This is a genomic window from Lysinibacillus sp. TE18511, from assembly GCF_054062295.1.
Map to the genome: position 1 here is coordinate 1 of NZ_JBSSFD010000029.1, position 57,671 is coordinate 57,671.

Consider the following 57,671-nt stretch of genomic DNA (forward strand, 5'->3'; position numbering starts at 1 on the left):
CACACCCGTTCCCATACCGAACACGGAAGTTAAGCTCTTTAGCGCCGATGGTAGTTGGGGGCTTCCCCCTGTGAGAGTAGGACGTCGCTAGGCAAACAGCAGCCACTGAGAAATCAGTGGCTTTTTTGTTTGCTTTCAAGGGCTCAACAAATACCTATATTTAATGTTAGAGTCATGACTAAACCCTGAAAAATGTTGCAATTTAATTGATTTAAATTAGCAAAAAAAGGGTTATACAGTGAAGATATTTGAATTGAAAAAATAAGGTTATAGGAATTTATTGAAAATAAAGGGGAATGAGCTATTCTAATACAGGGTTATTTGCATCATGAATTTCCAAATGTACAAGATATGATTTGGGTATTTCAAGGGGATTTCGATATTATTTATTTCAAAGGCTGTTTCAAGTGCTGGGAATCAAATAATGATTAAGTTAAATTTGATTTGGTAGATTTATCAGATCTGATAAGCGGAGCTATCCAAATTACTAGGATAGCTTTTTTATCATGCTATAATTTCGTATAATTAAATAAGAATATAACGGAAATGGGTGTTTTGTTTTGCAAAAGAAAAAGCCAATTGTAGAAGGGTTAGAGCGCTTTCGACTACAACAAAATATTTCCTTTCATGTACCAGGGCATAAGCATGGAGAACTGTCACATCTTCCTCAGGCATTTAAAGATGTAATGCGCTATGATGTAACTGAATTATCGGGCCTTGATGACTTACATCATCCAGAGGAAATGATATTAGAAGCAGAAAACTTGTTGGCAGATACATATGGGGCGATGAAGAGCTTCTTTTTAGTAGGTGGATCGACAGTTGGTAATTTAGCCATGATTTATGCCACATGTAAAAAAGGTGATACAATTATTGTCCAACGTAATGCACATAAGTCTATATTTCATGCAATTGAGCTTGTTGGAGCAAAGCCTGTATTTGTTTCGCCACTTTGGGATGAACGAACACTAACTGCAACACATGTTTCTTATAGAGATTTAAAAGAAGCTGTTGATTATTTCCCAGAGGCTCGTGCAGTAGTTTTAACATACCCTACTTACTATGGTGTGACATCTAAAGAAATAGAGCAGCAGATTGCGTATTGTCATGAAAGAGGTATTCCTGTTTTGGTGGATGAAGCACATGGAGCTCATTTTAGTGCGTGTACTTTATTCCAACCGTCATCATTGACATATGGTGCTGATATCGTAGTACAGTCAGCACATAAAACATTGCCTGCTATGACAATGGCATCCTTTATGCATGTCAATTCAGACTTCATCGATGTTGAAAAAGTAAATCATTATTTACGGATGCTACAATCTAGTAGTCCATCCTATCTTTTATTAGCTTCTTTAGATGATGCACGCTATTATGTACAGACATATATGGAGAGTGACGGTGCATATATAATAGAAAAAAGGAATCAATGGATAGAGGCATTACGGGCTATTGGTTCTTTGGAAGTTATTGAAGTCGATGATCCAATAAAATTATTACTCCGCGTTGATGGCTATAGTGGCTTTCAATTACAGGAGGCATTAGAAGCAAAGCATGTTTATGCAGAGCTAGCAGATGCAAATCAAGTATTGCTTGTGCTACCGTTGTTGAAACAGGGGCATAGCTATCCATTTGCAGAAATTCGTGTCCGTATTAAGGATGCAATAACATTGTTATTGAGTACGCCAATGGTAGAAATAATAACTGCTTCTCAAACAGCCTACAATTTTGTAGCTATTACGGAACCAGCTTATACATTTGATGAGGTTGAAGGGGCGGAAAAAGAATGGTTGCCGTATATGCGTACAATGGGGCGTATCTCCGCAAGTATGATTATTCCGTATCCACCTGGCATTCCATTGCTTGTTCCGGGCGAAAAAATAACAGTAGCAAAGTTGAGTCAACTTGAGGAATTACTAGCTACTGGTGCGACGTTTCAAGGAAATCACCGTTTAGAAGAAAAAATGATAGAGGTCATTAAATAGTTGGAGGCAATAACAGCATGAATTGCAATTTATTTATTACATTTGAAGGTCCAGAAGGTGCTGGAAAAACAACAGTTATTCAAAAAATAGCTGAGCGACTTGCACAAGAAAATATTGATGTTTTAGCAACGAGAGAACCTGGTGGTATTGAGATTGCTGAAAAAATTAGGACGATTATTTTAGACCCTGCTCATACTGCAATGGATGAGCGTACAGAGGCATTACTATACGCAGCGGCGAGAAGTCAGCATTATTTTGAAAAAGTACGACCTGCTTTGGATGCTGGTAAAATGGTTATTTGTGATCGCTTTATTGATTCATCTTTAGCATACCAAGGATATGCACGTGGTATTGGTGTCGATGAAGTATTATCTATTAATGAGTTTGCAATCGGTAAGAAGTTACCTGATATGACAATATTATTTGATCTTGCTCCAGAGGTTGGCTTAGCCCGGATTCATGCTCACGGAGAGCGAGAAGTAAATCGTTTAGATGTTGAAAGTTTAGCTTTTCATAAGAAGGTTCGGGAAGGGTATTTACAGTTAGTGGAGCGTTATCCTAAGCGTATATATGTCGTCAATGCAGACCAAAATATTGAGCGTGTTGTTGAAGATGTATGGTCATTATTATATGAAGTAATACAGTAAAAACATGAAGTTGTCCACCACATTGTGATATAATGGTAACATCTATTATTTTATCTTCATTCAGACGATATTTGGACATCAACTGACTGAAGATAAAGTCTCCGATGTATATTTGATTTGGCTATATAACGCTTATTAAATAAGATTAACATTTCCCGTAGATGCTACTGTATTAAAAAAGGTAGTTAAAATTTGTTTAGGTGAATTTTATAAAAGGGGTGAGTGCGAATGAAGTTAGTCGTAGCTGTAGTTCAAGATCAGGATAGCAGCCGTTTATCGAATGCTTTAACGAAAAATCAGTTTCGCGCAACTAAGTTAGCGAGCACAGGAGGATTTTTACGCTCAGGAAATACGACGTTTCTTATTGGGACGGAAGACTCTCTCATACCCAAAGTTTTAGATATAATTCGTGATAATTGTCGAGCACGAGAACAAATGGTTGCACCTGTTTCACCATTAGGTGGAAATGCAGATTCCTATATACCTTATCCTGTGGAGGTAGAGGTAGGGGGAGCGACTGTTTTTGTATTACCAATTGAACAGTTTCACCATTTTTAAATTATTGCCATGTTAAATATAACGTAAACACATTATAAATTAGCTTTTGCGTATTTGATAAAGAAAGCAAGTGGGGGCGAAAACAGCTTGAAGATCAATCAAGATATACGTGTCGGGTTAAATACTAATCGTAAAGAGCCACTGCATAACAATAATCAAAATAACCGATTTGGAGATATGGTCGTCAAGCAAGGAACCAAACTGCAAACTGAACAGCTTACACGATTGCTAGGAGATATATCAACAGCGGGTGACCGTGTTGCAAGATCACGTAATTTACGAGAACTTGCTCGTTTTAAAATGCTTGTTAAACGATTTCTACAAGAAACAGTAGAGCATGGTATGGAGTTAAAGCAATCACATACATGGAATCGTTTTGGTGAAGGAAGACGCTTAAAAATTATTGAAACTATTGATACGCGTCTTGTGGAGCTTGCACAAGATATTTTAGATGAAGAAAAAGAAGCAATTGACCTCCTTGATAAAATTGGTGAGATTAAAGGCTTATTAATTAATTTATATATGTAAAACCCGTGTCTTGTTCTCTTGTAGGCGCGGGCTTTTTTCAAATCTATTCAGCAGTCATTTTTACAACACTAGGTAAGGAACTACTTGTGAATGACATGAAACTAATATGTAACTAATCTATCTACTCTAAAAAGTAGATATTTCTGTACTAAAAGTGAGCAATTGTTATAGGAAGGAATTTAAATATATGGCCAAGAATGTTGAAGAGCTATTCACACTACAGCCAGTCGTAATGAAGCAGCTTCAAACGATTTTTGACAAAAATAGATTAGCGCATGCATACATTTTTGATGGCGAAAAAGGGACAGGCAAAGTAGATATTATGCAGTTTTTTGTAAAATTAATGCTATGCGAGCAACCAAATCAAAATGTTCCATGTGAAACATGTCGAAATTGCAGACGTGTCGATTCAGGCAATCATCCAAATATTCATCAAATTTATCCAGAAGGTCAATTTATAAAAATTGATCAAATACGTGAATTAATTGCTGAGATGAAAATGATGGGCGTTGAAGAAGGACGTAAGATTTATGTACTTCATCATGCAGATCGTCTCAATATTGCATCTGCAAACATGATACTTAAATTTTTAGAGGAACCAGATGGTGAGGTAACTGCGATTTTGCTAACGGAGCAAATGCAGTCAATATTACCAACGATTCGCTCTCGCTGCCAGCATATTAAATTTCAAAAAATGCCTCGACATATATTGTTAAAGCATTTGCAAGATCAAAATATTTCTTATTCGATGGCTTCTACAGTGAGCATGATGACGAACGAGCTCGAAACAGCGATATTTTTAGCAAATGATGAGCAGTTTGCACATGCTCGAAAAACAGTGTTAAAATTAGTAGAGGCAATTCGTCAGAATGTACATGAAGCAATGCTTGTTGTACATGAAGAATGGTTGCCGCTGTTTAAAGAAAAAGGCGAGATGGAGCAGGCATTGGATTTACTACTATTTGCTTACCGTGATATAGTGTCAATAAAAGCTAATCCCGAAGCATCTTGTACTTATCCAGACATGTTACAAACATTTAAAGAAGCTGCGTTGCATTCGACTTATGAACGCCTATCTAGTCAAATGGAGTCAATTTTACAGGCACGTGCATCTTTACAGCGTAACATGAATAGGACGTTAATGATGGAGCAGTTAATGCTAAATCTGCAGGAGGGATATACATTTGTATAATGTAGTGGGGATCCGCTTTAAAAAGGCGGGTAAAATATATTATTTTGATCCAGCATCATATCTACTAGAAGACAGTCAATATGTCATTGTAGAGACAGCTCGCGGTGTGGAATATGGTAAAGTAGTTGTCCCTCAAAAGGTTGTTGGGGATAATGATGTTGTATTACCACTTAAACAAGTTCTACGACCAGCGGATGAACGGGATCGTATTCAAGTAGAAGAAAATGCTGCAGAATCAAAGCGCGCATTTGAATTAGCAAGTACAAAAATCATAGAGCATAGTTTAGAAATGAAGCTCGTAGATGTTGAATATACATTTGATCGTAATAAAATTATCTTTTATTTTACGGCTGAAGGACGTGTCGATTTCAGAGATTTAGTAAAAGATTTAGCTTCGGTTTTTAGAACACGTATCGAACTTCGGCAAATTGGCGTACGTGATGAGGCGAAGTTGTTAGGTGGTATTGGTCCATGTGGCCGAATGCTTTGCTGCTCAACTTTTTTAGGCGATTTTGAGCCGGTTTCTATTAAAATGGCTAAAGATCAAAACTTATCTTTAAATCCATCCAAAATTTCAGGTCTTTGCGGCCGTTTAATGTGCTGCTTGAAGTATGAAAATGATGAATATGAGGAAGCAAAAGAGGGTATGCCAGATATTGGTGAAATGACGATGACACCAGATGGCCGCGGTAAAGTTGTAGGTTTAAATGTACTGGAAAGACTTATACAAGTATATTTACAAGAGCAGGAGCGCACAGTCGAATATACACTTGAAGAACTGCTAGCATACGAAAAAAATCTTATATAAGATAGAGAATTGAACGAGGTGGCTTGGGTGAAGGACCGTAATTTCTTAGATACCGTTATGGAGTTCGAACAACAGCTCGAAGCAATGCAGGAGCAATTTGGTGCATTGAAACAATTTGTAGCGTTAATGATGGAAGAGCATAAGGCACTCGAAACAGAAAATCATCACCTTCGTACACGTCTAGAAGAACTACTTTCTAATGAAACTACTGTACAAGCTATTGTTGAGAAGAAAGGGAATTCGTTAGATATTGGCGAAGGCTATGATAACCTAGCACGTCTATACCAAGAAGGCTTCCATGTTTGTCATGTTCATTTTGGAAGTTCAAGGAAAGGCGAAGACTGTCTGTTTTGTCTATCATTTTTAAATAAACAAAATGTGTAATAGAAGACTGATTCCCACTATGGTGGTGTCAGTCTTTTGTTTTGTATAGTAGGAGGAAGAAACATGGAAGATTGGTTAAAGGATGACGAACGGTTAGACTATTTATTGGCTGAGAATTTACGTATTATTCAAAGTCCCTCTGTCTTTTCGTTTTCATTGGATGCAGTACTACTTTCGAAATTTGTCAATGTCCCATATCATAAAGGGAAAATTGTTGATTTATGCTCAGGTAATGGTGTAATTCCGCTGTTTCTAAGTGCCAGAACAAAAGGACATATTACAGGAGTAGAGATTCAACCACGCTTATTTGATATGGCTGAACGAAGTATCCGTTACAATAAGTTAGAAGAGCAAATTGATATGGTTCTTGGTGATGTGAAGGAAATTCCTCAGAAGCTCGGGATCGAAAAATATGATACTGTAACCTGTAATCCACCCTATTTTTTAGCACATGAAGCTAGTGATAAAAATCTAAGTGAACATTACGCTATTGCACGTCATGAATTATATTTAACGTTAGAGGAATCGATACAATCAGCAAGCAAATTATTAAAGCAAGGTGGAAAAGCAGCTTTTGTTCATCGACCTGGTCGATTATTAGATATTGTTACGGCAATGCGGGCAAATCGTTTAGAGCCTAAACGAATGCAATTTATTTATCCAAAAGAAGGTAAGGAAGCCAATACACTATTAATAGAAGGAATTAAAGACGGTAAACCTGATTTAAAAATATTGCCTCCCCTGTATGTCTATGATGCCAACAATGAATATACAGCAGAAGTGAGAGAAATCCTTTATGGAAAAGAACAATAGTCATTATTTTTATGTGCTAGAATGTGCCGATCAATCCTTATACGCAGGCTATACAAATAATGTAGACAGACGTGTCGCTGTACACAATGCTGGTAAAGGTGCAAAATATACGAGAGCACGAGGACCAGTGCAATGTATTTATGTAGAGGAATTCGATACAAAACCTGAGGCGATGCGTGCAGAATATGCTTTTAAACAGTTAACACGAACGCAAAAAATAAAATATATAGGGAGAGATGGGTCATGAAATCTCAGAAAAGTACAATACATGATCATACAGGTTGTTTATATCTAGTTGCAACACCTATTGGGAATCTAGAGGATATGAGTGTGCGTGCACTACGTATTTTAAAGGAAGCAGATATTATTGCAGCCGAGGATACGCGTAATACAAAGAAGTTATGCAACTACTTTAATATAGAAACACCACTTATAAGCTATCATGAACATAATTTAGCGGTGGGCGGAGAGAAGCTGTTAGCCCTATTACGTGAAGGAAAAACCGTTGCATTAGTTAGTGATGCTGGTTTACCTTGTATTTCTGATCCTGGTGCAGATATAGTAGAAAAAGCAATCGATCAAGACTTTCCAGTTGTTCCAGTGCCAGGTCCCAATGCAGCAATATCAGCATTAATTGCTTCTGGGTTAACGCCACAACCCTTTTTCTTTCATGGATTTTTGAACCGAGGAAAAAAGGAACGTCGACAACAATTAGAGCAACTCAAAAAACGTCAGGAAACCATTTTGTTTTATGAGGCTCCTCATCGATTAAAGGAAACCTTGAAAGATATGGAAGCTATTCTTGGGAATCGTCGAATTGTATTAGCTCGTGAGTTAACAAAAAAATTCGAGGAGTTTTTACGTGGTACATTAGGTGAAGCAGTGGAATGGTCACAAACAGAGGAAATTCGAGGAGAATTTTGTATTGTCCTTGAAGGAAACGAAAACGCCGAGGAAGAAAATAGTGAAGAAGCCTATTGGATGACAATGTCTATTATTGATCATGTCGATTATATTATTAATCATACAGGTGTTACATCGAAAGAAGCTATAAAGGAAGTAGCAAAATTACGTCAAGTAGCGAAGCGAGACGTCTATAATGAATATCATAGTTAATGTAAAAAAGAGGTTGCCGTATATCAGGCACCTCTTTTTTATATCTATTCAAATAGATGGCACATCACCAACAACATTGCGATATGACATTTGTTAAGAATGCATGCCAATATAAGTTAATTGGAGTGGGGCTGGTCGACCTAGTGATTAAGGAACGAAAATCACCCCACGTTATAGTGATAAGCCAATATTTTAATTGATAATAATTGTAAAAAATAGTACCCTTAATCATGAAAGGTCTGACATGGACATTATAAGGGACTTAATAATTGGTTATATTATACTTTATAAAATCAAAACACCTAAATTGCTGTTCTCAATTTAGGTGTGTAACAAATTATTTTTTTAAGTTAGTTTGAATTTCTTTCACTAACATTTCTGCGCCTTCAGGACTTAAAATTAATTTGCCACCAACTAGACGGAAGTTATCATCAGAAACTTCACCAGTTACAGCACATGTCATGTTAGGCATATATTTTTTTAAGATGATTTTGTCATCATCCACATAGATTTCTAAAGCGTCTTTTTCTGCAATACCTAATGTACGACGTAGTTCGATTGGAATTACTACACGACCTAATTCATCGACTTTACGAACGATTCCTGTTGATTTCATAATTATTTTCCTCCTAATGTTTAAATGTATATTGGTGTTTCGTCAAATTTCGACATAATTTCTTTGTCTGATAGTTATCATACCAAGTAATGCCATAAACGTCAATTAATTAATACACTAATATTATTGCTTTGAAAAAATTTTTGAGGAGAAAACAGATATTTTGATTATTTTAAAAGGTTTTTATTATATATTTTAATTTATAGTAAAAAAGATTCTTATTTAATACATTAAATGGATTCATTATATTATTCGACATTTTTCGCGTGCGAGAAACTTTCAATCAATTATGCCTCGGCATAATTGCGTCCGGAATCGGCTTTGTGCTTGCACAAAGAGCTCCTTTCTGATTCCGTGACATCCGCCGGAGACTCTAACTTCTCTCAGCGGATGTTAGGACACCTGCTGAAAGAAGTTGAAACGAATTTCGTACTTCGTTAGAATAGATAGTATACTGTGAAACAATGGAGGCAGTTCTTGTGAACGAACAAAATAAAACATTCTATATAACAACCCCTATTTACTACCCAAGTGGAAAATTTCATATTGGTACAGCGTATACAACTGTAGCATCAGATACGATTGCACGTTATAAACGTTTACGTGGTTATGATGTACGTTTTTTAACTGGGATGGATGAGCATGGACAAAAAATTCAAGAAAAAGCTGCGGAAGCGGGCAAACATCCTCAAGATTATGTGAATGAAATTGCGGATTCTGCGAAAAGACTATGGGCATTAATGGATATTTCATACGATGACTTTATACAAACAACGCAAGAGCGTCATACGAAAGCTGTCGAAAAGATTTTCCAAAAGTTTTTAGACAATAATGACATTTATAAAGGTGAGTATGAAGGTTCGTACTGTACACCATGTGAATCATTCTTTACTGAAACGCAATTAGTAGATGGTAACTGTCCAGACTGTGGTCGTCCGGTACACAAAGTTAAAGAGGAATCTTACTTCTTTAATATGAAGAAATACGCAGATCGTCTATTAGCTTATTATGAAGAAAACCTTGACTTCATTGAGCCGGAATCTCGAAAAAATGAAATGATTAACAACTTTATTAAACCAGGTCTAGAAGATTTATCTGTTTCAAGAACATCATTTGATTGGGGAATTAAAGTTCCAGGAGATCCTAAACATGTGATTTATGTGTGGGTAGATGCCTTAACTAACTATATTACATCATTAGGCTATCTATCAGAGGATGAAACACTATTCAATAAATATTGGCCGGCAGACGTACATGTAGTTGGAAAAGATATCGTTCGCTTCCATACTATTTATTGGCCGATTTTCTTAATGGCACTAGATTTACCACTTCCTAAAAAAGTGTTTGCACATGGTTTCATAATGATGAAGGACGGTAAAATGTCGAAATCAAAGGGCAATGTTATCTATCCTGAAATGCTAATAGAACGTTATGGCTTAGATGCGACTCGATATTTCCTATTGCGTGAGCTACCATTTGGATCTGATGGTGTATTCTCGCCAGAATCTTTTGTTGAACGTACAAACTTCGACTTAGCAAACGATTTAGGAAATTTATTGAATCGTACAATATCAATGATAAACAAATATTTCGACGGCATTATTCCAGCTGAAAATCTTCAGTCGACAGAGTTTGATGCAGCTTTGAAAGAGCAGGCTGAATCTGTTCGTATTAAATATGAAGAAAGTATGGAAAAAATGCAATTTAGTGTCGTATTAGCCGACTTATGGACACTTGTGTCGAGAACAAATAAATATATAGATGAAACTCAACCGTGGGTCCTAGCAAAAGAGGAATCGGATAAACCAAAATTAGGCGCCGTTATGCGAAATTTGGCGGAAAGCTTACATCAAATTGCTGTCATGTTACAACCATTTATGACATCTACACCTAAACGAATTCTTGAACAATTAGGCTTGGATGACAAATTCTTAGCATGGGATACAATTGAAACATTCGGCAATACTATTCCGGCAAACATTAAAGTGGTAGAAAAAGGAATTCCGATTTTCCCTCGTTTAGAGAGTGAAGTTGAAATTGCGTATATTCGTGAGGAAATGCGCGGTTCAGTGAAAACTCCACAAGAAGAAGAGTCAAAAGTTGAGAAAAAATCTGTAGAAATTCCAGAAATCCCTGAAATTACAATTGATGATTTTATGAAAGTAGATTTACGTGTAGCTACTGTAACAGCATGTGAAACTATTCCGAAAGCAGACAAATTATTAAAGCTTCAAGTGAATCTTGGATATGAGCAACGACAAGTAGTTTCAGGCATTGCAAAGTTCTATTCACCAGATGAATTAATAGGTCAAAAAGTAATTGTAGTCACTAACTTAAAACCAGTTAAATTACGTGGCGAATTATCACAAGGAATGATTCTAGCCGGTGAAAAAGATGGAATTTTAAAATTAGCATCAGTTGATCCAAAACTAGAGAATGGTGCGAAAGTAAAGTAAAAAAATTTAGGAAGGCCTGCTGAATGCAAAAAGTTCAGCAGGCTTTTAAAATCTGTTTAAAAAATGAGTATTTTATTATCTTGAAATAACTTACGTGCAGTAAATGGTGAGTTTTATTAGGTATATAGTAACAAATTTGGTGCCTAAGGTTACGGGTAATGTCATAATACCAAATTGTCTGTAACAAAATTGTAATACTTACGCAAAATATGAAATAATAATTTTTAATAAAATCTATGTTAGGAGAATGACGATGTTCATTGATACACATGTACACTTAAACGCAGATCAGTATGAAGAAGACTTACAAGAGGTTATTGATAGAGCTCTTGAAGCAAAAGTAGAGACAATGGTTGTTGTTGGTTTTGACCGTAAAACCATTGAAAAAACAATGCAATTGGTTGAACAATATGATTTTGTTTACGGTGTCATAGGGTGGCACCCAGTAGATGCGATTGATTGTACGCAAGAGGAATTAAATTGGATTGAGGAATTAGCAGCACATCCAAAAATAGTTGGTATTGGTGAAACTGGGTTGGACTACTATTGGGATAAATCCCCGAAGGATGTTCAACAAGCACTTTTCCGCAAGCAAATCCATTTAGCGCAAAAGTTAAATTTACCAATCATTATTCATAACAGGGATGCAACAAAAGATGTTGTACAAATTTTACGTGAAGAAAATGCAGCATCTGTGGGGGGCGTGATGCATTGTTATAGTGGTAGCGTGGAAACAGCACGTGAATGTATTGCTATGAATTTTATGATTAGTCTTGGTGGGCCAGTAACATTTAAAAATGCACGTATGCCAAAGGAAGTGGCGACAGAAATATCGTTAGAGCATTTGATGATTGAAACAGATGCTCCTTATTTAGCGCCTCATCCATATCGAGGAAAGCGTAATGAGCCAGCATTAGTGCCATTAGTTGCAGAAGAAATTGCTCGTTTAAAAGGGTTAAACGTTGAGGATGTTGCACAGGTCACAACAGCAAATGCGAAAAAATTTTTTGGGATTGACATTTAGTAGCTGAGACGCCTCCAATGCTGGGTTTGTGGTTGGGTGGAAAGGCAAGGTCAAATTTCTTTTCCAAAACATTCGGGTTGACAGTGCCAAAACTAGTCCGTATAATCCAACTTTGTATTAAGGAGGCGTTTTTTCATGTCAAATAATTCCATGAAAAACTTGTTCTTAGGATCATTGAGGAGTAAGCAAACAGTGATAAGCATTATTTCACTTGTCCTGTTTGTAACTGTAATTTCATTTGTACTTTTTCAAGTTACTAAAAAAACCGTAACGCTTGATGCAAACGGGGAAGTAATCAACGTAGTAACACATGCCAAAACTGTAGAACAATTATTACAAGATCAAAATATAGACGTAGCAGAGCATGACAAAATATCACCCTCTCTGAATACCAAAATTGCAAATGGTTTAGCAATTACATGGGAACAGGCAAAAGAAGTAACTATTTCAGTTGATGGAAATCAGTCAAAAGTTTGGACAACTGAAACACAAGTGAAAGACATTTTGAAAGAAGCAAATATCGAAGTATCAGAGCATGACGCATTAGCACAAGGTCTAGATACAGAAGTAGGAGCAGATAACAAAATTGATATTCAAAAAGCGTTTCAAGTAACGCTTGTCGATGGTGTAAACAAAAGACAAGTATGGTCCACTTCGACTACGGTCGCTAACTTTTTAAAACAACAGGGAATTCAGCTAAATGAATTCGATCGTGTCGAGAATAACCAGAAGGACGTAATCACTCCGGGAAGTAAAATCACAGTAGTTCGCGTAGAAAAGGTTATCGATGTAGTGGAAGACTCTTTAGATTTCGCAATTGAAAAGAAGCAGGATGCTTCATTACAAAAAGGAAAACAAAAAGTTGTAACAGCTGGCCAGGAAGGCGTAATTACTCGAACGTATGAAGTCGTGAAGGAAAATGGCAAAGTTGTAGCAAAAAATCTACAATCTGAAAAAGTTGTAAAAGAACCAAAGAAGCAAGTGGTAGCAGTAGGTACTAAATCTGTAGTAGCAAGTGCAGCAACTGTATCACGTGGTTCAAAAGAGCCAGCTAGCGGTAAAGAATTTTATGTAACGGCAACAGCCTATACACCTTATTGTAATGGTTGCTCGGGTACATCTGCCACTGGCATTGATTTGCGCTCAAGTTCTGGATTGAAAGTAATCGCAGTAGACCCATCTGTTATTAAGCTGGGCTCAAAAGTTTGGGTTGAAGGCTATGGAACAGCTATAGCAGGAGATACTGGTGGTGCAATTAAGGGTAATAAGATCGACATACTTGTACAAACTGAAGCCCAAGCTAGCAATTGGGGAGTTAGGAAAGTGCGTATAAAAGTATTAAATTAAAAAAATTGTAAAATTAATCAATGTGTTTTTCGCTAATTAGTAGCTTTCCTGTTTTGACTGGCAGGAAAGCTTTTTTATCTTTTTTTAGTCATTTTTATATTCTAGAGAATGAAGCGTAACTAATTTAAATTTACATAAGGTAAGCCGTAGCGACAGCGGCAATAAGTCTGCGCGAAATTGATGAACAACAATACTCAATTCAAGTACAGAGTATTATATAAGAAGGTGAACGACCGTGTATTTCTGTACAATCGTACAGTGCAGTTGTAAAATGGTCTGAAGATAAGGTAGAAAAGAGGAGCCTTTTTGCAAATAAAAGAAATTATTGTTGTTGAAGGAAAAGATGATACAACAGCTATTAAGCGGGCTACACAGGCAGATACAATAGAAACAAATGGATCGGCTATTTCAGAGGAGACACTCAAGCGAATTCAACATGCACAGGATAAACGAGGTGTTATTGTATTTACTGATCCTGATTATCCAGGCCGTCGGATTCGTGCCATTATCGAGGAGCGTGTAAAAGGAGTGAAACACGCTTTTTTACCAAAAGCTAAAACAATTGCAAAAAACGGTAAAGGACTAGGCATTGAGCATGCAGCAGATGAGGATATACGAGAGGCATTACGACATGTCTATACCCCAAATAGTGTTGAGTTCATCATCGATGATATTACTCTGGAGGATTTAATGACAGCACGTTTGATTGGTCATCAACAGGCGAAAAATCGTCGTGATCGCCTTGGAGAGATTTTAAATATTGGTGCAACAAACGGTAAACAACTTCATAAAAGATTGAAAATGTTTCAAATTACAGAAAAGCAATTTGGTGCGGCCGTCGCACAGTTAGATCAGGAGGAAAACAATGCATAAGGATATTGCAACACCCATTAGAACACAAGAGATTTTAAAGAAATATGGATTTTCATTCAAAAAAAGTTTAGGTCAAAATTTTTTAATAGATCCGAATATATTACGTAATATTGTTAGTCATGCAAATTTGACTGAGAATAGTGGTGCAATCGAAGTTGGTCCTGGCATTGGAGCATTAACAGAGCATTTAGCGAGAAGTGCCAAAAAGGTTGTATCTTTTGAAATTGATCAGCGCTTATTACCTGTATTAGAAGATACACTTAGTCCATATAACAATGTTACTATTGTACATTCAGATATTTTAAAGGCGGATGTTGAGAAGGTAATTAATGAAGAGATGCCGGGAATTGAAGATATTATGGTTGTAGCAAATTTACCTTATTATGTGACGACACCGATTTTAATGAAATTGCTCAATGATCGTTTGCCAATTCGTGGCTTTGTGGTCATGATGCAAAAAGAGGTAGCGGAGCGTATTACGGCTAAACCTGGAACGAAGGAGTACGGTTCTTTATCAATTGCAATCCAATACTATGTAAAGGCTGATATAGCTATGACAGTACCGAAGACTGTTTTCATGCCACAGCCAAATGTAGATTCTGCGGTAATCCGTCTTATTAAACATGATGAGCCTCCAGTAAAGGTAATTGATGAGGACTTCTTATTTGTCGTAACTCGGGCGTCGTTTGTACAGCGTCGAAAAACGATATTTAATAATTTGCAATCAAGTTTACCGAATGGAAAGGAACGTAAGGAGAAAATTATGGAGGCCTTAACTGCAGTAAATATTGAACCAACACGTCGAGGAGAAACACTTACTATACAAGAGTTTGGGAAATTGGCAGATGCACTATATCCAACGTTTGCAAAGTAAAACTTTTTTGTTAACTTTTTTGAGTTTACGTAAAAAAAAATATTTTTTTCATAAAAAATAAGTTGACAATATTTATTGTAGGCTGATAAAATATTATATTTTGTTGACATTTTTGGGCGAATCGCTTATACTAAGTAGTAGTGAGGTGTAAGCGAAAATGCCAAAAACTTTAGCGGACATTAAAAAGTCGTTGGATTGTCATTTGGGTAAACGTTTGCAGTTAAGAGCAAACGGCGGTCGCAAGAAAACGGTCGAGTGTGCAGGGGTATTGCGTGAGACATATCGCGCTATTTTTGTAGTTGAGCTTGATCAAGAGGACAATACGTGCAAGCGCGTATCGTATAGCTACACAGATATTTTAACTGAAGCAGTAGAGATTACATTTTTAGACGAAGCAAAGGCTGCTGTCGCAAAATAGTTTCTAGTACTTATTTCTATATTTTGAAACGCTCATGTATGTTCAAACTGCATGAGTGTTTTGCGTTTTCTGGGACATACTAAATTCGTCAGTTGTTAAAGGAGGAGTTTATATGCCTAGAAAAGGTATCATGTCACCTCGTTTAAAAGAAGAGATCGCTAAAGAACTTGGATTTTATGATGTTGTGCAACGAGAAGGCTGGGGCGGCATAAAAGCTCGAGACGCCGGTAATATGGTGAAACGTGCCATTGAAATGGCTGAAAGAGCAAGTAGTGAGCAAGAGCATAATAAGTAGACTATTTTTGAAATAGACCACTTATAAAAGATAACTTCATTTCAGCAGGGATGAAAACTTCCTGTCGACACAACAACACAACTGACGAGAGAGAACCGTTACACCAAACAGGGGTATACGGTTCTTTTTTTCCGTTTTCGCTTTCCTGTTATGGTAAAATAAAATGAATAATCTTTGTGAAAGATGAACGGCTGTTTATACTAAGGAGGAAGAAAGATGCTTTATGTAAAGGCGCCTGCAAAAATAAATTTAACATTAGATGTACTTTATAAAAGACCAGATAATTATCACGAAGTAGAGATGGTCATGACGACTGTCGATTTAGCTGATCGTATTAGTCTGGAATCCCGCGAAGATGGCGTAATTGAAATAATTTCGACTGATAATTTTGTGCCAAATGATCACCGTAATTTTGCTTATCAGGCAGCGCGTCTAGTTAAAGATACATACGGCATTGGACAAGGTGTATCCATTACTATAGAAAAAGAAATACCAATTGCAGCAGGGCTAGCAGGTGGAAGTAGCGATGCGGCTGCTACACTAAAAGGTTTAAATGAGTTGTGGAATTTAGGGCTATCTATAGACGAGTTAGCCGAATTAGGTGCTAAAATTGGTTCAGATGTTTCTTTTTGTGTCTATGGTGGTACGGCATTAGCAACAGGACGTGGAGAAATAATTCAGGAATTGCCTGCACCACCAAACTGTTGGATAGTCTTAGCTAAGCCAAAAATAGGTGTCTCTACTGCTGAAGTGTATGGTGGACTAAAGGTTGAGGGATTAGCACATCCAAATACGAAACAAATGATTCATGCTATTGAAACGACAAATTATGAGTTACTCTGTGCATCATTAGGAAACGTTTTAGAAACTGTAACATTTAAGCTTCATCCAGAAGTAGTAATGTTAAAGGAACAGATGAAGCGCTTTGGGGCAGATGCAACATTAATGAGTGGAAGCGGTCCAACTGTGTTTGGTTTAGTGGATAGTGAAGCTCGTGTAAGCCGCATTTACAATGGTTTACGTGGTTTTTGTGAAGAAGTATATGCTGTCCGAATTTTAGGCGAGCGAAATACGCTTGCTTAAAACCGCAAATTTATGTTAATTTTACCTATAAATATTCGTGTTTAGGAGAGGGTCGCATGAAATGGAAACGTAGTGAACGACTAGTTGATATGACGTACTATTTACTAGAGCATCCACATCAGTTGATCCCGCTAACTTATTTTTCAGAACTATATCAATCTGCAAAGTCTTCTATTAGTGAAGATTTAACGATTGTAAAAGAAACTTTCGAAGAAAAAGGAATCGGGTTATTGATAACAGTACCGGGCGCTGCTGGAGGAGTTAAGTATATTCCTAAAATGTCCGAGGCTGAGGTCCGTTTAGTTATTCAGGATTTAAAGGCGGAGCTTGAGCATTCAGATCGTTTGTTACCAGGCGGTTATTTATTTATGACGGACTTACTCGGCAATCCAGATTTAATTAATCGAGTTGGAAAGGTGTTTGCATCAGCTTTTGCTGACCAGCAAATTGACGTCATAATGACTGTGGCGACAAAAGGGATTTCTATTGCCCACGCTATTGCAAGACATTTAAATGTACCAGTTGTTGTTGTTAGAAGAGATAGTAAGGTAACGGAAGGCTCTACAGTCAGCATCAACTATGTATCTGGTTCTTCCAGAAGAATTCAGACAATGGTATTATCAAAGAGAAGTATGAAGAGTGGACAAAGAGTGCTTATTACTGACGACTTTATGAAGGTCGGCGGTACAATGAACGGCATGAAAAATCTATTAGAGGAGTTTGACTGTCAGTTGGCAGGTATTGCAGTACTTGTAGAGGCTGAGCATGCAGATGAGACATTAGTAGATGATTATTATTCACTAGTGAAGCTTCATGAGGTCAATGAAAAGGACCGTACAATTGCATTAAGTGAAGGTAACTATTTTTCTAAAAAGGGGAAATGACAAATGAAAGTAGTAGCAACAACAAATGCACCAGCAGCAATCGGACCATATTCACAAGGTATTATTGTAAATGGCATGTTTTATAGCTCAGGTCAAATTCCACTAACAGCAGCTGGCGAATTAGTAGAAGGCGACATCACGGTTCAAACAAATCAAGTATTTGCTAATTTAAAAGCAGTTTTAGAAGCTGCTGGAACTTCATTAGACAATGTTGTGAAAACAACTGTTTTTATGAAGGACATGAACGACTTTGTCGCAATGAATGAAGTATATGCTAGCCACTTTGGCGATCATAAACCAGCTCGTTCAGCAGTAGAGGTTGCACGTCTACCGAAGGATGTAAAAGTAGAAATTGAAGTTATTGCCATCGTTAAATAAGAAATTTTTTAATCCCGCTAGAAGAGAAGTGATTAGCTCTTTTTAGTGGGCTTTTTTTATTAGTATCAGAGCAGCTGACAAACAATTGTCAAAATTTCCGTAAATTAAAGGAAATATTATACTAATGAGTATTCAAATTTTTTAGAAAATTTGATAGACTAGAAAAAGGAAAATATTCGGTAATAAAGAATATTAGATTTTTATTTAGGCATCTAAGATGAGAGGTGGTGAGAAAATGGAAGTTACTGATGTAAGGTTACGTCGTGTACAGACGGATGGTCGCATGCGTGCGATTGCTTCCATTACACTCGACAATGAGTTTGTGGTTCACGATATTCGTGTAATCGATGGGAATACTGGTTTGTTTGTTGCTATGCCAAGTAAACGAACGCCAGACGGTGAATTTAGAGATATTGCGCATCCTATTAATTCAACGACTCGCAATAAAATTCAGGAGATTATTTTAAACGAGTACCATAATTCAAGCGAAACAGAAGAAGTCGAGAAAACAGAAGAATTAGAAGGAATTGGCGTATAGTTACAAAAGAAATAAATGTTAATGTAAAAAGCTATTGGCTCATCTTCAAAAGTTGGAGATGAAATTTGATAAAACCTATGCCTTGTATATAAGTTGATTGGATGCTGGGCGACTCATCGGAGCCCAGGCCGAGACGGAAATCAACCCCATGCTAGGGTGACGATCCAATCTATTGAAATTTTAGTATACATCTGGCTATAGTATATAATTAGAGCTCTTCTTGATTGGAGAGTTCTTTTTATTTTGTGAATAAGAGAAATAGAGCAGTTTTAGGAAATACATATTAACATTCGAGCATAAGGTGCATTTGATTTGGAAATTCATCTTTTTGTCAAGTCTACACACCTTGAAAATAGATGGATTTTGCTATATAGTCATAAGAGAAAATGAGCGTATTGGAGGACTTACAGATGAGCAACATTTTTGCTGTCATTTTGGCTGCAGGTCAAGGTACACGTATGAAGTCCAAATTATATAAAGTGCTCCATCCAGTATGTGGGAAACCGATGGTACAACATGTAGTGGATCACATTCAAACGTTAGATGCGAATCGCATTGTAACGGTTGTAGGACATGGTGCAGAAAAGGTAAAACAACAGCTTGGAGATAAAAGCGAATATGTTTTACAGGCTGAACAGTTAGGGACAGCTCATGCTGTACAACAGGCTGAGGCAATTTTAGGTAGCGAAGAAGGTACAACGTTAGTTGTTTGTGGTGATACGCCACTTATTCGCCCTGAAACGATGCAAGCTTTGTTCGAGCATCATCAAGTAAAGAATGCTAAGGCTACTATTTTAACAGCGATTGCTGAAAACCCAACAGGCTATGGTCGTATTTTACGTGGCGACAATGGACAGGTGGAGCAAATTGTTGAACAAAAGGATGCTTCAGCAGAGCAACAATTAGTTAAAGAAATTAATACGGGCACATACTGCTTTGATAATAAAGCGTTATTTGAGACATTAAAGCTTGTGAAAAACGACAACGCACAGGGTGAGTTTTATTTACCTGATGTGATTGAAATTTTACAAAAACAAGGCGATGTCGTGGAAGCATATGTAACGGAAGACTTTGAAGAAACACTCGGTGTTAATGATCGTGTGGCTTTATCACAAGCAGAAGGGCTAATGCGTGCAAGAATTAATGAAAAACATATGCGTAACGGTGTGACAATCATTAATCCAGAAACAACGTATATTAGCGCAGACGCAGTGATTGGTAGAGATACTGTCATTCAGCCAGGCTCTATGATAGAAGGTGCGACTGTTATTGGTGAAGATTGTATAATCGGACCAAACACACAAATCATGGATAGCCGAATCGGTGACCGAACAACTGTGCATTCTTCTGTTGTGCGTGAAAGCGCTGTAGCGGAAGACACAGCTATTGGACCGTTTGCGCATATTCGACCACTTTCTGATATTGGTAGCCATGTGAAAATTGGTAACTTTGTAGAAGTGAAGAAAAGTAAACTAGGTAATGACACAAAAATATCACACTTAAGCTATATTGGCGATGCTGAAATAGGAAGTAATGTTAATATTGGCTGTGGTTCCATTACTGTAAACTATGATGGAAAAAACAAGTTCCAAACAATTATTGAAGATGATGTATTTGTAGGATGTAATACTAACTTAGTAGCGCCAGTGAAAGTTGGAAAAGGTTCATTTATTGCTGCAGGATCTACAATTACAAAAGAAGTTCCTGAGGATGCACTTGCAATTGCTCGTGCAAGACAAGAAAACAAACCGAATTATGTAAGCAAACTAAATTCAAAATAATTATCAACCAAACAGGAGGCCATCATGCCGTATCATTATGCAAACTCACAATTAAAAATATTTTCACTTAATTCTAACAATCCACTTGCTCAAGAAATTGCGCAAGAAATGGGTGTTGAATTAGGTAGATCTTCTGTTAAGCACTTCAGTGATGGAGAGGTTCAAATTAGCATTGAAGAAAGTATTCGTGGTTGTGATGTGTTTATCGTGCAGTCTACTTCTGCGCCTGTAAACGAACATTTAATGGAGCTTTTAATTATGGTAGATGCTGTAAAACGTGCATCTGCACGTACAGTAAACGTTGTAATGCCTTACTATGGCTATGCTCGTCAGGACCGTAAAGCAAAAGCACGCGAGCCAATTACAGCTAAATTAGTAGCAAACTTACTTGAAACAGCTGGTGCAACACGTGTAATCGTTTTAGATTTACACGCACCACAAATCCAAGGTTTCTTCGATATTCTAATCGACCATTTAATGGCAGTGCCTTTACTATCTGATTACTTCAAATCAAAAGGTATTCCAGAAGATCAAATCGTTGTTGTTTCCCCAGACCATGGTGGTGTAACACGTGCTCGTAAAATGGCAGAACGTTTAAAAGCACCTATTGCAATTATTGACAAGCGCCGTCCAAAACCAAATGTTGCAGAAGTAATGAACATTGTTGGTAATGTTGATGGTAAAGTGGCAATCTTGATTGATGATATTATTGACACTGCAGGTACGATTACAATCGGTGCCGATGCATTACGCGCTGCTGGTGCGAAAGAAGTTTATGCTTGCTGCTCTCACCCAGTACTATCAGGACCAGCAATCGATCGTATCGAAAACTCTTCGATTAAAGAATTAGTAGTAACAAATACAATTCAACTTTCTGAAGAGAAAAAATCTCCGAAAATTACAGAGCTTTCAGTAGCTAAATTGATGGCAGATGCAATCTCTCGTGTTTATGAAAACAAATCTGTAAGTACTCTATTTGATTAATATAAATAAAGATATTGCAAGTGCCGTAATATATGGCAAAGTAAGGGCAAATCTACGTTAAAAAGTAGATTTGTCCTTTTTATATGTGTTTTTGTGTGAATTTTCTTATAAAAGAGTATATAGTAAATGGGACTTAATAATATTTACACTACTTTATAAAAAATAGAGGTTTATCACCTAAAGATGGGGATACATTTTGTTAAAACATATTTTAAATGAAAAAGTTGATTGGGGTGAAGACTGGGCGACTCCTTGGGGATTAGCGATAGAGGAACGAAAGCTAAGAGCATCACATCCTGTGATAACGCCTCCGTGACCAACATCGGTGCTTTTGCCGCTGCCGCTTCGCTTTCGCGCAGATAAAACCCTTTTGCCGCTGCCGCTTCGCTTTCGCGCAGATAAAACCCTTTTGCCGCTGCCGCTTCGCTTTCGCGCAGATAAAACCCTTTTGCCGCCGCCGCTTCGCTTTCGCGCAGATAAAACCCTTTTGCCGCCGCCGCTTCGCTTTCGCGCAGATAAAACCCTTTTGTTGCCGCTTCGTTGCACTACGCTTTCGCACAGAAAACAATTGTTGTCCCGAATCCCCCAGGAAAGCGCCCAGTCGGAACGGAAATCAACCCCACGTTATGGTGATGAGCCGAAATAGAGGTAAATATTATTATAGCCTTCAACATATGTCATTATATTTTAAAAAGTGATAGTGACATTAATCGTAAGGCGTAAATAATTTTTCTTGGAAGGGGAAGTATAGATAATGAGTAAAGTATTAAGTGTTAAAAAGCGCGAAGCTGGGCATCGTTCGACATTAACCCAACTTAGAAAAGGGGGAGCCATTCCTGCGGTTATTTATGGCTATAATTTAGATTCAACCCCAATTTCTATTTCAGCGAAGGAATTCAGAAAATCTATTTTAAAAAATGGACAAAACAGTGTATTTCCGATGGATTTAGACGGGAAAAAAGTGAATGTTGTTGTGTCAGAAATACAACAAAGCTCTTTGAGAGATGAAGTAAATCATATAGACTTTTTTGCAATTAATATGTCGGAAGCGTTAGAAGCTGATGTGCCTATTAAACTTGTCGGAGATTCAGTTGGCGTAAGTGAAGGTGGTATTTTGATGCAGCCTAACTTAGAGTTGAAAATTAAAGTAAAACCAACTGATATGCCTGAAGTAATTGAAGTGGATATTACTAAACTCTTAATTGGTGAGTCCATTACAGTAGCAAATATTCGTGAAACAATAGATTTTGAGATTGTTAGTGAAGATGATCGCATATTAGCAACGATGATGGCTCCAGCTGTAGTAGTTGAAGAAGCAGATAGTACTGAATAAGAGTAAAAATAGATAATCAGGAAAGGCTGTTAAAGAAGGCTATACTTCTTTAGCAGCCTTTTTGTGTTTTATGGAAATCTATATACCTCATATAATTAAAAGATTTATGAAGGAGAACGATATTTTATTTGAGACCTTCTGTTTTTTAGTGGAGTCTCAATATAGCTTTTGAAAAGCATCTATACTTTTCTTAGTTAATCAGTGCTTTTGTATTTTTGAATTTTTTCCATTCAAGAAATGTACGAAATGCTTTCTTGGCACACGGTATGGTAAAATAATGACTATTAGATTTGAAAGAAGAGAGGTACTTATGAAAATTATCGTCGGTTTAGGGAATCCGGGTAAACCTTATGAACATACAAGACATAATATTGGCTTTGATGTTCTTGATGCTATAGCTGAAAAATGGGGTACACCTTTAACTAATTCAAAGTTTAACGGTATGTATGCAACGGTACATCGTCCTGAAGGAAAGGTTCTACTTGTTAAACCTTTAACATATATGAATTTATCAGGGGAATGTGTTGGTCCCCTTATGGACTATTTTGATATTGATGTGGAAGATTTAATTGTTATCTATGACGATTTAGATTTAGAAACAGGTAAATTACGTCTGCGTCAAAAAGGTAGTGCAGGTGGACATAATGGTATTAAATCATTAATTCAGCATTTAGGCACGCAAGAATTTAATCGCATCCGTGTTGGGGTTAATCGCCCGCCAGCTGGCATGAAGGTAGCAGATTACGTGTTATCGAAATTTTCAAAAGAAGATCAAGCTGTTGTTGGGGACGCTATTGAAAAGTGTGTAAATGCTATAGAAGCATCTCTTTCAGAACCATTTCTTGATGTGATGAATCACTTTAACAGTAGTAAATAAATATATAAAAAGTTAAAGCTTATTGTGGATATTACGGACGGACCTTGTGACTACGGCCAACTAAACTGTATAGCGTAGTCTTCAACACAATGCAAAAATTATTCTCTTTTCTGAAGTCATAGTAACTAAGACATTAAAGCTGAGCGAAAATTGGAAAGTGCATAATCCTTTTTAGAAATGTCTATACTTTAAGTAGGAAGTTGCTTAAAGGAGGATGATTTGGAGATGTCAGTTCGCTATCGATGTCGGCATTGTGAAGTAGAAATAGGGACACTACCATTTGATGCAGATGATACAATCCGAAAACTGCATATTTTTGAAATGGGAGAAGCGGATGATTATGTTGAGAAAGATCAACATGGACAAACGACGGTGCACTGCATTTGTGAGCAATGTGAGGATTCGCTGAAACAATATCCAGATTATCACGCACTCAATAAATGGATTCAATAATTGGAAGGATGCTTTGGCGCACTTTCGTGCGTTCAAAGCTTTTTCCGTTTAAAAAATGGACAATAAAGATGCGTATTATAGTACTAGATTCGTAGTATATGACGAATAGAATTACGCGCTGAAAGGAGCTTTTGACTGTGGAAGTTTTACGACAGCTTGTGTCGCAGGACAAACATATCACATCATTTTTACAGGAGATTCAGAGCGGTCATACTGCATCACAACTTATTACAGGATTAACAGGAAGCACACGCCCGGTAATGGTCGATGTGTTATTTGAATATGTAAAAAAACCAATCTATATTGTATCTCCTAATCTATTGCAAGCTCAAAAAATGGCTGACGAGCTTGTGGGACTTTTAGGTGAGGAGCATGTTCATTATTATCCTGCGGATGAGTTTATTGCCGCAGATTTGTCTGTAGCCTCTCCAGAGTTACGTGCAGAGCGAATCGCGACACTCGATCACCTAGCTAGAGGTGAAAAAGCTGTTTATGTGATACCAGTTGCGGGCTTACGCAAAGTGATGCAGCCTAAAGAGCATTGGCTACAATATTTTTTACAAACAGCAGTAGGCGAGGAAATTCAGACTGAAGAATGGCTGCAAACATTAGTAGAGATGGGGTACGTACGTAATTCAATGGTGACAACACCTGGTGAATTTGCGTTACGTGGTGGCATACTAGATATTTATCCGCCGTATTTAGAGTCACCTATTCGTATTGAGTTATTTGATACGGAAGTGGACTCTATTCGAACATTTTCAGCGGATGATCAACGTTCCATTGATAAATTGCAAAAAGTTCGTATCCTACCAGCGTCTGAAGTTATTTTGACGAAGAAAGAAAGAGTCGCGTTGGCAAGTCGTTTAGAAGCGGCATTAGCGACAAGTTTAAAGAAAGTCAAAAAACAAGAGACAAAGGAGTTACTTTATCAGCATATACAATATGATATTGAGTTGTTACAGCAGGGGAATTTACCCGATTATGTAAACAAATATGGTTCGTTATTGTATGAGAAAACTGCTTACTTAGGTGACTATTTTGCACATGATGGGATTGTGCTATTTGATGAGCTTGGCCGTATTCAGGAGGTTATGGAAGCCTGGGAACGTGAAGAGGATGAATGGTTTTTATCTTTAATTGAAGAAGGAAAAATGGTGCATGATGTAAAGCCTGCCTTCTCTTTAAAAGAAATATTAGCCATGCTGTCACAGCAAAAATTATATTTCTCATTATTTTCACGGACATTTGCAGGTGTAACGTTTAATAAGACGACAAACTTTTCTTGTAAGCCAATGCAGCAATTTCATGGTCAAATGTCTTTATTACAAAGTGAGGTTGAACGCTGGCTACTTGGTAAATTTACTGTACTTATCGTTACTAGGGATAAAGAACGTGTTAAACGTGTACAGGAAATGCTTGAGGAATATGATATTCATACGACAATCGGTGATCCAACAGAGCCGGGTATTTATATTGTGGATGGTTCACTGTCTAGTGGCTTTGAATTGCCATTACAACGTCTAGCGATCGTGACAGAGGATGAATTATTCAAACAACAGGCGAAGAAAAAAGCACGTCCTCAAAAAATGACGAATGCCGAACGTATTAAAAGCTATACAGAAATTAAACCTGGTGATTATGTTGTACATGTACATCATGGTATTGGGAAATATATTGGTGTAGAGACATTAGAGGTAAATGGTACACATAAGGATTACTTACACATTCGATATCGTGCAGATGATAAATTATATGTACCAGTAGAGCAAATCGATTTAATTCAAAAATATGTGGCATCTGAAGAACGTGAACCGAAGCTACATAAATTAGGTGGAGCAGAGTGGAAAAAAGCCAAAGCAAAGGTATCGTCTGCTGTACAAGATATTGCTGATGATTTAATTAAACTTTATGCGAAGCGTGAAGCAGAGAAGGGCCATGCATTTGCGTTTGACAACGATGATCAGCGTAATTTCGAGGCTTCATTCCCGTATGAGGAGACTGAAGATCAGCTACGTTCAATTGTTGAAGTAAAACGTGATATGGAACGTGAACGCCCTATGGATCGCCTCGTATGTGGTGACGTAGGCTATGGTAAAACAGAGGTAGCAATTCGTGCCGCATTTAAAGCAATTCAAGATGGTAAACAGGTCGCTTTCCTAGTTCCAACAACAATTTTAGCGCAGCAGCACTATGAAACTATTCGTGAACGATTCCAAGACTTCGCCATAAACGTAGGACTCTTGTCTCGTTTCCGTACAAAAAAAGAACAAACAGCGACCTTAAAAGGTTTAAAAGAAGGACAAGTTGATATTGTCGTTGGAACACACCGAATTTTATCTAAGGATCTAACATTCCAAGACTTAGGACTGCTCATTGTAGATGAAGAGCAACGTTTTGGCGTCACACATAAGGAAAAAATTAAACAACTAAAAACAAATGTCGATGTATTAACGCTCACAGCTACTCCAATTCCAAGAACGTTGCATATGTCGATGGTAGGCGTTCGTGATTTATCGGTTATTGAAACGCCACCAGCCAACCGTTTCCCGGTGCAAACGTATGTAATGGAGCATAGTGGTGCATTAGTGCGTGAAGCCATTGAGAGAGAAATGGCACGTGGAGGCCAAGTATTCTATTTATACAATCGCGTAGAGGATATGGCTCGAAAAGTCGAGGAGATTCAAATGCTTGTTCCAGAAGCACGCATAGGGCATGCACATGGGAAAATGACGGAATCCGAATTAGAATCTGTAATATTGGCCTTTTTAGCAGGTGACTATGATGTGCTAGTAACGACAACTATTATCGAGACCGGTGTGGATATACCAAATGTGAACACATTGATTGTCCATGATGCTGATCGAATGGGCTTAGCGCAGCTTTATCAATTGCGTGGTCGTGTAGGGCGTTCTAATAGGGTGGCATATGCGTACTTTATGTACCAACGTGATAAAGTTCTTACAGATGTAGCTGAGCAACGATTACAGGCGATTAAAGAATTTACAGAGTTGGGATCAGGTTTTAAAATTGCTATGCGTGACTTATCCATTCGTGGAGCTGGTAACTTGCTTGGGGCTCAACAGCATGGCTTTATTGATTCTGTCGGTTTTGATTTATATTCACAAATGCTAGAAGAAGCAATTGCCGAGCGTCAAACAGGTGTGAAAAAAGAAGAAAAACCAGACATTGAAATTCTATTGAGTGTGGATGCATATATCCCAGATGTATACATTCCTGACGGCTATCAAAAAATTCAAATGTATAAACGTATCAAGGCAATGGATAATGTGGAAGAATATGGCGAAATTATGGAGGAATTAGCGGATCGCTTCGGTGATCTTCCGATTGAAACAGAACGCTTACTGCGAATTGCACGTATGAAGGTATGGGGATTAGATGCAGGGGTATTATCTGTGAAAGAAAAGCAAAAGATTGTCACACTATTGTTGTCTGCCGAAGGGACAGCGCGCGTTGATGGCGGTAAAATTGTTGAGGAATCCATGAAATTTGAACGTGCTGTCGGTTTTGGTATGGATGGTATGCAATTGAAATTTACAATCGATGAACGAAAGTGTGGAAAATATCAACCCTTTGATATTTTAGAAGAAATGATGCAAATTATTGCTAATGCAAAAAAACAACAATAGATGAAAGGCTGATCTTACCTCACGATGGGTAATGATCAGCCTTTTTTATTCGGCTAAGAATAAAATGACAAGCGTCGAAACGTCAAAGTCGAATTGATTATTATGGTTCACTAAATTTTTTCATAAATCATTTATAGAAATTTGTTCTGTGGTTAATCTAAGATAAGTTGATTGAAGTTAAAATTCTACATGTTAGAAGCATTTAGAGCACAATGGCTTAGGCTTTCAAAAACCTTTTGAAAAAATAAGTTGGCTGTGAAATCCTTTTTCTTCAGTTTTTGCATAGATTGCTTCATAAAAAACCATACTATTGTTGAATAAAAATTTCATTGTAGCGAAAGCGAGGCATTAAGAATGAAGGCAACAGGAATTGTTCGTCGTATTGATGATTTAGGGCGTGTGGTTATTCCAAAAGAAATTCGTAGGACGCTACGTATTCGTGAAGGTGACCCGCTAGAAATTTATACAGACCGTGAAGGTGAAGTCATTTTAAAGAAATATTCTCCAATTAATGATTTGGGAGAATTTGCGAGAGAATATGTAGAAACATTATATGAAACGTTAGGTACTCCAGCATTTGTAACCGACCGAGATGAAGTAATTGCTGTTTCAGGAATCGGTAAGAAAGAGTACATTAATCGTCGTATTACATCCTTTGCGGAAAGTTTCATGGATGAGCGTTCAACAAAAATAGAAAAAATGGAAACAACTATTGAGATTGTTCCTGGACAATATGAGCAAGTGAAGTCATATTGTGCAACGCCTATTATGGTAAATGGTGACCCAATCGGTTGTATTATCGTTTTGTCTAAAGTGCATTTTGTCGGTGAGGTTGAAGTCAAAGTGGCAGAAACAGCTGCTAACTTCTTAGCGAAACAAATGAATAGTTAATGAAAATTTAAAGTTATTGCGCTGACCTTTTAGGCTGAACAATAACTTTTTTTGTACATAGTTATATACAGAATATTTATGATGGTGCTATCGGGCGCGTCAAACTTTTGAGATATGCTATACTATTGGCATTGTTATAGAAGGAAAGAGGGCAATTTATGTCGGAACGTTTTGGCATGAAAAGCTACATGAAGGGCGCGGCATTACTTACAATTGCTGCTCTTATTGTGAAGGTTCTAAGTGCAATTTATCGTGTGCCTTTTCAAAACCTTGTTGGTGATGAAGGGTTTTATATTTACCAGCAAGTTTATCCAATAATATCCATTTTTGTTGTATGGACATCTAGTGGCTTTGCAGTAGCCATTTCTAAAATGCTAGCAGATAATGATTGTATTTTAGACCCGTTGGAGCGAAATCGGAAACGTAGCGGAATTATACGTATTGTTTTTCGTTATTTAACACTACTATCGTTGTTGTTTTTTGGTGTTTTATTTGGTGGTGCTGAAATACTTGCACAGCTCATGGGCGATACTGAGCTAGCACCATTAATACGGACTGGTTCATTTATAGTGCTTGTCATGCCAGCTCTCGCTACTTTGAAGGGTGGCTTTCAATCAAGAGGTATTATGGAGCCGATTGCTTATGCACAAGTCCTTGAACAGGCTGTGAGAGTATCTGTCATTTTAGCAGGTACATTTATTATTATGACGACGACAAAATCACTATATAGCGCAGGGCAAATGGCCATTATAGGTACAGTAATTGGTGAAATTGTAGGCTTTTTATTACTGGCGTTTATCTTTAAAAAACGTTTTGGCCTATTGAAAGATCAAAAACTACAGCAACGTATCGAAGGTTTTTCCGTTATTAAAGAGGTAACATTGCTAAGCTTAAGTGTGAGCATGAGTGGTCTATTGTTACTAGGCTATCAGCTAGTGGACTCCTTTACTATTTATTCACTATTAATCGAAGGTGGTATGGATCAGACGGTAGCTAAAGAAACAAAAGGCATTTATGACCGCGGGCAGCCATTGGTACAGCTTGGAATTGTCATTGCTTCTTCTCTTTCGCTTGCTATTGTGCCTCTTATTGCACATATGTCTAAAAAACAGGATGGGCGTAGTGCAATCCCGTTTATACAGCTAACGTATAGAGCGTCAGTATTATTTGGATGGGCAGCATCTCTAGGTTTAATACTCGTTATGCCTTATATTAATGCAATGCTTTTTAAAACAGATGCACTGTCAGAAGTGCTTATGGTATATGTGTTACAAATTGTCCCTTTGTCTATTATTTTGACATTTACAGCTATTCTGCAAGGTTATGGAAAATTAAAAAAGCCAGCGTTATTTTTAATTATAGGTTTTGTATTAAAAATAATATTAAATGTGCTGATAGTTAGATTCTTCGGAGTAGTAGGTGCGGCCATTGCTAATAATGTGGGTCTATTATTTACAGCACTGATGCTTGCTTTTTATTTAAAGAAAATGACAGCAATTCAATTAGCGCCAGCAGATTTTTACAAAAAAGTTGGAATTGCTTCATTCAGCATGGCAATTGTAGTATTAGTTTGGTTACAGTTTGTGCCAGAGTTGTTAAACCAATTTTTATCACCCCGATTTGTCGCAGTGATAGCAGGTTCTACAGCCGTATGTTTAGGTGCATTTGTAATGATGACAGTAATTGCTAAGTTACGAGTACTGGCTGAAAAAGAGTGGTACTTACTGCCGTTTGGGCGCAAAATGGCTGTTTATCAATTATGGTTAAATCGGAAGAAGTAGGTGGATGGATTGAATACATTAACAGTTATTGGCTTAGGTGCGGGTGATTTTGATCAACTGCAAATGGGTGTCTATAAAAAAATAAAAGCAGCTAGAAAATTATATGTTCGTACAGTGGATCATCCAGTATTAGATGAATTATCAGCAGAAGGCTTACAATTTGAAAGCTTTGATGCAGTCTATGAAGAACATAATTCATTCCAGCCTGTGTATGAGGAAATTGCAGAAAAACTTGTGGCTGCGGCAGTAATGGAAGATGTAATGTACGCTGTACCAGGACATCCACTTGTCGCGGAGCAGACTGTACAGTTGCTTATTGCAGCGGCGGATGAGGGAAAGGTAAATTTAATCATTGAAGGTGGGCAAAGCTTCTTAGATCCAATATTTGGCGCGTTGAAAATCGACCCAATTGAAGGCTTTCAATTGCTAGATGGCACTAGCTTTTCTATGCATGACATTAACATGCGTCAACATATTTTAATAGCCCAAGTATATGATACATTCAGTGCATCAGAAGTAAAGCTAACGTTGATGGAGAAATATGATGATGAATACCCTGTTACTGTTGTTACGGCAGCGGGGTCAGCACAGGAAAAGTTAGTAACAGTACCACTTTATGAACTCGATCAAAGTGTTGAGGTGAATAATTTAACAACTGTATATGTGCCGCCTGTGAAATCACAAGAGGGGGCATTACGAGACTGGACCACTTTCCGTCAAATTATTGCTACTTTAAGAGGGCCAGATGGTTGTCCATGGGATCAAAAGCAAACGCATGAATCATTGAAAAAATATTTATTAGAAGAGGCACATGAATATTTGGCAGCTGTAGATGCAGAGGATGACTTTGCAATGATTGAGGAGCTTGGAGATGTGTTATTACAAGTATTCCTTCATGCACAAATTGGAGAAGATCAAGGCTATTTTACATTGGAAGATGTTTTAGCTTCAATCAGTGAAAAAATGATTCGTCGACACCCGCATGTATTTGGTGATGTATCGGTAGAAGATGCAGAGGGTGTTGTAGCCAATTGGGAAGCTATAAAAGCAGAAGAAAAGGGTAAAAGTGAGAAGCCGCTATTGGAAGAGGAATACCGAGCATCCTCAGCTTTACAAACAGCCTATAATTATCAAAAAAGAGCTGCAACGGTAGGATTTGATTGGCCTGATGTGGATGGTGCATGGGACAAGTTTGCGGAGGAATGGCAGGAATTTCGTAATGAGGTCACGAAAGGTACAAATGCGTCACGTCTTGATGAATTTGGAGATGTACTGTTCACACTTGTGAATTTAGCACGTTTCTATAAGCTATCTCCAGAAGAGGCGATGTTACATGCCAATGAGAAGTTTGCGAGACGCTTCGGTTATGTAGAAGAGAAAATAAAAGAAAGTGGAAAGCCGTTTTCTGATTACACATTAGAACAGTTAGATGCTTTCTGGAATGAAGCAAAACAGTTAGAAAAGGAGTAAAAGTATGCGATTAGATAAATTTTTAAAGGTATCACGATTAATTAAACGTCGTACATTGGCGAAAGAAGTGGCAGACCAAGGCCGTATTACGATCAATGGTAAGATCGCAAAAGCTAGTAGTGCTGTTAAAGCTGGCGACGAGCTAGCCATTCGTTTTGGACAAAAAATTGTGACAGCACGTGTAGAGGAATTACGTGATACTGTGAAAAAAGAAGATGCAGCAAAAATGTTTACTATTTTGAAGGAAGAGCGCCTTGAAAAAATTGAACCTGAATTTATTGATGACGAGGACTAATTAATAATAGTGTAGGAGTCTTCTGAGGTTGTCGCTTGTCTTTTGCCATAAACGTGCTGGAGATAAAAGTTTAGCAACTTTAATAAAGTTGTCATGCTTTTAAGGTTGTCCGCATAAAGTGAACAGAAGCTAGGACGACTAAAGGAGGAAGAAAATGACGCTACATCAAGAAAGTAACCGTTACACAATTCCATCTGGAGAGCATATTTTAACGATTCGTAATCGTAAAAGAATGGACATGACTTCTGTAAAATCAATTGAACGCTTTGATCAGGAAGAGTTTTTTATCAAGACGTCCCAAGGGCATTTGTTAATCCGTGGAGAAGAACTGCATATCGTTCATTTAGATGTTGACAAAGGGTTATTGACGCTTGAAGGAACTGTAAAAACTTTGCAGTACGACGAGGAGGAAAGTGGCTTCTCGAAAGGTTTCCTTCATAAATTGTTTGGATGATTGTTAGTGAACAATTTGTTCAGCTATTAGTCATGGTTTTGAGCGGTATAGCAGTTGGATTCATTATTGATAGTGTAAGGCTCATTGTTTTTTCAACTCCAAAAAGGTCAAGCCTTCGAAGATGGATGATGGTATTTGAACTACTTACCTGGATTCTGCTCGGAGGCCTGACATACTATTTATTATTTTGGCTAAAAGATGGCGCTTGGCGGGCTTATGACCCGCTAGCGCAAATAGCCGGAATTTTTTTGTATCAAACATTTTTTCAAACATTTTTACGTTTCATCGCAAAGGTTTTGGTGAATATAATATGGAGACCCTTCTGGTTTGTCGTACAATTAATAATTGCTATCATTCGACAAATTTTACAGATACTAATGAATATAGGCGCTTTTATTTTAAGACCTTTTGTCAAAATTTATTCGTATTTGTCCTACACTTTTTTAAAAAAAGTCCGATTTATCAAGTATAATAAAAGACAACAATAATTTTCGGAGGTGCGGGCATGTCTAGACGTCATTCATCAAATGATGACCAAAAAAACTTTACTAAACTTGATAATGACTATGTCCGTAACACGGATAGAGCTATAAATCGTAAAAAACAATTACTGAAAAGAAAAATACGACGTATTGTCTTTTTTACGATTGTGCCAGTCGTTATTATCGCATTTCTCATAAATATACTTTTTCAACAAAGTAAAACACTAGCTGTAAAAGAGAAAAAAAAAGACGAAGCGAATCAGCATCTAACTGAAATGAAGGAAGATCAAGATTCATTAAATCTTAAAATTAAACAATTAGAAGATGATGAATATATCGCGAAGCTATTACGCAAAGATTATTTCCTATCTGAAGAAGGTGAAATTATTTTCATTATACCGGAAGAGAAAGAAAATAAAGGCGATATACCAGAAAAAAAGGATAAAAAAGAAGTCATACCAGAAAAGAAAGATAAAAAAGACGACTGAAAAGCTATGTATTGTTGACACTCTTTTTATGTTATATATAATGAAAAGAGAAACTTATTGCAGTAAAAAGTTTGATTAAATTGATTACATGGCTCAAATGAGTCGCTTAATTTTTAAGGAGGAGCATTTTTTTTATGTCAATTGAAGTAGGCAGCAAGGTACAAGGTAAAGTAACAGGAATTACAAATTTTGGAGCATTCGTTGAGCTGCCAGATGGCAAAACTGGCTTAGTACACATCAGTGAAGTTGCTGACAATTATGTAAAAGATATCAATGAGCATCTAAAAGTTGGAGATGAAGTTGAAGTAAAAGTGATGAATGTTGAAGCGGACGGAAAGATTGGTCTTTCAATCCGTAAAGCAAAGCCTCAAGCTGAGAGACCAGAGCGTCCAGAGCGTCCAGCACGTCCTCGTCGCGATAATCGTTCTAATGATCGCAACGAGCGTCATCAACCAAAAGAGAATTTTGAACAGAAAATGGCACGTTTCTTAAAAGATAGTGATGAGCGTCTAACAACACTTAAACGTGCTACAGAGTCAAAACGCGGTGGTCGCGGCGCAAGAAGAGGGTAGTTTGCTGACTGTTTTAATCGTAGAAAAAGTGTATGAAATAGAGTTGGGATTAGCTTTTATTAAAGCTAATCCCTTTTTTGATAGTTAAATAATATAATCCTCAAAACTTCATAAAAAAGGCTACCTCGAAATATCATCTAGCCATACGTCATTATAACTTTTCTAGTAGGGATACATGAATTCCCTACAACGTGGATGTGGGTCTTTTTTTCTTTTTAGGAGCTGGCGCGGGTTTTTGTTCAGTAGGTGCTTCTGAAGACTTTTCTACTGGGTTAACAACCATTTTGACAAGTAAAAACACACCATATACACTAACGGCTAGCCCAGCGATGAGTAAAAATATTTGTAAAGCAAAAGGTAAATTAATAAGAATGGATACGAGAATAATCATAGAGCCACTTCCGCAAATTAAAGCAGCTTTTGTTAATGAACCCAAAGGAAATAAACCTCCTAGTTAATTCGTTCTTTTCATTATTAGTATGCCATATTTTTTGTAGACAGTAAAAAACATAAGTAAATATGGCGTTTCCTAGTACATAATTTTATAACTGGAAAGGTTACTGCCATATCTTTTTTAACTTCTTTCAGCAAATGTCCAAACATCCGCTGAGATAGAGGAACTCAGGCTAAGCCCTTCACATCCTGTGAAAACGCCTGAGTGACCAACATCGGTGCTGCTGACGCTGCGTTAGCACTACGCTTTCGCGCAAAAAACATTTGTTGGCCTAAAGCCCATTCCGGACGCAATTATGTAGAGGCAAATTGATCGTGCAAAAAAATAGGCGCCTCAGAACGATTCTGAGACGCCTATTTGAAATGACCCCTACGGGATTCGAACCCGTGTTACCGCCGTGAAAGGGCGGTGTCTTAACCACTTGACCAAGGGGCCTACTATGGTGGCGGCCGAGGGGATCGAACCCCCGACCTTACGGGTATGAACCGTACGCTCTAGCCAGCTGAGCTAGGCCGCCATTAATATTATGGAGCGGAAGACGAGGTTCGAACTCGCGACCCCCACCTTGGCAAGGTGGTGTTCTACCACTGAACTACTTCCGCATTTGTTTTAAGGACAAGTTAAATAATACAAGCCTTTGTTACTAACGTCAAGTAGTTTTCTTAAAAAAATAATAAAAATATATGGTCAATATAAAAATTTATAAATTGGTTAAAGCCTCCGGCGGATGTCACGGAATCGGAAATGAGTTCTTTAAAGGAAGTTAGCCTAAAATCATGTTGTTGCCGCTGCCGCTTCGCTTTCGCGCAGATAAAACCTTGCCGCTGCCGCTTCGCTTTCGCGCAGATAAAACCTTGTTGCTGCCGCTTCGCTTTCGCACAAAAAACATCTGCAGGCCTAAGTACAAAGCCGATTCCGGACGCAATTATGCCGAGGCATAATTGATTAGCTGATTTTGATTTTGTACACGCTATAGTTTTCGTGGGAATTGTTGCCATATCTCGTATTTATGTATATGTATTCGTCGAAATGTTTATATTTTTTTCTGTCACCGTCAGACAATCTTTCCGCACATAATTTTTTATAATAGCCAAAAGTGCAGAAAGGGGATAGTGAAATGACGAGTGTTGAATGGTATAACACAGCAAATGTAGATGATGATCAGAAATTAGGAGCGAAAAAAAGGCAATTGATGATTGGCTCCCTACTTTTTTTAACATCCTTTTTTTTAGCTCAGTCTGTTGTATTTGAAGCGGCTGTACCTTTCTCGGTTCCTTTTTGGGCAATTATTCGAACGAAGTATAAGGAATATGCCAAATATGTTTTGTGTGGTGGTTTAATAGGGTGCTTTTTCCTTGGTTTTGGACAAGTCTTTATTTTAGCGTTGCAAATTGTTATGTATGAATGTATTATGCGCTTTCGCTATTGGCAGCTGCCACAAAGTATTGCAGTCTCTTTAGCGGTACTGTTTGTGCAGATCATGTGGCAGGGGATTATGTATCAAGGCTTACCACCGGTGCTTGTACAATTTTATGTAGGCTGTGAAGCAGCTTTAGCCCTTATTATGACGTTGTTTATGCAAGTGTTGTTTGTTAATTCTTATGAATGGTTTACGAGTCATTGGACATATGAGAAGCTAGGTTCTGGATTAGTTGTATTTGCTGCTATGCTTACAGGGATGCAAGCTATTGTCATAAGTTATTTTTCACTCCCCATTTTTCTATTACAACTATTAATTTGTTTTGGTGCGCTAGTAGGAAGTGTACCATTAGCAACGGTTATCGGAGCCGTGCTCGGGACCCTTATTGGTGTTGCAAAACTTTCATTTTCAGGTATGCTTTCTGTAGCAACTTTAACGGGATTGTGCGCAGGGATGGGGGCTCGTGCTGGAAGGTTTGGTGTAGCAATTAGTAGCATTTTGCCAAGTGTGTTTTTTTTATTTTACGATGCAACATTACCGTTAGATAGTGTTTATTTTACATCGATTGCTATCGGGAGTATTGTTTTTCTAACCATCCCCCAAAAATATTCTGATAAGGTGCGGGACAAGTTGTTTCCACAACGTGAGGAGGTCTTGCTCGCTCGTCAAAATTGGCTAACGGAGCATGTTACGTATAAACTAGAGCATTTTCAGCATTTTGTACAATTTATGAAGGAGCTAGTGTTTGAACGCTTTATGACGGTCCCGATAGAAGAGGCAAAGGAAATATCACCGCTGAATACATGTTTAAGTTGCTTCCGGTATGATCGCTGTTGGGGAGCACAAAATAACGGAATGGACAAGCTTATGACGGACTGGTTCCATATGAAAGGCGTTGGAAAGGAATCTGCTCTTCACCGTGTCGAAGAACAACTACGCTTAAAATGTGTAAAATCAACGAAGATTTTTGAAGAATTAGAAACAGAGTTATACAGAGAGCGCATTAATGGACAGTATTTTCATGGTAAGAAAATGATTGCGCTTCAGCTGCGGGATATGAGCAATCATCTAAGTCAATTAATAGCGGAGATGAAAGAAGAGGCTATCTCCTTCGTCAGTGTGGAAAAGGACATTACTCAACGATTAAAAGATGCACATATTGAATGTTTCCAACTAGATGTAATAAGCAATAAGCCTGGAGCACGAAAAATTGTATGTGCCTTAGCACCGGCACGTGTCAATTGGGAGGAAGACACGACAGTAGCTGAACGGATGATACTGCCAATTTTGTACGATATTTTTGAAGAACCCTTTGAAATTGAAAAAGTAGTAGCATGTGATGTACCATTTCGTCACATTCAAGTAAGCTTTAGATCAGCTATAAGCTTTGAAGTAGAGTATGATATATATAGCATGTCTAAAGATGCAACATTATATTCAGGTGATTCCCATGCATTATTTCAATTGCATCCTGGACTATTTGCAATTTTATTGTCAGATGGTATGGGTCAGAGTAAAGAAGCACAGCATGAAAGTAGAAAATTAATACATTTAATGCGGGAATGCTTAAATTACAATATGAACCCAGAAACTGCGATGCATACGTTGCATTATGTCATGTCTTTAAAGCAACAAAATGATATGTATGCAACGCTAGATTTTGCCCTTGTCGATTTACAACACGGTGATTTATGGTCGTGGAAGGCTGGGGGAATGTCTACGTATATTTTACGTGGGAAAGAGGTGCTGAAGGTTGAAAGTAATGCAGCACCTGTAGGATTTTTATCTATTTCAGCAGTCGAGGCTGAAAAGAGAAAGCTGAAAGCGGGCGATGTAATTTTAATGCACTCCGATGGATTATTTTCAAGTGTGGATGATTGGGATGAGCAGGAGGAGACATTTTTAGCGTATGCGCAGCAGGTAGCGGGCACTACTAAATCCATACAGGAAAAACTAACAACGATTATGCAATCTTTCCAATCTTTCTATAACATTGACGACGATTGCACTGTATTGATGCTAGAAGTTACCCATGTTGTACCTACATGGGCTGTGTTTAGACCAGTTCAACATTCTATGAGCAAAGCAACAAAATAGAAAACGAAAAGGGGAGGAGAAGCGTTTGTCACTTGAATTAAAGGTCAAATTATTTATTGAAAAAAAACAATTATTACAGCCAGGCGATCATCTTCTCGTCGCCGTTTCGGGTGGATTAGATTCAATGGCTTTACTCCATTATTTTGTTACAACAAAAGAGCGATGGGGAATTACGGTAGAAGCCGTACATGTTGATCATATGCTAAGAGGTAAAGCATCTGCTGAGGATAGAGCTTTTGTCCAAAAATATTGTGATGAGTATGGTGTAAACTTACATGCAAAAGCTATTCCAATACCAGAAATCATGGCTTTAGAAAATGGAAATTCACAGCTTATCTGTCGTAGAGAACGGTATCAATATTTTAAAGAGGTCATGCAAAAAACAAACGCTAGCAAGCTTGTAACTGCACATCATGCGGACGACCAACTGGAGTCAGTATTAATGGCCCTGACAAAAAATGCAACGATAAATGGTATGCAAGGTATACGTTCACAACGCTTTTTTGAAGGAAAATCATTAATTCGTCCGTTTTTAACGGTTACAAAGTCCGAAATAAGGGAATATTTACTTATACAAGGTTTAGATTATCGGGAAGACGCTAGCAATTCTAAAGACACCTATGTACGCAATCGTTTTAGACATCATGTGGTGCCATTATTGGAAGCCGAAAATCCTCGAGTAACGGAGCAGGTGACCCATTTTACAAAACAATTGCAAGAAGATGATGCCTATTTAATGGCATTAGCGGAAGATGTATTTTCTAGAACGATACAAATTAGAAGCGGAAATACATATAGCATGGAAATTGAAGCTTTTCAATTGGTACCACTTGCTTTACAAAGGAGGCTCATTTTAATACTATTAAACTATCTTTACAAAGATTCAAATACGATACAAAGTTATGCTTTATTGACTTCAATTTCAAAGCTTTGTGATACGATAGCTGGGTATGCTGAAGTTCACTTGCCAGAAGATTTTATAGCAGTTCGCCGTTACGGGAAATTAACGATTCAGAAGAAAGAACCATTAGAAGAGCAAACTTCTCCTGAGAAAAAAGTTATTTCAACTGCTAATGGGTGGGCAACGCTGACAAATGGTGAACATTTATGCGTAGTCAAGTTGTCTGATTTATCGTCTGAAATGATGACGGATACTGCAAAACTTTTTTATTTTAACGCTAGCAAACTCAAACTTCCACTCTATGTTAGAGCGCGTAAGGAAGGAGACAGAATGCTGTTAAAAGGTATGGATCAGCCAAAACGTTTATCTCGCCTTTTTATAGATGAAAAGATTCCTTTAAATGAGCGAAATAGCTGGCCGTTACTGATTTCTCAATATGATGAGGTAGTAGCGGTAATTGGTGTGCGTATGGGAATGTTTTTTTCAACCACTCCACAACCTAACGATGATACAGTGCTCATCGTAGACTAAGGTCTTTGTAAAATTTCACCAAAATGGTTGAAAATTTTTTTATACACACGAGGAGGAATCGATATGTTACAAAATGACATCGAAAAAGTTATGATTACAGAAGAACAATTACAAGAAAGAATCGCTGAGTTAGGAGCACAATTGACAGAGGAATACAAAGATTCATTCCCGCTAGCTGTTGGTGTTCTAAAAGGGGCAATGCCTTTTATGACAGACTTAATGAAACGTTTCGATTCTTTCATTGAGCTAGACTTTATGGATGTTTCTAGCTATGGCAATGCCACAGTTTCGTCAGGCGAAGTGAAAATTCTGAAGGATTTAAATACAAGCGTTGAGGGTCGTGACGTATTAATTATCGAGGATATCATTGATAGCGGCTTAACTTTAAGCTATTTAGTAGACTTATTTAAATACCGTAAAGCAAAATCCATCAAAATCGTTACATTGTTAGATAAACCATCAGGTCGTAAAGTAAAATTAGATGCTGATTATGTTGGTTTTGAAGTACCAGACGGTTTTGTTGTAGGGTATGGTTTAGATTATGCGGAAAGATACCGTAATTTACCATATATCGGCATTTTAAAACCAGAAGTCTATTCTTTCTAAGAAGTAGGGGTTAACGAAAGTACACCAACTATGAAACGAGAGAGCCTCCAGCAAAGGCATGGATTTTTGTTTTTAGGTTCATCACCAAAAGTTACGGATGACATTTGTTAAAACGTACGTCATGTATATAAGTTGATTTGAGTGGAGGTTGGGCGACTCCTGGAGGATTAGTGATAGAGGAACGAAGGCTAAGAGCATCACATCCTGTGATAACGCCTTCGTGACCAACATCGTGTCGCTTTCACGCATAAAATACATGCTTCGCTAAGCGAGGAATAGAGCGCCCTCAGGAAAGCGCCCAGTCAGAGCGAAAATTAACCTCTCGTTATGGTGATGAACTTTTTTAAGCGTAATTCAAAAATTTAGGCATATTGTTCAGCTGTATCAAGATAAAGGAATAGGTACAACTAAGCTGGGATACAATTATGCCGAGGTATACTTGATAAATGCATGAATATGTTTCGATTTCGACAAAAATCGAACGAAACTTTTTTAAAGTAGGGCTTTTCGTTGTATGATGAAATCATGATATGTTAAGATTTTACTTATAATTTTTCTGTTTGTAATGAGGAGGCTGGAGATGAATCGAATATTTCGATATACCATATTCTATTTACTGATTTTCCTAGTGATTATCGGTATTTTTGGTACTTTCAATGGTGGCAATGCACCAACGAAAGATTTAACTTATGCTGAGTTTCAAGAAGCTCTAGATAAGAAAGAAATAACAAGTGCGACAATTCAACCTGATAAATCAGTATACATCGTTGAAGGTACACTGAAGGGTTATGAAAAGGGTCAAAAATTTACAGTAAATATCCCTCGTGATAACCAATCTTTAATGGACCGCATCGATGAGGCTGCTAAGGATAAGAATAGTAATATTAGATATTTAACAGCGCCGGAAACAAGTGGATGGATTCAATTCTTTACAGGGATTATTCCTTTCATCATTATCATTTTCTTATTCTTCTTCCTAATGAGTCAATCTCAAGGTGGCGGTAATAAAGTGATGAGCTTCGGTAAAAGTAAAGCTAAACTTTATGATGATCAAAAGAAAAAAGTTCGTTTTACAGATGTAGCGGGTGCTGATGAAGAGAAAGCGGAGCTTGTAGAGGTTGTTGATTTCTTAAAAGACCATCGCAAATTCACTGAAATTGGTGCACGTATTCCAAAAGGTATCTTACTTGTAGGTCCTCCAGGTACAGGTAAAACATTACTTGCACGAGCAGTGGCGGGTGAGGCAGGCGTACCATTCTTCTCGATTTCAGGTTCTGACTTCGTAGAAATGTTTGTCGGTGTCGGTGCATCACGTGTTCGTGACTTATTTGAAAATGCAAAGAAAAACGCACCATGTATCATCTTTATCGATGAGATTGATGCAGTAGGTCGTCAACGTGGCGCAGGTCTTGGTGGTGGCCATGATGAGCGTGAACAAACACTAAACCAATTATTAGTTGAAATGGATGGTTTTGGAGCAAACGAAGGTATTATTATTATCGCTGCAACAAACCGCCCAGATATTTTAGATAAAGCGTTATTACGACCTGGTCGTTTTGACCGTCAAATTACAGTAGGACACCCTGATGTAAAAGGTCGTGAAGCGATTCTAAAAGTACATGCGCGTAACAAGCCTTTATCGGATTCAGTGGATTTAGCAGCTGTTGCACAACGTACACCTGGATTCTCAGGTGCCGACTTAGAGAACTTGTTAAATGAAGCTGCACTTGTAGCTGCTCGTAAAAGTAAACGTACAATTAATATGGCAGATATCGATGAGGCATCTGACCGAGTAATCGCTGGTCCAGCGAAAGCTAGCCGCGTATACTCAGCAAAAGAGAAAAAACTTGTATCCTTCCATGAAGCTGGCCACGTAGTTGTTGGTTTAGAGCTAGATGAAGCAGATACAGTACACAAAGTAACAATCGTACCTCGTGGCCAAGCTGGAGGTTATGCGATTATGTTACCGAAGGAAGAACGCTTCTTCACAACAAAGCAAGAGCTACTTGACCGTATCGCGGGGCTTCTTGGTGGTCGTGTGGCAGAGGAAATCGTCCTTGGTGAAGTATCTACTGGGGCACATAACGACTTCCAAAAGGTAACAAGTATTGCGCGTGCCATGGTTACTGAATATGGTATGAGTGAAAATCTTGGTGCTATGCAGTTTGGTTCAAGTCAGGGTGGTAATGTATTCCTTGGTCGTGACTTTAATTCAGATCAAAACTATTCTGATTCGGTTGCTTATGAAATTGATAAAGAAATGCAAAAAATTATCGATACGCAATATGAGCGTACGAAACGAATCCTAACTGAAAATCGAGGATTACTTGATTTAATTGCTAACACATTGATGGAAAAAGAAACATTGAATGCGCAAGAAATCGAGCATTTACGTGACCACGGTGTTTTACCAGAGCCAGAGGTTGAAACGGTTGTAGAAAAAACTCTTAAAGTTGAAGTTCAACCAACATTAGATGTAGTTGGTGAACCAGTTGTTAAAAAAGAATTGCTTAACAATGAGCCAGCTCCAACAACGGCTGATCTACCAAAAGAAGGTCAAGAGCCAAACGATACACCTAAAGGTATCGATGAAAAACGTGATTAATATTGGAAAGACTGTTTACGATTTTTGTAAGCAGTCTTTTTCTTTGCCTTTTTTCAGCATAAGATATTAGGATAGAGATATTATTTTACGCAGCTGCGTAATAGAGTTTCTAATATTTGTTCCGTACAAATACACCAGAACATTGGATGTATAGCCAATATGGATAGGAGTGTTAAAAAGTGGGAAGCATAACATTGAATAATGGTCTAAAAATGCCGTTAGTAGGCTATGGTGTCTTTCGAGTGCCTGAAGGGGATGACTTGGCTGAAGCGGTAAAAACTGCTATTGCAAAAGGTTACCGTAGCATTGATACAGCGCAAGTATATCGCAATGAGGAAAGTGTTGGACGAGGTATTCGCGCAGCAATTGACGAGGGCTTAGTAACACGTGAAGAACTTTTCGTAACATCAAAAGTTTGGAATGATGGGCTTTCCTATGAAGAAACACTTACAGCTTATGATAGTAGTTTAGAAAAATTAGGATTAGATTACTTAGATTTATATTTAGTTCACTGGCCAGGCATTGATACAAATTATGTGGATGTTTATAAAGCGCTTGAAAAGATCTATCAGGATGGACGTGTACGCTCAATTGGTGTTAGTAATTTTCATGTCCATCATCTAGAAAATTTATTAAAGGAAACGTCGATTATTCCTGTTATAAATCAAATTGAATTTCATCCGCACTTAATTCAAGAGGAAGTACGTGCATATTGCAAGGAAAAGGGAGTACAGGTAGAGGCGTGGTCACCACTAATGAATGGTTCTTTGTTGGAAGAAGCATTGATTCAGCAGTTAGCTACAAAATATAGAAAAACACCAGCGCAAATTGTGTTACGCTATGATGTTCAGCATGGTGTAGTAACAATTCCAAAAACAATGACTCCTACACGTATGACAGAAAATCTAGCTGTCTTTGACTTTGCATTAACGGAAGAAGAAATGGCTCAGTTAGATGCATTAAATGATGGATTACGTTGTGGTCCAGACCCAGAAAAATTTAATTTTAAATAATATGAAAGGAGCTACCTAATAAGGGTGGCTCCTTTGTCATAATACGGCTCTTCGGCAAAATGAGAGGTTGATTTCCGTTCCGACTGGGCGCTTTGCCGCTGACGCTTCGCTTTCGCGCAGATAAAACATTTGTTGTTGCTGTCGTTGTACTTTCGCACAGATAAAACATTGCTGACGCTACGTTAGCACTACGCTTTCGCACAGAGCAAAGCTTCCTGGGGGCGTCCGATGAGCCGCTTCACTCGCGATGCTCGCTCCAGGGTCTCGGGCCAACATGATGTTGGTCACGAAGGCGTTATCACAGGATGTGATGGTTTTAGCCTTCGTTCCCCTATCGCTGATCCCCGAGGAGTCGCCCAGTCTCCACTCCAATCAACCAATTCGCATTGGATGTATCTTCTGGCATGGCACTCTAATTTATAGTTATAAAACGAAACTTCAGAATAATGTTTATCTGTGCGAAAGTGCGGTACTGGGAATAACTGATATACAATTGCGTTACTATAACAAGTCTTTTCTTTTCAATTACGGTGAGTAGCAATAGTGTTCACTCTTGAAATGAATAAAATTTATAAAAGTTCTACGCTGTCGCTGGTTGGAGTGGAGGGCTAGTCGAGTGCTCTTGTCGCTTCGCTTTCGTCGCAGAGCAAAGCTTCCCGTAGTGAAAGCTCGACGCTCGCTCACATGAAAGCGAGTAGCCTGGAACGGAAATTTTAGTATGAGATTTAATTTTAAAGGGCTATCTAATATCAAAGTTAGCTCCTTTTTAAAGTGAACATGAATGCTGTTTCATAGGAATAAAAGTGTGGTATTATTTTCTAAAGTGTTTTAACTTTATCTTCATTCAGCAGAAGCACCTATGAAGGTGGTGAGATGAATGCAGATATGATTCTTTTTTAATCCAATCACCTACTGAATGAAGATAAAGCCTCCGGCGGATGTCACGGATTTTGAAAGGAATGAATTGTGCGGGCACAATTCAAAATTCGGACGCAATTACGCCAAGGCGAAATTGATTTTTTTGTGCATGAGTATGCATTGTTTTAGTTGTATCAATCGTATAGTGACAGGTACAATTACGATGAGGTGCAATAAATAGGAGGCATCAACCATGATTTTAGTTTTAGATGCAGGGAATTCGAATATCGTTTTAGGTGTCTATGATGACAACGATCAATTAGCCTTCCATTGGCGTATGGTGACAGACCTTCATAAAACAGAAGATGAATACGCAATGCAAGTACTATCTTTCTTTAATCATGCAGGCATTTCATTTGAACAAGTTAAAGGTATTATCATATCCTCAGTTGTACCACCAATTATGTTTTCCTTAGAAGCGATGTGTCAAAAGTATTTCCGTAAAAAACCGCTCGTTGTAGGACCAGGTGTGAAAACAGGATTGAATATTAAATATGAAAACCCGCGTGAAGTTGGCTCAGACCGCATAGTTAACGCTATTGCAGCTCTTGAAGCTTATAAAGCACCGCTGATTATTGTTGATTTTGGTACTGCCACAACATATTGTTACTTAAACGAAAAGGGCGATTATATGGGCGGTGCTATTGCTCCAGGTATTTCGATTTCTACGGAGGCGCTCTATACACAGGCAGCTAGATTGCCGCGTATTGAAATATTGCGCTCTCCACATATTGTTGGAAAGACAACTGTATCTGCGATGCAGGCCGGAATTTTTTATGGCTTTGTTGGGCAAGTAGAGGGAATTGTTAATCGCATTAAAGCGCAAAGTAAGGAAGAGCCTTTAGTTATTGCTACTGGAGGATTAGCAAATTTAATTGCTGGGGAGACGCAAGTTATTGATATAGTCGACCCGTTTTTAACATTAAAAGGCTTATATAAGCTATATAAACGTAATCAATAAGAAATGAGGGACATTTCATTTATGAAAGACTATTTAGTACGAGGTTTAGGGTTTAATGGACAGGTTCGTGTTTTTGCAGCTTGTACAACAGCAACAGTAGGAGAAGCGCAACGTCGTCATAATACATGGCCAGTTGTGTCGGCAGCTCTTGGTCGTTCGATGACTGCTGCAGTGATGATGGGTGCCATGTTAAAAGGTGAGGAAAAAATCACTGTTAAAATTGAGGGGAACGGTCCAATCGGTCCAATGGTAATGGACAGTAATGCGCACGGTGAAGTACGTGGCTTTGTAACAAATCCTCACGTTCATTTCGATTTAAACGAGCACGGTAAGCTTGATGTTCGAGCAGGTGTTGGGGCAGAGGGTTCATTAACAATCGTAAAAGATCTTGGCTTGAGAGACATGTTCTCTGGACAAACGCCAATTGTATCAGGTGAAATTGCTGAAGATTTTACTTACTACTTTGCTACATCAGAGCAAGTACCTTCATCAGTTGGTCTAGGTGTTTTAGTAAATCCTGATAACACAATTCTCGCAGCAGGCGGCTTCATCCTTCAGTTAATGCCAGGCTGTGAAGAAGAAACAATCGATGAAATAGAACAGCATCTGGCTACTATAGAGCCAGTTTCAAAAATGATTGAAAAAGGCTTTACACCAGAGCAAATTTTAGAAGCTGTATTAGGAAAGGGTCATTTACAAATTTTAGATTCCATGCCGGTAGCATTTAAATGTCAATGTTCAAAAGAGCGATTTGGTGCAGCAATTTTAGGTTTAGGGACACAGGAAATTCGAGAAATGATTGATGAAGATGGCGAAGCAGAAGCACAATGTCACTTCTGTTTAGAAACATACCATTTCTCAAAAGAAGAGCTAGAAGGATTTATCGATGAGCTCAACGCGTAATCGAAGACCTTTAAAAACTACAACGTCCAACCAAACGCCCTTATTGCACCGCCGTTTAAAAACTAAACCTGCTTTAACAGTTATTGTAATTTTATTATTAGGAAATATTCTTTGGCTTATTGCTTGGTTAATCCCAAATGAAGTTCGAGAAATTGGTAGCGATGAACAAGTCGCTGCCATTGACGGGGATATTGTTACACGTCAAGAGTGGATGGTTGCCATGGAAGAACGCTATGGTAAAGAGACACTACAAAATTTAGTGAATGAATCTGTGATGGAAAAGGCAGCGAAGAAATATAAAATAAAAGTTACGGATGAAGAGATTGATTTAGAGCTAGCTTTAATGCGTTCTGCTCAAGATAAATTTGATACAGCCATGAAAAACCTTTCAGCGGAGCAGCTACGACAAAAAATCCGCTCACAACTTATTTTAGATAAGGTACTGACAAAAGATGTGGTTATAAAAGAAGACAGTATTGAAAAATATTATGAGGAAAATCAGGCACTGTATAATACGAAAACAAGCTATCGTACTAATTTTATCGAGGTGGACTCCAAAAAAGCTGCTGAGGAAGCGTTAAGTGAAATAAAAAATACCTCTGATTTTTCAGTACTAGCACGTGAAATCTCAGTAGATAGCGCGTCAGCTAGTTTAGGAGGAGATATTGGTTTCCTTACGGAAAAACAGGAAAATGTTGATCCTGCCATTTTAAAAGCTGCGGAGGCTTTAAAAGTAGGTGAGGTTAGTAAAGCATTTAAGCTTGACAACGGACATTACGGAATTGTACAAGTTCAAGAAATAGTAGAAGGACAATCCTTTACATATGACGATGTGAAAGAACATATTGAACGTGAGCTTGCGCTAGAGCAATTGCCACAATCTGTTACACCAGAAGCATTTTGGTCGGAATTCAATGCAACTTGGTATTACGGAGAAGCAAAAAAAGGTAAATAAGAGATTGCTCCGAAATGAGTAACAATTATGCCTCGGTATAATTGCGTCCGGAATCGGCTTTGTGCTTAGGCCTGCAGATGTTTTTTGCGCGTAAGCGTAGCGGCAGCAACGTGTCTTTGTCTGTGCGAAAGCGAAGCGACAGCAAAAGGGTTTTAACTGCGCGAAAGCGTAGCGGCAGCGGCAACACAGCACCGATGCAGGTCAGTTAGCCGTTATCGCATGGATGCGATGGTTTTAGGCTAACATCCCTTAAGAACTCCTTTCCGATTTCGTGACATCCGCCGGAGGCTTTAGGCCAACAAATGTTTTTTGCGCGAAAGCGTAGTGCTAACACAGCGTCAGCAGCACCGATGTTGGTCACTCAGTCGTTGCCACAGGACGTGGCGTTCTTAGACTGAGTTCCTCTATTTCGGCTCACCATCTATAGAGGTGGGAGACTTCTGTATCTGTATCTGTCACTTCGCTTTCGCTACAAAAACATTTGTAACTGCCGTTTCACTTTCGCTACAGAAAATAATTGCTGAAAGAAGTTAAAGAATCTGCAAGATATCTGCTTGAAAAGTGAGCCAGGAAAACACTGCAGACGTTTAGCGTCAACAGAGTAACGGCTACTCTAGGATATTGAGCAGATTTTTTATTTACCCTAGTTTAGCTCGATGGCAATAAATATTCTGAAAATATAAGTTTTATTGATTGACAATCGAATGGAAAAATTGATAAAATCAAAATAAGTAAAACCTATGAAAATAGTAGGGATTAGGAGTGGATGGATAAATGAGTAGATTAGCGAACTCAGTAGCTGAATTAGTCGGTAAAACACCAATTGTAAAGTTAAATCATGCAACAGGTGAAAACGAAGGTACTGTTTATGTGAAATTAGAATATTTTAACCCAGGTAGCTCAGTAAAGGACCGTTTAGCTTTAGCGATGATTGAAGCAGCTGAGAAAGACGGTACATTAAAGCCAGGTGGTATAATTATCGAGCCTACTTCTGGTAATACTGGTATTGGTCTTGCGATGATTGCTGCGGCGAAGGGCTATAAAGCAATTTTAGTGATGCCAGAAACAATGAGTTTGGAGCGTCGTAACTTATTACGTGCATATGGTGCAGAGCTTGTATTAACACCTGGACCAGCAGGTATGAAAGGTGCGATTGCTAAAGCGGAAGAATTAGCTGCTGAGCATGGTTACTTCTTACCGCAACAATTCACAAATCCAGCTAATGCTGTTGTTCACCGTTTAACAACTGGTCCAGAGATTGTAGAAGCATTTGAAGGTTTAAAATTAGATGCATTTGTTGCTGGTGTTGGTACAGGAGGTACAATTACGGGTGCGGGTGCTGTGTTAAAAGAGAAATATCCTGATATCGAAATTATTGCTGTTGAGCCAAAAGATTCACCAGTGCTTTCTGGCGGTCAACCAGGACCTCATAAAATTCAAGGTATCGGAGCCGGCTTCGTACCTGAAGTGTTAGATACAGATGTATATTCTTCTGTATTTCCAGTAGAAAATGAGATTGCTTTCGAGGTAGCTCGTAAAGTAGCGCGTGAAGAAGGTATTTTATGTGGTATTTCATCGGGTGCAGCTATCTATGCTGCTATTGAAGCAGCAAAACGTTTAGGTAAGGGCGCAAATGTTCTGGCAGTTGTACCTTCTAATGGGGAACGTTATTTATCAACACCATTATATCAATTTGAAGACTAATCTAATTATATTTGTACGTAAGGACTCCTTTCAACGAGGAGTTCTTTTTTGTTTAACTATAAATTTTTAAATGTAGAAACCTAAAGAAATAAATTAAAGGGAGCGATTTAAAAATATTCGCTTCTAGGCAGTATTCAAGTTAAGATGGAATCACATCAAATGACTTAAAGGGGAATAGCAACTTGAAGACGATACTTACGAAAACAATAACGATGGATGCAGATTCGTTCTTTTATAGCTATAAGAAGCAAACAGAAGCAGAGCAAGCACATGTATTTTTAGAAAGTGGACGTGGAGGAAATTTTACCATAGCTGCTTGGAATCCGTTGGCTACGGCGCAATCGGTCGAGAATGGTCTGCTTGTAAATTGGAGAAATGGTGAGAGCGAAGTTTTAAACGGTGAGCCTCTTGCTTTGCTAGAAGAATTGTTAGAGAAATATCATCTTTCATACAATGCTGAGCTTCCTGCTTTTCAGGGGGGAGCTATAGGGTTTGTTACATACGATTACGCGCGTAAAATTGAAGTGCTACCTAACACTGCTGTAGATGATTTACATGTACCAGATATTTATTTTTATATCTTTGATTGCTGGGCAGTACATGATGTCAAAACAAATAAAGTAACGCTAATGAAGCTAACAGACTGTGGCGTAGATTTAGAAGAACGTGCTAGGGCATGGCAAGGGGCAGCGCAAGAAGGATTGCTTTCACGCAAATTTGAAAAAACAAACGCTGTAGAAATAGTGAATGACGAAAGTGAATTGTTAGTATCATTTGCTGGAACTGACTTTGAAGACGCAGTAAGTAAAATTCAAACATATATAGCCCAGGGCGATGTGTTTCAGGTGAATTTATCAGTACGTCAATCCAAAAAATTAAATGCAACTGCAATGGATGTATATGAAGCATTACGTGCATTTAACCCGTCTCCTTATATGGCTTATATAGAAGCGCCGGATTTTGCTGTCGTTTCTGGATCACCTGAGCTTTTGGTGAAGCGTCACGGCAATGAATTGTCTACGCGACCAATTGCTGGAACACGACCAAGAGGGAAATCCGAGGCGGAGGATTTAGCATTAGCGCAGGAATTGATTGATAACGACAAGGAACGTGCCGAACATGTAATGCTTGTTGATTTAGAGCGAAATGATTTAGGACGAGTGTCTACATTTGGAACGGTTGAAGTAGATGAGTTCATGGTCATTGAACGCTATTCCCATGTGATGCACATTGTTTCGAATGTACGAGGAGAAATGGCTGAGGGAAAAACGAATGCAGACGTGATCCGTGCCATGTTCCCAGGAGGTACGATAACAGGTGCTCCGAAAATCCGTACGATGGAAATTATCGAAGAGTTAGAACCTGTAAGAAGGGGATTATACACTGGCTCAATTGGCTGGCTAGGCTACACGGGTGATATGGAATTTAATATTGTTATTCGTACAGCATTTGTTAAAGACGGAGTAGCGCATATCCAGGCAGGGGCAGGCATTGTTATTGATTCTGTTCCGGAAAAAGAATACCAAGAGTCTCTAAATAAAGCGAAGGCAATGTGGCAGGCAAAGGCAATGGCAGAGGAGCGAGCAAAATGATTTTAATGATTGATAACTATGATTCATTTACGTATAACCTAGTGCAGTATTTTGGAGAATTTGGTCATGAATTAGTGGTGAAAAGAAATGATGTATTGACGTTGAAAGATATTGAGCAACTTGCACCAGATATGATTGTCATTTCTCCAGGACCATGTAGCCCAAATGAGGCAGGTGAAAGCCTGAACATTATTAAGTATTTCGCGGGAAATATTCCGATTTTAGGAGTTTGTCTTGGTCATCAAGCAATTGCTCAAGTTTTCGGAGGGAAGGTTATACGAGCTGAGCGTTTGATGCATGGTAAAACATCGCCGGTGTTACATGCTGAAATAGGTTTGCATAAGGGAATGCCAAATCCATTTGAAGCAACTCGATACCACTCCTTGATTGTTGAAAAAGAGACATTACCAGCATGTTTTGAAGTAACTGCATGGACAGAAGAAGGCGAGATTATGGGTATTCGTCATAAGGACTATCCAATTGAGGGCGTGCAATACCATCCTGAATCGATTATGACGGAGCAAGGTAAAAAGCTTCTACGTAAGTTTATAGAATTGTATGTAGAGGGAGCGAAGTAAATGCTGTGTTGGATGAACGGTGACTACGTAGCGGCGCAGGATTTGCGCATTTCGCCATTCGATCATGGATTTTTATATGGTTTAGGTTTTTTCGAAACGTTTCGAACGTATAAGGGAAAGGTGTTTTGCTGGGAAGCACATATGGAGAGGTTGCAAACAGCGCTTTCTCAATATCGTATTCATCTTCCTTATACTGAAGATGATTTACTAAAGGTTGTTCAGCAATTAAATGAACAGGCGAATGGGCAGGATGGCTATTTCCGTTTAAATGTATCAGCTGGAGAACATAGTATCGGTTTGCAGCCGACTGAATATAGACATCCGAATGTTATTGTTTTTCGCAAAGAATTACATGATACACCTAGAGGTATGGAAAAAAACGCACAGTGGCTTGTAACACCTCGTAATACTCCTGAAAAAGGACTGCGAGTGAAATCACATCATTATGGCAATAACGTTCTTGGGCGTTTTGAAATGCCATCTTTGGCGCAACAAGAAGGCTTCTTTTTAACAGAAGATGGCTATGTTGCTGAAGGTATTACATCAAATATCTTTTGGGTGAAAAATGATATACTATATACGCCTTCTCTAGAGACTGGTATTTTACCTGGAATTATCCGAGCATGGGTAATTGAGCGAGCGCAATCTCTAGGGATGAAGGTAATGGAAGGTTTCTATACTAAAGCAGATGTGGAGCAAAGTTTAGAATGCTTTATTACCAACTCTGTGCAAGAACTAGTTCCAATTCGTAAATTAGAAAACAAGAAGTTACTAGGCAATGAAGGGCCTGTTTATTCGTGTTTACATGAAGCATTTGTCAATGAAGTGGAACAAGAATAGAAGGAGCGTTAACATGCTAGAAAAATATACAACACCATTAACTATTAACGGTATCACGTTAGACTATACAGCAGAAACTTTCGTGATGGGTATTTTAAATGTCACGCCAGATTCATTTTCAGATGGAGGAAAGTACAATAGCGTTGAAACTGCTGTAGCTCAAGCGAAAAAAATGGTAGCAGAGGGTGCTAAAATTATTGATGTTGGCGGAGAATCAACACGCCCAGGTTATGAACGTATTTCAGATGAAGATGAAATTGCACGTATTGTACCTGTTATACAAGCGCTAGCAGCTGAAGTACCAGCGATTATATCGGTTGATACGTATAAAGCGAGCGTCGCACAAGCAGCTATTGAAGCTGGTGCACATATTATTAATGATATTTGGGGAGCAAAAGCAGACCCTGAGATCGCTCAAGTTGCTGCAGATTTAAATGTACCGATTATTTTAATGCATAATCGAGACAACACTGATTATGGAACTGATTTTTGGGTAACGGCAAAGGCTGATTTAGAGAAGAGTATTGCTATTGCTCATAATGCAGGTATACCAGATCACCATATTATTTTGGATCCAGGCATAGGCTTTGCCAAAACAACTGTCCAAAATATTGAAATGATGCAGCATTTAGAGGACTTAGTAGCAATGGGTTATCCTGTTTTGCTAGCAACTTCCCGTAAATCAATGATTGGTAATGTTTTAAAACTACCTGTTGAGGAACGTGTAGAAGGTACAGGCGCAACAGTTGTTTATGGTATTGAGAAGGGATGCCATATGATTCGTGTGCATGATGTAAAGGAAATGGCGCGAGCTACTTATATGGCTGATGTATTAGTAGGTAAACGTATTTATAAGGAGGAAGTGTGATGGATTATATTCATTTAAAGGATATGCAGTTTTACGGCTATCACGGTGTCTTAGCAGCGGAAACTACACTCGGTCAACGCTTTCGTGCTAATGTTTCACTTGCTGTAGATATGACAATGGCAGGGGAAACTGATGACTTAAATTATACGGTGAACTACGCAGAGGTTTATGCGTTATGTCGTGATATCGTGGAAGGTGAGCCGTTCAAGCTTATCGAAGCACTTGTATCGAAAATAGCAAATAGTATCCTAGAAACATACTCAGAAAAGGTTAAGGGTGTTCGAGTGGAGCTTATTAAACCAGACCCGCCAATACATGGCTATTATAAAGAGGTATCAGTTGAGGTAACGAGAGGTAATTACGAATGAATGATGTGTATTTATCGATCGGTACAAATATGGGAGACAGATTTGAAAACCTCCAGCTCGCTGTTAAACTTTTAATGGACAAAGCGGAAATTGATGTTGTACACACTTCTTCAGTTTATGAAACGGCTGCTGTAGGCTACACTGACCAAGCCGACTTTTTAAATATTGCAGTTCATATTAAAACGAGTTATTCATCTTCCGAAATGTTGAAAATTTGCCAATGGGTCGAAAATGAATTAGGGCGTGTGCGTGAGTTTCGATGGGGCCCTCGGATCATTGACCTTGACATTTTGCTCTACAATCACGAAAATATCGAAACAGAGAGCTTAATTGTTCCACATCCAAGAATGTATGAGCGAGCTTTCGTATTAGTACCACTGATAGAAATTACGCCTGTACCCATTGGAAAACAGCTGAAAAAGGCACATGATATAATGCAGCAGATCGATTGTGAAGAGGAAGGCGTAACTTTATGGCAAGCATCAACAGAGCTGAAATTTATGCAGTCTGTTAATTAAGTTTCGAATCTAGTGGTCAAAGATTATTGGTGTATTGATTGCCTATAATTGCATAGCATTAACGATAGATATATAGGAATAGGTAAAACCTATAGAAGGAGGAAAACAACGTTGAGTCAGGCAACTGAGAAGCCGTTTCAAATTGGCGATATTGTCATGGACAACCGTGTCGTATTAGCGCCAATGGCTGGAATTTGTAACTCTGCTTTCCGTTTAACTGTTAAGGAGTTCGGGGCAGGGCTAGTATACGCAGAAATGATTAGTGATAAAGGGATTGTTCAGAAGAACGAAAAAACACTAGGCATGCTTTATATCGATGAGCGTGAAAATCCACTTTCATTGCAAATTTTTGGTGGTGATAAGGCAACACTAGTAGAAGCGGCCAAGTATGTAGATGAAAACACAACTGCCGATATTATCGATATTAATATGGGCTGCCCGGTTAATAAAATTATTAAATGCGAAGCGGGCGCTCGTTTACTTTTAGATCCGAATAAATTATATGAAATGGTAGCGGCTGTAGTGGACGCAGTAAAAAAACCTGTCAGCGTAAAAATGCGTATTGGCTGGGATGACGAGCATATCTTTGCTGTTGAGAACGCACAAGCTGCAGAACGTGCTGGTGCATCAGCAGTAGCTGTCCATGGACGTACGCGTGTACAAATGTACGAAGGAAAAGCGAATTGGGATATCATTCGCCAAGTGAAGGAAAATGTAAAAATCCCTGTGCTTGGTAATGGTGATGTGGAAACTCCTCAAGATGCAAAACGTATGCTTGATACTACTGGGGTGGATGCCGTAATGATTGGACGCGCTGCTTTAGGTAATCCATGGATGATTTATCGTACCGTTCAATACCTTGAAACTGGTGAGCTAAAGGAAGAGCCAAGTGTACGTGAGAAAATTGATGTTTGTTTACTTCACTTTGAACGCCTTATCCAATTAAAAGGAGAGGGTGTGGCAGTACGTGAAATGCGTAAACATGCTTCGTGGTATTTAAAAGGTATTCGTGGTAATGGTAAAGCGCGTAATGCGATTAACCAAACAGAAACTGCGGCAGCGCTTCGTGCATTATTAAACGGACTTGTACAAGAATATGAAGAACTTGAATCTAAATTAATAGTACCAGAAGCAAAAGAACTAATTATTTAATATATTAAAGAGGCGTCTCGCTGTTCGTTTAGAGGCGTCGATTTTTCTGTCAACTTTAATTTTTAGAATTATTAATCATTTCTTCTTATATGGAAATTAAACCGAAACAGATGATTACAGCAATAAAATTGTGTACAATAGAAATATTATGGACGTAAACGCGGACAATTTAATAAGGAGTGAAACAAGTGTCAAACATAGAAGAATTAAATGATCAGCTTTTGGTGAGACGCCAAAAAATGACGGCTATTCGAGAAAATGGTCAAGATCCATTTGGTAGTCGTTTTGAACGTACACATTTATCAACAGAAGTACGTGAACAATTTGCAGATCAATCAAAAGAGCAGCTAGAGGAAAACCTACAAGAAGTGATTATCGCGGGTCGTATTATGACGAAGCGTGGTAAAGGAAAAGCTGGCTTTGCACATATTCAAGATCTAGCTGGCCAAATTCAAATTTACGTTCGTCAGGATCACGTTGGCGAAGAAGCGTATGAATTATTTAAACAAGCTGACCTTGGTGATATCGTAGGGATTCGTGGTAATGTTTTCCGAACACAAGTAGGAGAGCTTTCAGTAAAGGCTGAAGAGTTTACATTCCTATCAAAAGCTCTACGCCCTATGCCGGAAAAATTCCATGGCTTACAAGATGTTGAACAACGTTACCGTCAACGTTATTTAGATTTAATGACGAATGAGGATAGTAAAACTACATTCATTACACGTTCTAAAATTATCCGTGCTATTCGCAACTACTTAGATAATATAGGCTATTTAGAAGTTGAAACACCAATGCTTCATACAATTGCTGGTGGTGCAGCGGCTCGTCCATTTATTACACACCACAATGCACTTGATATGGAATTATACATGCGTATTGCTATTGAACTGCATTTGAAACGTCTAATCGTTGGTGGGCTTGAAAAAGTATATGAAATTGGTCGTGTTTTCCGAAATGAAGGGATCTCAACACGCCACAACCCTGAATTCACAATGATAGAGCTGTATGAAGCTTATGCAGACTACAAAGATATTATGTCTCTAACAGAAAACCTTATTGCCCATGTCGCTCAAGAAGTTCTTGGGACAACTACAGTTCAATATGGTGAAGATGAAATTAACCTTGCTGTAGGTTGGAAACGAGTTCATATGGTAGATGCAGTAAAAGAAGCTACAGGTGTAGACTTCTGGCAGCCTATGACTAAGGAACAAGCTCAAGCTCTTGCTAAAGAACATGGAGTAGAGGTTAGAGAAACACATGAGGTAGGACATATTATTAACGAGTTCTTCGAGCAAAAGATTGAGGAAACGCTTGTTCAGCCTACGTTTGTTTATGGTCATCCAGTAGAAATCTCACCTCTAGCAAAGAAAAATCCAGAGGACGAGCGTTTCACTGACCGTTTCGAACTATTTATCGTTCGACGTGAGCACGCAAATGCCTTTACAGAACTAAATGATCCTATCGACCAACGTGAACGTTTTGAAGCTCAGTTAGCTGAAAAAGCAGCTGGTAACGACGAAGCGCATGAAATGGACAATGATTTCATTGAAGCATTAGAATACGGTATGCCTCCAACAGGTGGGTTAGGTATTGGTATCGACCGTTTAATCATGCTTCTTACAAATTCACCTTCAATCCGTGACGTATTATTATTCCCAACAATGCGCCACATTACTAAATAAGTGTTTTTAAAGATGAATGAATATAGGTTATACTTTTAGAGTACTATGTTTTGCAGATAAAAAATAATAAATAGTAACAGAAGTTTTATTGGGGGCTTGTAATGAATTACAAAATCTTTAACAAACAAGTATTTGAACAGGCACAAGTACGTTCAGTTTCAGATGTTGTGTTAACTGAAGAAGAACTTGAAAACGGTATGAAGTTAGCGGTTTCTAAGGTAGATCCGACCCTTACTTTATATTTAGTAGATGTTGACGGTCAGAAAAAATTCGACGTCCGTTGGGATGATTCTTCCGAAATTTTCAGTGGCTGGTATTCTGCGTGGGATAATTTCTCTTGGTGCCTAAGTATAGTTGAAAAACAAAATGATTAATGTAGTAGTTTCTTTAAGAAAAATGAATTGTTTCATTTGATAAGGGACAAACATGATAAGCAGGAGTCAAGGTGCAGGAGAAGCACTTTGGCTCCTGTTTTCGCTATTGAGTATTTGTTAGGGTAATGTGTAGATGACGTAGGTGCGTTCCAGATGTGTAGGAATAGCCAGCTGGCAACTTTGAGGCATTATTGAGGAAGGCTGAAGAATGAGTAGTTTAAAAAGGACTAGAGCTTAACTTCTTTCAGTAAATGTTTTTTGTACCGAAAGCGTAGCGACAGGTACAGCAGTCTCCCGCCGCTA

Annotated in this window: 61 protein-coding genes, 3 tRNA genes and 1 rRNA gene; 55 read left to right on the forward strand and 10 right to left on the reverse strand. The window is 38.2% G+C overall.

The features are described from left to right. The 11 genes from rrf to rsmI form a co-directional block, all read left to right on the forward strand. Window positions 1-93 (forward strand): 5S ribosomal RNA (gene rrf, locus ACVWXS_RS18110); the annotation flags it as partial. A gap of 467 nt (window positions 94-560) precedes the next feature. Beyond that, complete coding sequence (locus tag ACVWXS_RS18115) at window positions 561-1,985, forward strand: aminotransferase class I/II-fold pyridoxal phosphate-dependent enzyme (protein WP_456959522.1); 1,425 nt, start codon at window positions 561-563, stop codon at window positions 1,983-1,985. A 17-nt stretch (window positions 1,986-2,002) separates the two neighbouring features. Continuing rightward, complete coding sequence (gene tmk, locus ACVWXS_RS18120) at window positions 2,003-2,632, forward strand: dTMP kinase (protein WP_368638470.1); 630 nt, start codon at window positions 2,003-2,005, stop codon at window positions 2,630-2,632. 228 nt (window positions 2,633-2,860) lie between these two features. Continuing rightward, window positions 2,861-3,190 (forward strand): cyclic-di-AMP receptor, encoded by a 330-nt coding sequence (locus ACVWXS_RS18125; RefSeq protein WP_010857007.1) that lies wholly within the window; start codon window positions 2,861-2,863, stop codon window positions 3,188-3,190. 87 nt (window positions 3,191-3,277) lie between these two features. Further along, window positions 3,278-3,718 carry a YaaR family protein gene (locus ACVWXS_RS18130; RefSeq protein WP_068986570.1) on the forward strand — a complete coding sequence of 147 codons (441 nt, stop codon included), beginning with the start codon at window positions 3,278-3,280 and terminating at the stop codon, window positions 3,716-3,718. Window positions 3,719-3,905: 187 nt separating this feature from the next. Then, window positions 3,906-4,910 carry a DNA polymerase III subunit delta' gene (gene holB / locus ACVWXS_RS18135; protein ID WP_068986571.1) on the forward strand — a complete coding sequence of 335 codons (1,005 nt, stop codon included), beginning with the start codon at window positions 3,906-3,908 and terminating at the stop codon, window positions 4,908-4,910. Then, a complete protein-coding gene (locus ACVWXS_RS18140) occupies window positions 4,903-5,718 on the forward strand; it encodes a PSP1 domain-containing protein (protein ID WP_068986572.1) in 816 nt (271 codons plus the stop codon). The genes holB and ACVWXS_RS18140 overlap by 8 nt, the downstream gene beginning before the upstream one ends. 27 nt (window positions 5,719-5,745) lie before the next feature. Beyond that, entirely contained in the window at window positions 5,746-6,102 is a 357-nt protein-coding gene (gene yabA, locus ACVWXS_RS18145; protein ID WP_368638471.1) for a DNA replication initiation control protein YabA, read from the forward strand. Between the two features lie 63 nt (window positions 6,103-6,165). Next, window positions 6,166-6,915, forward strand: coding sequence for a tRNA1(Val) (adenine(37)-N6)-methyltransferase (locus tag ACVWXS_RS18150; protein ID WP_456959524.1), 750 nt, complete (start codon window positions 6,166-6,168; stop codon window positions 6,913-6,915). Next, complete coding sequence (locus ACVWXS_RS18155) at window positions 6,899-7,162, forward strand: GIY-YIG nuclease family protein (protein ID WP_068986575.1); 264 nt, start codon at window positions 6,899-6,901, stop codon at window positions 7,160-7,162. Before ACVWXS_RS18150 ends, ACVWXS_RS18155 begins: the two co-directional genes overlap by 17 nt. Then, a complete protein-coding gene (gene rsmI, locus ACVWXS_RS18160; protein WP_456959525.1) occupies window positions 7,159-8,031 on the forward strand; it encodes a 16S rRNA (cytidine(1402)-2'-O)-methyltransferase in 873 nt (290 codons plus the stop codon). The genes ACVWXS_RS18155 and rsmI overlap by 4 nt, the downstream gene beginning before the upstream one ends. Before the next feature lie 337 nt (window positions 8,032-8,368). Here the strand turns inward: rsmI and ACVWXS_RS18165 are convergent, their stop codons facing one another. Next, window positions 8,369-8,647: an AbrB/MazE/SpoVT family DNA-binding domain-containing protein gene (locus ACVWXS_RS18165; protein WP_068986577.1), complete on the reverse strand. Its 279-nt coding sequence runs from the start codon at window positions 8,645-8,647 to the stop codon at window positions 8,369-8,371. Window positions 8,648-9,111: 464 nt separating this feature from the next. Here ACVWXS_RS18165 and metG point away from each other — a divergent pair, with 464 nt between their 5' ends. From metG to ACVWXS_RS18230, 13 genes are all read left to right on the forward strand, one after another. Continuing rightward, window positions 9,112-11,103, forward strand: a complete 1,992-nt coding sequence (gene metG, locus ACVWXS_RS18170; RefSeq protein ID WP_456959528.1) for a methionine--tRNA ligase — start codon at window positions 9,112-9,114, stop codon at window positions 11,101-11,103. Window positions 11,104-11,356: 253 nt separating this feature from the next. Continuing rightward, window positions 11,357-12,127 carry a TatD family hydrolase gene (locus tag ACVWXS_RS18175; protein WP_068986579.1) on the forward strand — a complete coding sequence of 257 codons (771 nt, stop codon included), beginning with the start codon at window positions 11,357-11,359 and terminating at the stop codon, window positions 12,125-12,127. A gap of 135 nt (window positions 12,128-12,262) precedes the next feature. Next, window positions 12,263-13,474 carry a ubiquitin-like domain-containing protein gene (locus ACVWXS_RS18180; RefSeq protein ID WP_456959530.1) on the forward strand — a complete coding sequence of 404 codons (1,212 nt, stop codon included), beginning with the start codon at window positions 12,263-12,265 and terminating at the stop codon, window positions 13,472-13,474. 306 nt (window positions 13,475-13,780) lie between these two features. Continuing rightward, window positions 13,781-14,347 (forward strand): ribonuclease M5, encoded by a 567-nt coding sequence (rnmV, locus tag ACVWXS_RS18185; RefSeq protein ID WP_374964319.1) that lies wholly within the window; start codon window positions 13,781-13,783, stop codon window positions 14,345-14,347. Beyond that, on the forward strand, window positions 14,340-15,221 hold the full coding sequence (gene rsmA, locus ACVWXS_RS18190) for a 16S rRNA (adenine(1518)-N(6)/adenine(1519)-N(6))-dimethyltransferase RsmA (RefSeq protein WP_374964317.1): 882 nt from the start codon (window positions 14,340-14,342) through the stop codon (window positions 15,219-15,221). Before rnmV ends, rsmA begins: the two co-directional genes overlap by 8 nt. Window positions 15,222-15,378: 157 nt before the next feature. Further along, window positions 15,379-15,639 carry a biofilm formation stimulator Veg gene (gene veg, locus ACVWXS_RS18195; RefSeq protein ID WP_053594102.1) on the forward strand — a complete coding sequence of 87 codons (261 nt, stop codon included), beginning with the start codon at window positions 15,379-15,381 and terminating at the stop codon, window positions 15,637-15,639. Between the two features lie 112 nt (window positions 15,640-15,751). Beyond that, window positions 15,752-15,934, forward strand: a complete 183-nt coding sequence (locus ACVWXS_RS18200) for a small, acid-soluble spore protein, alpha/beta type (protein ID WP_053594103.1) — start codon at window positions 15,752-15,754, stop codon at window positions 15,932-15,934. Window positions 15,935-16,150: 216 nt separating this feature from the next. Continuing rightward, complete coding sequence (ispE, locus tag ACVWXS_RS18205) at window positions 16,151-17,017, forward strand: 4-(cytidine 5'-diphospho)-2-C-methyl-D-erythritol kinase (protein WP_402990828.1); 867 nt, start codon at window positions 16,151-16,153, stop codon at window positions 17,015-17,017. Window positions 17,018-17,073: 56 nt separating this feature from the next. Further along, window positions 17,074-17,901 carry a pur operon repressor gene (gene purR / locus ACVWXS_RS18210; protein ID WP_368638477.1) on the forward strand — a complete coding sequence of 276 codons (828 nt, stop codon included), beginning with the start codon at window positions 17,074-17,076 and terminating at the stop codon, window positions 17,899-17,901. Between the two features lie 3 nt (window positions 17,902-17,904). After that, on the forward strand, window positions 17,905-18,279 hold the full coding sequence (locus tag ACVWXS_RS18215; RefSeq protein WP_068986585.1) for a RidA family protein: 375 nt from the start codon (window positions 17,905-17,907) through the stop codon (window positions 18,277-18,279). A 235-nt stretch (window positions 18,280-18,514) separates the two neighbouring features. Then, window positions 18,515-18,817 (forward strand): septation regulator SpoVG, encoded by a 303-nt coding sequence (gene spoVG / locus ACVWXS_RS18220; RefSeq protein WP_402990823.1) that lies wholly within the window; start codon window positions 18,515-18,517, stop codon window positions 18,815-18,817. Between the two features lie 410 nt (window positions 18,818-19,227). Beyond that, window positions 19,228-20,598, forward strand: coding sequence for a bifunctional UDP-N-acetylglucosamine diphosphorylase/glucosamine-1-phosphate N-acetyltransferase GlmU (gene glmU, locus ACVWXS_RS18225; RefSeq protein WP_368638479.1), 1,371 nt, complete (start codon window positions 19,228-19,230; stop codon window positions 20,596-20,598). A gap of 24 nt (window positions 20,599-20,622) precedes the next feature. Beyond that, complete coding sequence (locus ACVWXS_RS18230) at window positions 20,623-21,582, forward strand: ribose-phosphate diphosphokinase (RefSeq protein ID WP_368638480.1); 960 nt, start codon at window positions 20,623-20,625, stop codon at window positions 21,580-21,582. Between the two features lie 289 nt (window positions 21,583-21,871). On the opposite strand, the gene ACVWXS_RS18235 is transcribed toward ACVWXS_RS18230, so the two are convergent. Continuing rightward, entirely contained in the window at window positions 21,872-22,141 is a 270-nt protein-coding gene (locus tag ACVWXS_RS18235) for a hypothetical protein (RefSeq protein WP_456959534.1), read from the reverse strand. Between the two features lie 195 nt (window positions 22,142-22,336). Here ACVWXS_RS18235 and ACVWXS_RS18240 point away from each other — a divergent pair, with 195 nt between their 5' ends. From ACVWXS_RS18240 to ACVWXS_RS18295, 12 genes are all read left to right on the forward strand, one after another. Beyond that, entirely contained in the window at window positions 22,337-22,915 is a 579-nt protein-coding gene (locus tag ACVWXS_RS18240) for a 50S ribosomal protein L25/general stress protein Ctc (RefSeq protein ID WP_456959536.1), read from the forward strand. Between the two features lie 310 nt (window positions 22,916-23,225). Next, complete coding sequence (pth, locus tag ACVWXS_RS18245) at window positions 23,226-23,792, forward strand: aminoacyl-tRNA hydrolase (protein WP_456959537.1); 567 nt, start codon at window positions 23,226-23,228, stop codon at window positions 23,790-23,792. A 225-nt stretch (window positions 23,793-24,017) separates the two neighbouring features. Next, window positions 24,018-24,245, forward strand: a complete 228-nt coding sequence (locus ACVWXS_RS18250; RefSeq protein ID WP_010857031.1) for an anti-sigma-F factor Fin — start codon at window positions 24,018-24,020, stop codon at window positions 24,243-24,245. Window positions 24,246-24,382: 137 nt separating this feature from the next. Further along, on the forward strand, window positions 24,383-27,895 hold the full coding sequence (gene mfd / locus ACVWXS_RS18255; RefSeq protein WP_456959538.1) for a transcription-repair coupling factor: 3,513 nt from the start codon (window positions 24,383-24,385) through the stop codon (window positions 27,893-27,895). Window positions 27,896-28,249: 354 nt separating this feature from the next. Continuing rightward, window positions 28,250-28,786 (forward strand): stage V sporulation protein T, encoded by a 537-nt coding sequence (spoVT, locus tag ACVWXS_RS18260; RefSeq protein WP_068986592.1) that lies wholly within the window; start codon window positions 28,250-28,252, stop codon window positions 28,784-28,786. Window positions 28,787-28,944: 158 nt separating this feature from the next. After that, on the forward strand, window positions 28,945-30,567 hold the full coding sequence (locus tag ACVWXS_RS18265) for a putative polysaccharide biosynthesis protein (RefSeq protein ID WP_456959539.1): 1,623 nt from the start codon (window positions 28,945-28,947) through the stop codon (window positions 30,565-30,567). 9 nt (window positions 30,568-30,576) lie between these two features. Then, entirely contained in the window at window positions 30,577-32,037 is a 1,461-nt protein-coding gene (yabN, locus tag ACVWXS_RS18270) for a bifunctional methyltransferase/pyrophosphohydrolase YabN (RefSeq protein WP_456959541.1), read from the forward strand. Window positions 32,038-32,041: 4 nt separating this feature from the next. Next, window positions 32,042-32,332 (forward strand): RNA-binding S4 domain-containing protein, encoded by a 291-nt coding sequence (locus tag ACVWXS_RS18275; RefSeq protein WP_049667371.1) that lies wholly within the window; start codon window positions 32,042-32,044, stop codon window positions 32,330-32,332. Between the two features lie 154 nt (window positions 32,333-32,486). Then, entirely contained in the window at window positions 32,487-32,786 is a 300-nt protein-coding gene (gene yabP / locus ACVWXS_RS18280; RefSeq protein ID WP_004229167.1) for a sporulation protein YabP, read from the forward strand. Beyond that, window positions 32,783-33,274, forward strand: coding sequence for a spore cortex biosynthesis protein YabQ (gene yabQ / locus ACVWXS_RS18285; protein WP_068986596.1), 492 nt, complete (start codon window positions 32,783-32,785; stop codon window positions 33,272-33,274). The genes yabP and yabQ overlap by 4 nt, the downstream gene beginning before the upstream one ends. A 17-nt stretch (window positions 33,275-33,291) precedes the next feature. Next, window positions 33,292-33,756: an FtsB family cell division protein gene (locus ACVWXS_RS18290; RefSeq protein WP_368638486.1), complete on the forward strand. Its 465-nt coding sequence runs from the start codon at window positions 33,292-33,294 to the stop codon at window positions 33,754-33,756. A gap of 134 nt (window positions 33,757-33,890) precedes the next feature. Then, on the forward strand, window positions 33,891-34,328 hold the full coding sequence (locus ACVWXS_RS18295) for a S1 domain-containing RNA-binding protein (protein ID WP_368638487.1): 438 nt from the start codon (window positions 33,891-33,893) through the stop codon (window positions 34,326-34,328). Between the two features lie 184 nt (window positions 34,329-34,512). On the opposite strand, the gene ACVWXS_RS18300 is transcribed toward ACVWXS_RS18295, so the two are convergent. The 6 genes from ACVWXS_RS18300 to ACVWXS_RS18325 all read right to left on the reverse strand — a co-directional run bounded on the left by ACVWXS_RS18300 (window position 34,513) and on the right by ACVWXS_RS18325 (window position 35,780). Beyond that, on the reverse strand, window positions 34,513-34,764 hold the full coding sequence (locus ACVWXS_RS18300) for a hypothetical protein (protein ID WP_456959543.1): 252 nt from the start codon (window positions 34,762-34,764) through the stop codon (window positions 34,513-34,515). A gap of 185 nt (window positions 34,765-34,949) precedes the next feature. Beyond that, entirely contained in the window at window positions 34,950-35,075 is a 126-nt protein-coding gene (locus tag ACVWXS_RS18305; protein WP_456959544.1) for a hypothetical protein, read from the reverse strand. Window positions 35,076-35,145: 70 nt separating this feature from the next. Further along, window positions 35,146-35,217: transfer RNA gene (locus ACVWXS_RS18310), tRNA-Glu, on the reverse strand. 5 nt (window positions 35,218-35,222) lie between these two features. Beyond that, a tRNA-Met gene (locus ACVWXS_RS18315) sits at window positions 35,223-35,299 on the reverse strand. Window positions 35,300-35,309: 10 nt separating this feature from the next. Further along, window positions 35,310-35,384: transfer RNA gene (locus ACVWXS_RS18320), tRNA-Gly, on the reverse strand. A 60-nt stretch (window positions 35,385-35,444) separates the two neighbouring features. Further along, a complete protein-coding gene (locus tag ACVWXS_RS18325) occupies window positions 35,445-35,780 on the reverse strand; it encodes a hypothetical protein (protein ID WP_456959545.1) in 336 nt (111 codons plus the stop codon). 119 nt (window positions 35,781-35,899) lie between these two features. Here ACVWXS_RS18325 and ACVWXS_RS18330 point away from each other — a divergent pair, with 119 nt between their 5' ends. The 5 genes from ACVWXS_RS18330 (at window position 35,900) to ACVWXS_RS18350 (ending at window position 43,955) form a co-directional block, all read left to right on the forward strand. Further along, the gene (locus tag ACVWXS_RS18330) at window positions 35,900-38,299 is read left to right on the forward strand and encodes a SpoIIE family protein phosphatase (RefSeq protein ID WP_368638489.1); all 2,400 of its coding nucleotides are present in this window, start codon (window positions 35,900-35,902) and stop codon (window positions 38,297-38,299) included. A 25-nt stretch (window positions 38,300-38,324) separates the two neighbouring features. Continuing rightward, window positions 38,325-39,731, forward strand: a complete 1,407-nt coding sequence (tilS, locus tag ACVWXS_RS18335) for a tRNA lysidine(34) synthetase TilS (RefSeq protein WP_456959547.1) — start codon at window positions 38,325-38,327, stop codon at window positions 39,729-39,731. A gap of 63 nt (window positions 39,732-39,794) precedes the next feature. Further along, the gene (hpt, locus tag ACVWXS_RS18340) at window positions 39,795-40,337 is read left to right on the forward strand and encodes a hypoxanthine phosphoribosyltransferase (protein WP_368638491.1); all 543 of its coding nucleotides are present in this window, start codon (window positions 39,795-39,797) and stop codon (window positions 40,335-40,337) included. Window positions 40,338-40,917: 580 nt separating this feature from the next. Further along, entirely contained in the window at window positions 40,918-42,942 is a 2,025-nt protein-coding gene (ftsH, locus tag ACVWXS_RS18345) for an ATP-dependent zinc metalloprotease FtsH (RefSeq protein WP_456959548.1), read from the forward strand. Between the two features lie 179 nt (window positions 42,943-43,121). After that, window positions 43,122-43,955: an aldo/keto reductase gene (locus tag ACVWXS_RS18350; RefSeq protein WP_456959550.1), complete on the forward strand. Its 834-nt coding sequence runs from the start codon at window positions 43,122-43,124 to the stop codon at window positions 43,953-43,955. Here the strand turns inward: ACVWXS_RS18350 and ACVWXS_RS18355 are convergent. Both ACVWXS_RS18355 and ACVWXS_RS18360 read right to left on the reverse strand, forming a co-directional pair. Beyond that, on the reverse strand, window positions 43,948-44,157 hold the full coding sequence (locus ACVWXS_RS18355; protein WP_456959551.1) for a hypothetical protein: 210 nt from the start codon (window positions 44,155-44,157) through the stop codon (window positions 43,948-43,950). The two genes, ACVWXS_RS18350 and ACVWXS_RS18355, sit on opposite strands and share 8 nt — an antisense overlap. Further along, the gene (locus tag ACVWXS_RS18360; protein WP_456959552.1) at window positions 44,133-44,327 is read right to left on the reverse strand and encodes a hypothetical protein; all 195 of its coding nucleotides are present in this window, start codon (window positions 44,325-44,327) and stop codon (window positions 44,133-44,135) included. The genes ACVWXS_RS18355 and ACVWXS_RS18360 overlap by 25 nt, the downstream gene beginning before the upstream one ends. 739 nt (window positions 44,328-45,066) lie before the next feature. Here ACVWXS_RS18360 and ACVWXS_RS18365 point away from each other — a divergent pair. The 14 genes from ACVWXS_RS18365 to ACVWXS_RS18430 all read left to right on the forward strand — a co-directional run bounded on the left by ACVWXS_RS18365 (window position 45,067) and on the right by ACVWXS_RS18430 (window position 57,368). Beyond that, window positions 45,067-45,834 carry a type III pantothenate kinase gene (locus ACVWXS_RS18365; RefSeq protein WP_068986604.1) on the forward strand — a complete coding sequence of 256 codons (768 nt, stop codon included), beginning with the start codon at window positions 45,067-45,069 and terminating at the stop codon, window positions 45,832-45,834. Between the two features lie 21 nt (window positions 45,835-45,855). After that, window positions 45,856-46,737 (forward strand): Hsp33 family molecular chaperone HslO, encoded by an 882-nt coding sequence (gene hslO / locus ACVWXS_RS18370; RefSeq protein ID WP_456959553.1) that lies wholly within the window; start codon window positions 45,856-45,858, stop codon window positions 46,735-46,737. Continuing rightward, complete coding sequence (locus ACVWXS_RS18375) at window positions 46,721-47,692, forward strand: peptidyl-prolyl cis-trans isomerase (protein ID WP_374964286.1); 972 nt, start codon at window positions 46,721-46,723, stop codon at window positions 47,690-47,692. Before hslO ends, ACVWXS_RS18375 begins: the two co-directional genes overlap by 17 nt. Window positions 47,693-47,769: 77 nt before the next feature. After that, a complete protein-coding gene (locus tag ACVWXS_RS18380; protein WP_456958769.1) occupies window positions 47,770-47,901 on the forward strand; it encodes a hypothetical protein in 132 nt (43 codons plus the stop codon). Window positions 47,902-48,466: 565 nt separating this feature from the next. Continuing rightward, a complete protein-coding gene (gene cysK, locus ACVWXS_RS18385) occupies window positions 48,467-49,396 on the forward strand; it encodes a cysteine synthase A (RefSeq protein ID WP_374964285.1) in 930 nt (309 codons plus the stop codon). A 182-nt stretch (window positions 49,397-49,578) separates the two neighbouring features. Beyond that, complete coding sequence (locus ACVWXS_RS18390; RefSeq protein WP_456959555.1) at window positions 49,579-50,988, forward strand: anthranilate synthase component I family protein; 1,410 nt, start codon at window positions 49,579-49,581, stop codon at window positions 50,986-50,988. Continuing rightward, window positions 50,985-51,566: an aminodeoxychorismate/anthranilate synthase component II gene (gene pabA / locus ACVWXS_RS18395; protein ID WP_068986609.1), complete on the forward strand. Its 582-nt coding sequence runs from the start codon at window positions 50,985-50,987 to the stop codon at window positions 51,564-51,566. The genes ACVWXS_RS18390 and pabA overlap by 4 nt, the downstream gene beginning before the upstream one ends. Continuing rightward, window positions 51,567-52,406: an aminodeoxychorismate lyase gene (gene pabC / locus ACVWXS_RS18400; RefSeq protein WP_374964283.1), complete on the forward strand. Its 840-nt coding sequence runs from the start codon at window positions 51,567-51,569 to the stop codon at window positions 52,404-52,406. It begins immediately after the preceding gene. A gap of 13 nt (window positions 52,407-52,419) precedes the next feature. Beyond that, a complete protein-coding gene (gene folP, locus ACVWXS_RS18405; protein ID WP_456959556.1) occupies window positions 52,420-53,274 on the forward strand; it encodes a dihydropteroate synthase in 855 nt (284 codons plus the stop codon). Next, window positions 53,274-53,642, forward strand: a complete 369-nt coding sequence (gene folB / locus ACVWXS_RS18410) for a dihydroneopterin aldolase (RefSeq protein ID WP_374964280.1) — start codon at window positions 53,274-53,276, stop codon at window positions 53,640-53,642. The genes folP and folB overlap by 1 nt, the downstream gene beginning before the upstream one ends. Beyond that, window positions 53,639-54,160, forward strand: a complete 522-nt coding sequence (folK, locus tag ACVWXS_RS18415) for a 2-amino-4-hydroxy-6-hydroxymethyldihydropteridine diphosphokinase (RefSeq protein ID WP_368638501.1) — start codon at window positions 53,639-53,641, stop codon at window positions 54,158-54,160. The genes folB and folK overlap by 4 nt, the downstream gene beginning before the upstream one ends. 111 nt (window positions 54,161-54,271) lie before the next feature. Beyond that, the gene (dusB, locus tag ACVWXS_RS18420; RefSeq protein WP_423491855.1) at window positions 54,272-55,312 is read left to right on the forward strand and encodes a tRNA dihydrouridine synthase DusB; all 1,041 of its coding nucleotides are present in this window, start codon (window positions 54,272-54,274) and stop codon (window positions 55,310-55,312) included. A 179-nt stretch (window positions 55,313-55,491) separates the two neighbouring features. Beyond that, the gene (gene lysS / locus ACVWXS_RS18425) at window positions 55,492-56,994 is read left to right on the forward strand and encodes a lysine--tRNA ligase (protein ID WP_427421793.1); all 1,503 of its coding nucleotides are present in this window, start codon (window positions 55,492-55,494) and stop codon (window positions 56,992-56,994) included. Window positions 56,995-57,095: 101 nt separating this feature from the next. Beyond that, window positions 57,096-57,368 (forward strand): hypothetical protein, encoded by a 273-nt coding sequence (locus tag ACVWXS_RS18430; protein ID WP_368638504.1) that lies wholly within the window; start codon window positions 57,096-57,098, stop codon window positions 57,366-57,368. Window positions 57,369-57,671: the final 303 nt, after the last annotated feature.

Bases quoted from the DNA above. Each gene is read 5' to 3' on its own strand.
- tmk (WP_368638470.1), top strand. From the start codon at position 2,003: ATGAATTGCAATTTATTTATTACATTTGAAGGTCCAGAAGGTGCTGGA.
- ACVWXS_RS18125 (WP_010857007.1), top strand. From the start codon at position 2,861: ATGAAGTTAGTCGTAGCTGTAGTTCAAGATCAGGATAGCAGCCGTTTA.
- holB (WP_068986571.1), top strand. From the start codon at position 3,906: ATGGCCAAGAATGTTGAAGAGCTATTCACACTACAGCCAGTCGTAATG.
- ACVWXS_RS18150 (WP_456959524.1), top strand. From the start codon at position 6,166: ATGGAAGATTGGTTAAAGGATGACGAACGGTTAGACTATTTATTGGCT.
- ACVWXS_RS18155 (WP_068986575.1), top strand. From the start codon at position 6,899: ATGGAAAAGAACAATAGTCATTATTTTTATGTGCTAGAATGTGCCGAT.
- rsmI (WP_456959525.1), top strand. From the start codon at position 7,159: ATGAAATCTCAGAAAAGTACAATACATGATCATACAGGTTGTTTATAT.
- ACVWXS_RS18165 (WP_068986577.1), bottom strand. From the start codon at position 8,647: ATGAAATCAACAGGAATCGTTCGTAAAGTCGATGAATTAGGTCGTGTA.
- metG (WP_456959528.1), top strand. From the start codon at position 9,112: ATGGAGGCAGTTCTTGTGAACGAACAAAATAAAACATTCTATATAACA.
- ACVWXS_RS18175 (WP_068986579.1), top strand. From the start codon at position 11,357: ATGTTCATTGATACACATGTACACTTAAACGCAGATCAGTATGAAGAA.
- ACVWXS_RS18180 (WP_456959530.1), top strand. From the start codon at position 12,263: ATGTCAAATAATTCCATGAAAAACTTGTTCTTAGGATCATTGAGGAGT.
- rsmA (WP_374964317.1), top strand. From the start codon at position 14,340: ATGCATAAGGATATTGCAACACCCATTAGAACACAAGAGATTTTAAAG.
- veg (WP_053594102.1), top strand. From the start codon at position 15,379: ATGCCAAAAACTTTAGCGGACATTAAAAAGTCGTTGGATTGTCATTTG.
- ACVWXS_RS18200 (WP_053594103.1), top strand. From the start codon at position 15,752: ATGCCTAGAAAAGGTATCATGTCACCTCGTTTAAAAGAAGAGATCGCT.
- ispE (WP_402990828.1), top strand. From the start codon at position 16,151: ATGCTTTATGTAAAGGCGCCTGCAAAAATAAATTTAACATTAGATGTA.
- purR (WP_368638477.1), top strand. From the start codon at position 17,074: ATGAAATGGAAACGTAGTGAACGACTAGTTGATATGACGTACTATTTA.
- ACVWXS_RS18215 (WP_068986585.1), top strand. From the start codon at position 17,905: ATGAAAGTAGTAGCAACAACAAATGCACCAGCAGCAATCGGACCATAT.
- spoVG (WP_402990823.1), top strand. From the start codon at position 18,515: ATGGAAGTTACTGATGTAAGGTTACGTCGTGTACAGACGGATGGTCGC.
- glmU (WP_368638479.1), top strand. From the start codon at position 19,228: ATGAGCAACATTTTTGCTGTCATTTTGGCTGCAGGTCAAGGTACACGT.
- ACVWXS_RS18230 (WP_368638480.1), top strand. From the start codon at position 20,623: ATGCCGTATCATTATGCAAACTCACAATTAAAAATATTTTCACTTAAT.
- ACVWXS_RS18240 (WP_456959536.1), top strand. From the start codon at position 22,337: ATGAGTAAAGTATTAAGTGTTAAAAAGCGCGAAGCTGGGCATCGTTCG.
- pth (WP_456959537.1), top strand. From the start codon at position 23,226: ATGAAAATTATCGTCGGTTTAGGGAATCCGGGTAAACCTTATGAACAT.
- ACVWXS_RS18250 (WP_010857031.1), top strand. From the start codon at position 24,018: ATGTCAGTTCGCTATCGATGTCGGCATTGTGAAGTAGAAATAGGGACA.
- spoVT (WP_068986592.1), top strand. From the start codon at position 28,250: ATGAAGGCAACAGGAATTGTTCGTCGTATTGATGATTTAGGGCGTGTG.
- ACVWXS_RS18265 (WP_456959539.1), top strand. From the start codon at position 28,945: ATGTCGGAACGTTTTGGCATGAAAAGCTACATGAAGGGCGCGGCATTA.
- ACVWXS_RS18275 (WP_049667371.1), top strand. From the start codon at position 32,042: ATGCGATTAGATAAATTTTTAAAGGTATCACGATTAATTAAACGTCGT.
- yabP (WP_004229167.1), top strand. From the start codon at position 32,487: ATGACGCTACATCAAGAAAGTAACCGTTACACAATTCCATCTGGAGAG.
- yabQ (WP_068986596.1), top strand. From the start codon at position 32,783: ATGATTGTTAGTGAACAATTTGTTCAGCTATTAGTCATGGTTTTGAGC.
- ACVWXS_RS18290 (WP_368638486.1), top strand. From the start codon at position 33,292: ATGTCTAGACGTCATTCATCAAATGATGACCAAAAAAACTTTACTAAA.
- ACVWXS_RS18295 (WP_368638487.1), top strand. From the start codon at position 33,891: ATGTCAATTGAAGTAGGCAGCAAGGTACAAGGTAAAGTAACAGGAATT.
- ACVWXS_RS18325 (WP_456959545.1), bottom strand. From the start codon at position 35,780: ATGGCAACAATTCCCACGAAAACTATAGCGTGTACAAAATCAAAATCA.
- ACVWXS_RS18330 (WP_368638489.1), top strand. From the start codon at position 35,900: ATGACGAGTGTTGAATGGTATAACACAGCAAATGTAGATGATGATCAG.
- hpt (WP_368638491.1), top strand. From the start codon at position 39,795: ATGTTACAAAATGACATCGAAAAAGTTATGATTACAGAAGAACAATTA.
- ftsH (WP_456959548.1), top strand. From the start codon at position 40,918: ATGAATCGAATATTTCGATATACCATATTCTATTTACTGATTTTCCTA.
- ACVWXS_RS18365 (WP_068986604.1), top strand. From the start codon at position 45,067: ATGATTTTAGTTTTAGATGCAGGGAATTCGAATATCGTTTTAGGTGTC.
- hslO (WP_456959553.1), top strand. From the start codon at position 45,856: ATGAAAGACTATTTAGTACGAGGTTTAGGGTTTAATGGACAGGTTCGT.
- ACVWXS_RS18375 (WP_374964286.1), top strand. From the start codon at position 46,721: ATGAGCTCAACGCGTAATCGAAGACCTTTAAAAACTACAACGTCCAAC.
- ACVWXS_RS18380 (WP_456958769.1), top strand. From the start codon at position 47,770: ATGTTTTTTGCGCGTAAGCGTAGCGGCAGCAACGTGTCTTTGTCTGTG.
- cysK (WP_374964285.1), top strand. From the start codon at position 48,467: ATGAGTAGATTAGCGAACTCAGTAGCTGAATTAGTCGGTAAAACACCA.
- pabA (WP_068986609.1), top strand. From the start codon at position 50,985: ATGATTTTAATGATTGATAACTATGATTCATTTACGTATAACCTAGTG.
- pabC (WP_374964283.1), top strand. From the start codon at position 51,567: ATGCTGTGTTGGATGAACGGTGACTACGTAGCGGCGCAGGATTTGCGC.
- folP (WP_456959556.1), top strand. From the start codon at position 52,420: ATGCTAGAAAAATATACAACACCATTAACTATTAACGGTATCACGTTA.
- folB (WP_374964280.1), top strand. From the start codon at position 53,274: ATGGATTATATTCATTTAAAGGATATGCAGTTTTACGGCTATCACGGT.
- folK (WP_368638501.1), top strand. From the start codon at position 53,639: ATGAATGATGTGTATTTATCGATCGGTACAAATATGGGAGACAGATTT.
- ACVWXS_RS18430 (WP_368638504.1), top strand. From the start codon at position 57,096: ATGAATTACAAAATCTTTAACAAACAAGTATTTGAACAGGCACAAGTA.